Source organism: Streptomyces radiopugnans (genome assembly GCF_900110735.1).
Classification (GTDB): domain Bacteria; phylum Actinomycetota; class Actinomycetes; order Streptomycetales; family Streptomycetaceae; genus Streptomyces; species Streptomyces radiopugnans.
The window spans coordinates 1,029,815-1,086,324 of record NZ_FOET01000001.1; the positions used below are offsets into that span (position 1 = coordinate 1,029,815).

Sequence of the window (56,510 nt, forward strand, 5' to 3'; positions counted from 1 at the left end):
GGCGCCGCGAACGGCTCCACCGCGGTGTTCTCCACGCTGTTGAAGACGATGAAGACGTTGCTGCGCGGGTAGGGGGTGATGTTGTCCCCGGAGCCGTGCATGCAGTTGCAGTCGAACCAGGTCGCCGAACCGGGCTTGCCCGTGAACAGCCGGATGCCGTGCTCGCCGGCGAGCCGGGTCAGCGCCTCGTCGGACGGCGTGCCCGCGTCCTGCATCTGCAGGGACTTCTTGTAGTTGTCCTTCGGGGTGGCCCCCGCGCAGCCGAGGAACGTCCTGTGCGAACCAGGCATGATCATCAGGGCGCCGTTGGTCTCGTAGTTCTCGGTCAGGGCGATCGAGACGGAGACCGTCCGCATGTTCGGCAGACCGTCCTCGGCGTGCCAGGTCTCGAAGTCGGAGTGCCAGTAGAACCCCGATGCCCCGAAGCCCGGCTTGACGTTGATCCGGCTCTGGTGGACGTACACGTCCGAGCCCAGGATCTGACGGGCGCGTCCCACCACCCGCGGGTCCCTCACCAGGTTGGCGAAGACCTCGCTGATCTTGTGGACCTCGAAGACGGAGCGGATCTCCTGGGACTTCGGCTCCACGATCGAACGCTCGTCCGCGCGGATCAGCGGGTCCGAGACCAGCCGGTTCAGCTCCCGGTTGTAGACCTCCACCTCATCGGGGGTGATGAGCTGGTCGATCGCCAGGAAGCCGTCCCGGTCGTAGGCCGCGAGGTCCGCGGCCTCGATCGGTCCCGGCGTGCCGGGGGCGGACCACACCGTGGGGTCCTGCCGCGGGGTGATCACCTCGGAGGCTCCCCGGGTCGGGTAGAGATCCGCGGTGCGTTCGGGTGCGGTGGTCATGGTTCTGCCTTCCTCTCCTCATCGTGCGGCCCTGTTCCCGCGTGTGGCCGCTTCGTCGCGGGTTCTCTCGCCAGGGCCTCCCGTGTGGTCTCGGCTGCCGCTCGCACCGGTCCGTCCGGATCGGCCGGTGCGGACGGTCAGCTCTCGTCCGGTTCGGTGAGCAGGGGGTAGACGCCGTTCTCGTCGTGGTCCTCGCGGCCGGTGACCGGCGGGTTGAAGACGCAGACGCAACGGAAGTCCGTCTTGGGACGAAGTGTGTGCTTCTCGTGTCCGTCCAGCAAGTACATGGTGCCGGGGGTGATCCAGTGCTTCTCGCCGGTCTCGTCGTTGGTGAGCTCGGCCTCGCCCTCCACGCAGAGGACGGCCTCCACATGGTTGGCGTACCACATCGAGGTCTCCGTGCCGGCGTAGAGCACGGTCTCGTGCAGCGAGAAGCCCACCCGCTCCTTCGCGAGCACGATCCGCTTGCTCTCCCAGGTGCCGGAGGCGGACCTGACGTGGCGGTCGGTGTCCTCGATTTCCTGCAGCGATCGGACGATCACAGTGCTGAGGTGCCTTTCCTGTCAGAGGCCCATCCGCGGAAAAACTCGCGGGATGGGCCATTCGGGTGGTGCGTGCGGCGACCGGACGCCCCCGGCGCCGGTCGGGCGCCGGGGACGGGCGGTGCCGCGTGTCAGGCGGTCTCGCGGACCGCGCGGGCCAGGGTGCGCAGGCCCTCGTCCAGCTCCTCGGGGGAGATCGTCAGCGCCGGGAGCAGCTTGACGACCTCGCTCTCGGGGCCGGAGGTCTCGACCAGCAGCCCCAGCTCGAAGGCGCGGGAGCACACCCAGCCGGCACGCCCCGCGTCGGGGAACGCCAGCCCCCACACCAGACCGCGGCCCCGGAAGCCGGCCACCCCCCCGCGGTGCTCGCCGGCGATCGCACACAGGGCGGCCTCGACCTGCTCGCCGCGGGCCAGCGTCTGCTTCTCCATCTGCCCGTCGGCCCAGTAGGTATCCAGGGCCGCCGCCGCGGTGACGAAGGCCGGGTTGTTGCCGCGGAAGGTGCCGTTGTGCTCGCCGGGCTCCCAGACGTCCAGCTCGGGCCGGAACAGGGTCAGCGCCATCGGCAGCCCGTAGCCGCTGATGGACTTGGAGACCGTGATGATGTCGGGGGTGATCCCGGCCTCCTCGAAGGAGAAGAAGCCGCCGGTGCGGCCGCAGCCCATCTGGATGTCGTCGACGATCAGCAGCATGTCCTGGCGCTTGCACAGGTCGGCCAGGGCGCGCAGCCACTCGGCCCGGGCGACGTTGACGCCACCCTCGCCCTGCACGGTCTCCACGATCACGGCCGCCGGCCGGTTCAGGCCGGAGCCGGAGTCCTGCAGCAGCCGCTCGAACCACAGGAAGTCCTCGACCTTGCCGTCGAGGTAGTTGTCGAACGGCATCGGGGTGCCGTGCACCAGGGGGACGCCGGCGCCGGCGCGCTTGAAGGCGTTGCCGGTCACCGCCAGGGAGCCCAGCGACATGCCGTGGAAGGCGTTGGTGAAGGAGACGATCGACTCCCGGCCCTTGACCTTGCGGGCCAGCTTCAGGGCCGCCTCGACGGCGTTGGTGCCGGTCGGGCCGGGGAACATCACCTTGTGGTCCAGGCCGCGCGGACGCAGGACCACCTCCTGGAAGGTCTCCAGGAAGGCCCGCTTGGCGGTGGTGGACATGTCCAGGCCGTGGGTGACGCCGTCGCGCTCCAGGTAGTCCAGCAGGGCGCGTTTGAGCACCGGGTTGTTGTGCCCGTAGTTCAGTGACCCGGCGCCGGCGAAGAAGTCGAGGAACGCGTGGCCGTCCTCGTCGTACATGTAGCTGCCGCGCGCCCTGTCGAAGACGGTGGGCCAGCCGCGGCAGTAGCTGCGCACCTCCGATTCGAGGGTCTGGAAGATGCTCAGGTCGGGCTGGGTGATGGTCACAGCGATCTCCTGGGAGATGGATTGCGAGAGGAGTGAGAGGTCTGGGGTGCCGGGGCGCGGTGCGGCGCGCCGCGCGGCGGTCAGCCGCCTGCGGCGGCCGGTGCGGTCGCGGTGGAGGCCAGGGCTGGGACGGGCCCGATCCGGTACAGCACCTCGGGCTCGTGTCCCTCCTCCGGGAACAGCGCGCCCTCGAAGAGGACCTCGCGCCGCACCGGTGCGCCGTGGCGCTCCGCGTAGGAGGTGAACAGTCGGTTGGAGGCGGTGTTGTCAGGGGTGATCGTCGTCTCTATCCCGTCGATGCCAAGCTCCTCGGCGGCACGGGTGGTCAGCCCGTCGAGCATCGCCGCGGCCAGGCCGCGTCCGCGCTGCCCGTGGTCGACGGCGACCTGCCAGACGACCAGGGTCCGCGGGTGCCGCGGCCGGACGTAGCCGGTTATGAAACCGACCGGCTCACCGTCGCCGTCGCGCGCCACCGCCGAGGTGGCGGCGAAGTCGCGGCACCACAGGAGGTAGCTGTAGGAGGAGTTGAGGTCGAGTACCCGGGAGTCGCGCGCGATCCGCCAGATCGCTGCGCCGTCCTCCACGCGGGGCGCGTCGAGCTTCAGTCCCTCCGGCATTTCGACGGTCTTTCTGTGGGCACCTGCATGGTCTGCTTGTGCGGCGGTCATGCAAATCCAATTTACCCAGAGCGAACTCAAATCACATCGAGGACAGGGGTTACGCGGGCGCGCTTTCTGTGTTATCGCGCGTGGGTGCGCACGCGCACGAAAGCCGGTGCGTTATGCCTGGTATGCCCCCTATTTTCCGGGCAAAGAGGAATCGATGTTGAGTCCGTCACAGATCCATAACGAGCGCGGAACGTGTCCGAAATACGCGGTTCGCCGATATCGAATCTTAGTGTTTAAGGACCGTCTGAGCGGGCATGAGGATATGGGATTCTATTCAGATCAGGTGCCCGTAAATTCATCTTCGATTCATGGAAGATATCCCAGCGAAACCGGATCGTGAGGTTCTTCAGGGAACTCGGCGGAAGTCCCCCTCCGCGGACACCGGCCCGCCGGGGCCCGTGGCGTGGACGGTGTAGGAGTCCCGCCCCGCGTCCCGCAGCCCCTCCGCATGGCCGTACTGGCCCACGAACCTGTGCTCGCCCGGCGGCACCGCGCGCCCCTTCCGCAGCGTCCAGCGGTACACCAGCGCGCCGCCCTCCTCGCGGACGGTCACCTCGAAGTCGTCCGCCGGCAGGGTGCTCCAGAAGCCGGTGTGCCGTACGCCCCCGGCCGGCGCGACGCGCAGCTCCACGGTGAGGGAGGCCAGCCGCTCGCCGCAGTGCAGGACGACACCGCTCTGCGCCCAGTGCGCGTTGTTGCCGGGGCCCAGCACCCCCCGGGAGCGCAGCCGGTCCTCCCGCGGGCCCGGCTCGCCCCCGCCGGCGGACGGAGCGGCGGACGGCGGCCCTCCGTCCCGGACTCCGGCTCCCGCCGGTGCCCGCTCCCCCCACGGCTCCCCGCCGCCGGCCACCCGGTCGACGGCCAGCCCGCCCGCGGCGAGCACGGCCACCAGCCCGCCGGCGGCCCCGGCCATCCGCGGCCAGGCCCGGCGGGGACGCGGGCGGACACGGCCGGCCTCCTCCCGGGACCCGGCCGGAAGGCGCGCGGACACCCGGGCCCACATGCGGGCCCGGTCCGGACGGTGCCCGTCGGCGGCCACCCTGAGCCGTGCGACCACATCGGGGCGATCGGTCACCAACCGCTCCGTCCCGCGGGCCCGGCGCGCAGCGCCCGTACGGTCTCGTACGCGCGCTCCGGCCCCGTCCGGGCCGGCGCCAGCATCCGCTCCAGTTCGGCGATGCCGCGCGAGGTCTGGCTCTTGACGGTGCCGACCGAGATGCCCAGGGTGCGGGCGGTCTCCTTCTCCGACAGGTCGAAGGCGTGCCGCAGCACCACACACGCCCGCTTGCGCAGCGGCAGCCGGGCGAGCGCGTCGCGCACGTCCAGCACCGCGGGCACGTCAGGGTCGTCGATGCGGTCGGGCCGGTGCGACCAGAACAGGGCGATCCGGCGGCGCTCGCGCACCAGGCTGCGCTGCCGGGTGCGGGCCATGCCGGCCACCACGCTGCGCGCGTACGCCAGCGGGTGCCCGTCGGCGCGCACGCTGTCCCACCGGCGCCACACCGCGACGAGCGCGTCGGCGGCGAGGTCGTCGGCTCCCTCGGAGTCTCCCAGCAGCAGGTAGGCGAAGCGGGACAGGTCGGCGTAGTACCGGTCGAAGAAGGCGTGGAACTCTTCGGTGGGGGCGTCCACGCGGCCTCCTCAGGGCTCGATGGATCCTGCGAAGTGATGTGCCACGACCCCCTGCGGCTGCGTGAGCGTAGCAGGGGACTCGTACAGTGCGGCATATGAGCGAGCGCGGGAATTTCCACATCCGGGGACGGGTCCTGACCGGGCCCGGCCCCGACGACGTCCGGGACGAGATGTGGGTCGTGGACGGGCGGATCACCTACGAGCGGCCCACCGGGCCGCTGGAGACGGCCACGGTCGAGGGCTGGGTGCTGCCCGGGCTGGTGGACGCGCACTGCCACGTCGGGCTCGATGCCCACGGCGCCGTCGACGACGCCACCAGCGAGAAGCAGGCGCTCACCGACCGCGACGCCGGGACGCTGCTGATCCGGGACGCGGGATCGGCCGCCGACACCCGGTGGATCGACGACCGCGAGGACCTGCCGCGCATCATCCGGGCCGGCCGCCACATCGCACGCACCAGGCGCTACATCCGCAACTACGCCCACGAGATCGAGCCCGGGGACCTGGCGGCCTACGTGCGGGGCGAGGCGCGGCGCGGCGACGGCTGGGTCAAGCTCGTCGGCGACTGGATAGACCGCGAGCAGGGCGATCTGGCCCCCTGCTGGCCGCGCGGCGCGGTGGAGGCCGCCATCGCGGCCGCCCACGAGGAGGGCGCGCGGGTCACCGCCCACTGCTTCGCCGAGGACTCGCTGCGCGATCTGGTGGAGGCCGGGATCGACTGCGTCGAGCACGCCACCGGTCTGACGGAGGAGACCATCCCGCTCTTCGCCGAGCGGGGCGTCGCCATCGTCCCCACCCTGGTCAACATCGCCACCTTCCCCCGGCTCGCCGAGGGCGGCGAGAAGAAGTTCCCGCGCTGGGCCGACCACATGCGGCGGCTCCACGAGCGCCGCTACGACACCGTGCGCGCGGCGTACGACGCCGGCATCCCGGTCTTCGTCGGCACGGACGCCGGCGGCTCGCTGCCGCACGGGCTGGTCGCCGACGAGGTCGCGGAGCTGGTGGCGGCGGGCATCCCGCCGGTGGACGCCCTGTCGGCGACCACCTGGGCGGCCCGCGCCTGGCTGGGGCGCCCGGGGCTGGAGGAGGGCGCCGAGGCGGATCTGGTGGTGTACGAGGCGGATCCGCGGGCCGACGTACGGGTGCTGGCCGCGCCGCGGGCGGTACTGCTCAGGGGGCGCGCCGTGCGGTGAGGCGCGCGGTGAGGCGCGCGGTGAGGCATGCGGTGAGGCGCGCGGGGTGTCCGCGGTGGAGGAGGGCGTATGCCCGCCCTGTGGAGACGCGGTGCGATACCCATGATGAGCTAATCGAAAACTGCGGCAGGTGTGACTCTTTCGAGTGAATTAACGCTACGTGGCCGCTCTTTCGCGCTACGTGGGTCAACAATGGCGTGGTCTCAGTCACCGGTGTGAGCGATGTCCCCCATTGGCCGCCGGTGACGCCATGCAATCCGTGGGGGTTTCACCTGTGAACAAGTCTGTCTACGGCCTGCTCGCCGCCGCCGCTCTGGTGGGGGTCACCGCCGCGCCCGCGAACGCCGCCGGCGACGCGGGCTCGGCGAGCGCGGCCGTACTCCGGGCGAGCCTGGAGGTCTCTCTGCTCAAGGGGGGCGCCGCCGTACCGCTGAAGACCGAGCTCAACGCGGTCCGGGCGCCCGAGAGCGCCGACGAGACCCTGCTGGAGGCCCGCGTGGACGGCGTGCACGGCGGCAAGCCGTTCACCATGCTGGGCGCGAAGGCCGCCACCTCGAGGGCGACGGTGGAGAAGGGGAAGGCCGAGGGCCACTCCAACCTGGCCGAGGCCAAGGTGTACGTGCCGGGGCTGCTGCGGCCCCTGGTCAGGACCGAGCTGGTCACCTCCCACGCCGTGTGCGAGGCCGGTGCCCAGCCGACCGCCGAGTCCGAGATCCCCGGCACCGTCACGGTGCTCGGGAAGAAGGTCGAGGTGAAGGCCGACGGCACCACCACGGTCGAGGCGGAAGGCCTCGGCACGGTGCGGCTGAAGCTGGCCGAGACCGTCACCACCACCCGTACGGCCGCCGCCACCGCGCTCGCGCTGGACATCGCGCTGAACCCGGCCGATCTGAACGTGGCCGAGGTCAAGGGCCGGGTGACGCTGGTGGAGGCGGCCTGCGAGACGCCCGGCGGCAAGGGCGGTGACAACGGCGGATCCACCGGCGGCACCGGCGGCTCCACCGGCGGCGACGGCGGTGCCACCGAGGGCGGGTCCACCGGTTCCGCCGGTGGCGGCTCCGCCGACGGGGGCTCCACGAGCGGCAGCGGCGGTTCCACCGAGGGCTCCGCCGACGGCGGTTCCACCGGTGGTGACAGCGGCTCGGCCGGCTCCACCGACGGCAAGGGGAACGACCCGCAGCCGCAGACCGGTTCGGAGCCGTCCGGCGAGAAGCCCACCGGCAACCTCGCCGAGACCGGCGGCAGCTCGGCCACCCCGTACATCGCCGGCGGAGCCCTGGCGCTCGTCGCCGCGGGCGGCGGCCTGCTGATGCTGCGCCGCCGCCGTGCGTCCGGCGTGGCCGACGCCTGATCCGCTTACCGCCGACCCGGCCCCGGGCCGGGTCGGCGGTGTGAGCGGTGCTAGTCGGTGTGAGCGGCGGCGGGCCCCCGGGCGGGGGCCCGCCGCCGCTCCGCGCGTCAGCGCACCCCGAGGCCGGCCAGCGCCCGCACCAGGCGGTCGGTCGTCGCCCGGTCCCGCACCGCCAGCCGCAGCCACCGCGCGTCCAGGCCGGGGAAGGTGTCCCCGCGGCGTACCGCGATGCCCTCCGCGCGCAGCCGCTCCCGCAGCCCGGCCGCGTCGGCGTGCCGCACCAGGACGAAGGGCGCCCGCGGGTCCGCCGTCGCCTGCCCCAGCTCCCCGAACTCCGCGAGTCGGCCGAGCAGATGGGCCCGGTCGGCGGCGGTCCGCTCCGCCGCCCGCTCGGCCTCGGCCAGCGCGGCTGGCTCGCAGCACGCCTCGGCCGCGGCGAGCGCGGGGGAGGAGACCGGCCACAGCGGCTGGTGCCGCGCCAGCGCGGCGACGGTCTCCGGGTCGGAGAGCACATAGCCGATGCGCAGCCCCGCCAGCCCCCAGGTCTTGGTGAGGCTGCGCAGCACCACGGTGCGGCCCGGAAGCTCCGTCACCAGCCCCGCCAGGGACTCGCGCTCGCCCGGCACCGCGTCGATGAACGCCTCGTCCACCACCAGCGTCCGGCCCGGCCGCGCCAGCGCCGCCAGGGCCCGGGCCGGGTGCAGCACCGACGTCGGGTTGGTCGGGTTGCCGACGACCACCGCGGCGGCCCCGGCCGGAACGCGGGCGGGGTCGAGACGGAAGCCGTCCCGCTCCTCCAGGACGACGCGCTCCACCCGGTGGCCCGCGTCCAGCAGCGCGGCCTCCGGCTCGGTGAACTGCGGGTGCACCACGACCGGTCCGCCGTCGCGCCAGGCGTCCGACCCGGGCGGGGGCAGGAACCGGGCGAGCAGGACGAACGCCTCCGCCGCGCCCGCCGTCAGCAGCACGCACTCCTGCGGCAGCCCGTGACGGGCCGCCACCGCCCGCCGGGCCGCCCGCCCGTCGGGGTAGGCGGCCAGCGAGCCGATCGAGGCGGCCACCCGCTCCCTCAGCCACGCGGGGGGCGTGCCGGCGCGGACGTTGACCGCGAGGTCCACCAGGTCCGCGCCCGCGTCCCGCACCTCCGCGTCGCCGTGGTGGCGCAGGTCGTGCGCGACGCCCGGGGGCCGAGGGGGAACCAGGGGTTCAGTGGGCGTGTGCATGGCCGTCATTGTGGTGATGGTGGTGCCCGTGCCCGTGTCCGTGTCCGTCGTCGTCCGGGTGGTGGTGGGGCCGCTGGGGCATGCCCACCTTCTCCTCGAAGCCGGGCAGCGCGATGCGGTAGACGCACGAGTCGCAGTTCATCCGCAGATCGCCCTCGACGGCCTCCGTGTAGCGCTCCCAGACCAGCTCCGCCAACTCGTCGGTGGGGCCGATGACATCGGCGGAGAGCACCTCGGTCTCCGGGTGCGCCGCGGCCCAGCCCTCGGTCTGCGCCCGGACCCGGTCCGGCAGGATGCCGGTGAACAGGAAGTACGGCAGCACCACGATCCGGCGGGCGCCCAGCATCCGGCAGCGGTCCAGGCCGGAGGGGACGTCGGGGGCGGCGAGCGAGACGAACGCCGTCTCCACGCCCGCGTAGCCGCGCCCCTCCCACAGCAGCCTGGCCGCCTTGTGCACCTCGGCGTTGGCGTCCGGGTCGGTGGAGCCGCGGCCCACCAGCAGCACCGTGGTGCCGGCGCGGCTGCTCGCGCCGCCCTCGTCGCCCGCCGAGCGCAGCGCCTCGTCCACCCGGCGCTCCAGCACGTTCAGCAGCGACGGGTGGGGGCCGAGCGGGCGGCCGTACGCGTAGGTGGTGCCCGGATGGCGCTGCTCCTCGCGGGCCAGGGCGGCGGGGATGTCGCCCTTGGCGTGCCCGGCCGAGACCAGCATCAGCGGGACGGCGGCGAAGTTCCGCACACCCCGTCCGGTCAGTTCGGCGACGGCGTCGGCGAGCGGCGGCGGGGACAGTTCGATGAAACCCCCCGCGACGGGGAGGCCGGGCCGCCGCTCGCCGAGGTCGCGCACGAAGGAGCGGAACGCCTCGGCGCCGGCGTCGTCACGGGTGCCATGGCCGACGAGGAGCAGGGCGGGCGGACTGGTCACTGGGTCTTCTCCTTGGCGGTACCGGGGGCGGTACGGGGGACGGTGCTGTCGGGGTGTGCGGCGGTGGCCGGGGTGTACAGAAGGGCGTTGAGGGCTGCCGCGGCCACCGCGCTGCCGCCCTTCTCCGAGACGTTGCTGACGGCCGGCAGGCCGCTGGCGCGCAGCGCCGCCTTGCTCTCGGCCGCGCCGACGAAGCCGACGGGCAGACCGATGACCAGGGCGGGGTCCGCGTCCAGGGCGAGCAGTTCGAACAGGGCGGTGGGCGCGCAGCCGACCACCCACACCGCGCCCGGCCCGACCTGCTCGTGGGCCAGCCGCACCGCGTGCGCGGAACGGGTCAGGCCGTCCTCGGCGCGGGCGTCGGCGAGCCGGCACACCGTCTCGCGGCGGGTGATCCCGGCGGCGACCATCTCGACGTCCACCACGACCGGCGCACCGGCGTGCAGGGCGGTGTGCGCGGCGCGCAGCGCGCTCTCGTCGGTGACCAGGTCCTCGGCGTAGGCCGGGTCGGCGCTGGAGTGGATCACCCGCTCCACCACGGCCCGCGTCAGCGGCGGGAGGTGGGAGGTGTCCAGCCGCGAGCGCAGGATGCGGTACGACTCCTCCTCGATGGGATGGACGGTGCGGTGGGGCAAAGGCGTCACGACGGCTCCCGGGGGTCGCGTACGGGGATCTCCTCGACGGCGTCGACCGGGCACACCTCGACGCACTCCAGGCAGCCGGTGCACAGCTCGGCCCGCACCAGCAGCGCGCCGCCCAGCGGACGTATCGCGTGGACCGGACAGGTCAGCAGGCAGGCGCCACAGCCCGCGCAGCGCGAGGTGACGGCGACGGGCGCGGCCCGGGGGACGGCCGTCGGTGCGGCGGTCGCGGGCGCGGTCACCGGGACTCCTGCCAGCGGTAGCCGCGCGGGGTCACCATGCGGCCGGCCACGGTGCGGGTGGCGGTGTTGCCGACGGTCACCACCGTCATCATGTCGACCGTCCCCGGATCGAGTTCGCCGAGCGTGGTCACGGTGGTGCGCTCGCCGGGGCGCGAGGCGTTGCGCACCACCCCGGCCGGGGTGTGCGGGGCGCGGTGCTCGGCCAGCAGGGCGAGCGCCTTGGGCAGCTGCCAGTCGCGGCCCCGGCTGCGGGGGTTGTAGAACGTCACCACCAGGTCGGACTCGGCCGCCGCCCGGACCCGGCGCTCGATCACCTCCCAGGGCGTGTGCAGGTCCGACAGACTGATCGAGACGTGGTCGTGGCCCAGCGGCGCGCCCAGCAGCGCGGCGGCGGCGAGCGCCGCCGTGACGCCGGGGACACCGACCACGTCGATGTCGGCGGACGCCTCCGCCAGGGCGGGCGAGGCCATCGCGTACACCCCGGCGTCGCCGCTGCCGATCAGCGCCACCGCGTGGCCCGCGCGGGCCTCCGCCACGGCGGTGCGGGCGCGCTCCTCCTCCGCGCCGAGACCGGACTCCAGCACACGGGCGCCCGGCCGCAGCAGATCGCGGATCTGGTCCACGTACTGGTCGAGGCCGACGACCACCGAGGCGCGGCGCAGCTCGTCGCGGGCGCGCGGGGTGAGCAGGTCGCGGGCGCCGGGCCCGAGCCCGACGACGGCCAGCCGCCCGCGGTGCCGCCGCCGCGCCACGGCGCAGGTCGCCATCGCCGCGCGCCCCTCGGGAGCGGACTTCCGCTTGGGCACGACCAGTTCGGCGCCCTCGCCGCAGGCGAGCAGCGCGGCGGCCTCCGCCACGCTCGGGGTGCCCACGGCGGCCAGCGGCGCGTCGGAGGGGTGGGGCACGGGCACGACGGCCAGTTCCTCCGCGGGGTACGTCCGCAGCGGTACGCCCAGGCGCCGGGCCGCCTCCACGATGCCCTCCTCGCCGGCCTTGGCCTCGACGGTGGCCAGCTCGGTGACGGACAGCGGCGACAGACCGGCGTCGGCGAGGGCCTGCCCGACCAGGGCGGCGACCTCGTCGGCGGGGGCTCCCCGGCTGGCGCCGACGCCGACGGCGAGGGTCGGCGGGCGCAGCACGGCCGTGCGGTCGCCGGGCGTCGCCGCGCGGTCGCTGACCAGCAGGGTGTACCCGTCGTCCGCGCCCCGGCCACCGGGCCCGCCGTCGCTCTGCGTGGCGCTGTCGGTGGCCTCGGCCACGTTGGGTGGCAGTGCGGGAAGGGGGAGAACGGAATGACGCACCAGACGGACGGGCTCGCCGTCGAGGATCGCCCGCGACACCGCCGCGACGGCGCCCTCGACGGGCAGGCCGAGGGTGTCCAGGCCGGGGACGCCGGCGGCGTCGGTGGCGGTGGTGACGACGGGACGGCAGCCGGGCAGGGCCTCGGCCACCGCGTGCGCCAGGTCGTTCGCGCCGCCCGCGTGGCCGCCCAGCAGTGCCACGGCGTACCGCTGCGCCTCGTCCACGCACACCACGCCCGGATCGTCCGCCTTGCCGCCCAGCAGCGGGGCGATCAGGCGCACGGTCGCGCCGGTGGCGAGGAAGCAGACGAGGCGGTCGCACTCGGCGAAGGCGCGGGTGACCGCCTCGCGGACGGTGCCGGCGGTACCGCCTTCGCCTCCGGTGTCGTAGACGCGGGTGGCCTCCGGCCAGGCGGCCGCCAGACGGTCGCGGGCGCGCCGCCCCGCGGCGGTGGCGGAGACGAGACCGACCAGGCCGGCCGGGGCGTTCGGGGCGTTCACGAGGATGCTCCTTCGGTGCCGGGGCGGGTGCCCCACAGGACGAAGACGGGGTTGCCGGCGGCGAGCCGCACCACCTCGCCGGGCAGGGGGGCCAGCCGGGAGGACTGCAGCAGCACGCCGTCGGCGGCGAGACCGGCGGCGCCGAGCGCGGCCCGCACCGCCGGTACGCGGTCCAGCGCGGCGAGCGTGACGACGACCGTGCGGCGGGCGCGGAGCGCGCAGGCCGACACGATCGCCTCCAGCTCCCGCCCCCCGCCGCCGACGAACACGGCGTCCGGCTCGGGCAGTTCGGCGAGGACGCCGGGCGCGGTGCCGTGCACGGTCTGGAGGTCCACACCGTGGGCCGCGGCGTTGGCCCGGCAGCGTTCGGCGCCGTCGGCGGTGCGCTCCACGGCGACCGCCGCCGCGCCCAGGCGGGCGCACTCCACGGCGACGGAGCCGGAGCCCGCGCCGACGTCCCAGACCAGATCGCCCGGGCGCGGCCCGAGCCGGGCCAGTGCCAGCGCCCGCACCTCGTACTTGGTGATCATCGAGTCGCGGTGGGCGAAGGCGTCCTCCGGCAGCGCCCACCCGGCGGGCGGGCGCCGCGGCCCGGCGAGCGCCCGGGGCGCGTCGGCCAGGGCGCGGGAGGTGTCCAGGCACAGCACCACGCTGACCTCGTCGGGCCAGGTGCGGGCGGCGGCCTCGGCGGGGGAGAGGCGCTCGACGCGCTCGTCCGCCGTGCCCAGCGCGCTCGCCACCACCAGGGTGCGCGGCAGTCCGGCCGCGGCCAGGGCGGCGCCCAGCTCCGCGGGCCCCGCGCCGGGCCCGGTGAGCACGGCGGTCTTGGGGTGCGCGCGGCAGACGTTGACGGCGGTGCGCGGATCGCGCCCGTGCGCGCTGACCACGGCGGCGTCGTCCCACGGCAGTCCGGCGCGGGCGAAGGCCACCGCGACGGACGGCGCGGTGGGCCGTACGTCCAGGGCCTCGGGGCCGAAGCGTTGGGCGAGCGAGCGGACGATCCCGAAGAACCCGGGATCGCCGGAGGCGAGCACCACCACCGGGCCCCCGCCTTCCGACAGTTGCCGCTCGACGGCGTCCAGCGCCGGGGCGAGCGGCCCCAGGACCACGCGCCGCACCCCGGGGGGAGGGGCGGCCGCGTCCAGATGGCGGCGGGCGCCCACGGCCAGGCGGACCCCTCGCCAGGACAGCGCGCCGAGCCCGCAGGCCCCCGTGCCCGTGCCTGTTCCCGTTCCCGTTCCTACGACAGTGATCACGGCAGCAGTCCCCCGCCGTCGGAGCACAGGGCGACCACCGTACGGCCGGTGAAGTCCACCATGGCCGCCTCCGCGGTGATCCGGCGGTCGGTGAAGCGCTCCAGCACGTCCACCACCCGGCGGCACAGCTCCGGCGCGGCCGACTGCAGCAGCCCCGCCGCGTCCCACAGCTCGTACGCGTGGCGGGCGGTGTTCGCCGCCGCGACCTCGGCCGCCAGCGCGTCCGCGCCGCCCACCGCGCGGGTGACGTCGGCCAGGACGGAGGTGTCCACCTTCGACCGCGTGTAGTGCGTCATCAGCACCCCGGAGGCCAGCTTGGTCAGCTTCCCCACCATGCCGACGAACACCACCCGGTCCACCCCGTGCTCCACCGCCCGCCGCAGCGCGGCACCCGTGAAGTCGCCGACCTCGATGAAGCACACCGGCGGCAGCCCGGGCAGCAGCTCCATGGCGCCCTTCTCGGTGCGCCCGCCGGTGCACAGCACCACGGCCGGGGCGCCCTGCGCGGCGGCCACCGACACCGCCTGCTCGACACTCGCCCGCCACGAGGCCGTCGAGAACGGCCGGACGATCCCGGTCGTCCCCAGGATGGAGATGCCGCCGAGGATGCCGAGCCGGGCGTTGGTGGTCTTGCGGGCGCGCTTCTCGCCGTCGGGCACGCTGATGGTGACGTCCACGCCGCGCTCCGCCACGTCGACGACCTCGCCCACCGCCTGGCTGATCATGGCGCGGGGCACCGGGTTGATCGCCGGGCCGCCCACCTCCAGGCCGAGACCCGGCCTGGTGACGACGCCGACGCCGACACCGCCGTGCAGTTCGAGGCCCGGCTCGCTGCGCCAGCTCACCGTGGCGGTCAGGTGCGAGCCGTGGGTGACGTCCGGATCGTCGCCCGCGTCCTTGACCACCACGGCCTCGGTGCGGCCCGGCCGCAGCTCGGCCGAGCGCTCCACGGCGAAGGTCACCCGCCGCCCCGAGGGCAGCGCGACCTCCACCCACGGCTGGGGCTCGCCCGTGACCAGGTGCAGCGCGGCGGCGCGGGCCGCCGCCGAGGCGCAGGTGCCGGTCGTCCAGCCGGTGCGCAGCGCCTTCGGCCGCTGTTTGGCGGTACGCGGCAGATCCGGCTCCCGCAGTTCCGGCCCCTGGTCGGGCCCGTGTTCCGGCCCCTCACTCACGGCCCGCCGCCTCCCGGCCGGTCTGCCCGGCGCTCTGCCCTGCGGCCTGCTCCCCGGCCTGCCCGCGGGCTCCCCGGACCTCCCGGGCCGCGCGGAGCGCCCGGCGCGCCTCCGGCCGCGCGCGGCGGTGTCCGTGGAAGTGCCCGGGGTGGTACAGGTGCGAGCGCGTGCCGGAGGCGGACAGCGCGGGGCCGACGAGGAACAGCGTGTGCTTCCACAGCCGGTGCTCCTTGACGGTCTCCTCCAGGGTGCCCACCGTGCAGCGCAGCACCAGTTCCTCCGGCCAGGTCGCCTGGTGGGCGATCACCACCGGGGTGTCGGTCGGATAGCCGCCCTCCAGCAGCTCCACCGCCAGCTGCCCCGAGCGCGCGGCCGACAGGAAGACCGCCATGGTCGTGCCGTGCCGGGCGAACTCCCGCACCTCCTCGCCCGGCGGCATCGGGGTCTTGCCGCCGCCGAGCCGGGTCAGGATCACCGACTGCGCGACCTCCGGGATCGTCAGCTCCCGCCCCGCGATGGCCGCCACCGCCGAGAACGACGACACCCCGGGGACGATCTCCACCTCGACGCCCAGCTCCGCGCAGCGGTCCACCTGCTCCTGGGTGCCGCCCCACAGCGCCGGGTCGCCGGAGTGGACGCGCGCCACCCTCAGCCCCTCGCGGGCCGCGCGCTCGTAGACGGCGATGACGTCCTCCAGGGACATCGAGGCCGAGTCCAGGACCTCCGCGTCCTCACGGGCGTGTTCGAGGACCTCCTCGCGCACCAGGCTGGCCGCCCACACCACGATGTCGGCCTCGGCGATGGCGCGGGCGGCGCGGAAGGTGAGCAGGTCGGCGGCGCCGGGCCCGGCGCCCACGATGGTCACCTTCCCGGAGGTCTCCGGGGCCCTCCCGGCGGTTCCGGGTGTTCCGGCGGTCTCGGTCTGGGCGGTCACAGCTTGCCTCCTCGGCTCTCCCGGCGTGCGGGGGCGATGAGCGTGGACAGATAGGGGAGTTCGGTCTCCGCGGCGGCCGGGCCGCTCCCCGGGCCGGCTTCCGGGCCGGCCCCCGCGGCGGCCTCCAGTTCGGCCGCCGGGCGGATCGACTCCTGCGGCAGCCCCAGCGCCGAGCCCCACACCGCGCCCTCGGTGCGGCCCGTGGCGCGCAGCGCGGCGGCGACCTCGCGCGCCCGCCGCCCGAACTTGTAGGCCACCACCGTCCCCGGCCCCTCCAGGGCCTGCCTGAGCACAGCCATCCCGGCCGTCACCGGCACCAGCGTCAGCGGCTCGGTCCCCTCGGTGAGCACCGCCCCGCCGCGCGCGGCCAGGTCCTGCATCGCGGTGATGCCCGGCACGGTCTCCACGACCGCCTCCGGCACCAGCGCGCCGACGGTCTGGGCGAGATAGGTGAAGGTGGAGTAGACGTTCGGGTCGCCGATGGTCGCGAACGCCACCGTGCCGTGGGCGCGCAGCAGCCCGGCGACGCGTTCGCCCGCCGCGTCCCACGCCGCCTCCCGGCGGGCCCGGTCGCCGCGCTCGTTGAGCGCGAAGACCACCCGCACGATCCGCTCGCGCGACACGTAGTGCAGGACGGTGGCCTCGGCGCGTCCCGTACCGCCGTCCTCCATCACGGGGACCACCACCACGCTCGCCGAACGCAGCGCCTTGACGCCCTTGACCGTCACGAGCTCCGGGTCGCCGGGGCCCACCCCGACACCGACGAGCCGTGGCCCGCCGCTCTCCCGCGCCCCGTCGCCATCGCCGTTACCGCTCACGCCGCACACCTCTCGACACATCTTCCGACGAAACGCTGGGCCACGGACGGCTCGGCGGCCCAGTGCACATGCAGATACGAGGCATGCACGCCGTCCTTCACGAAACCCTCGACCCGGCGCCCGGGCCGGGAGGCCCCCCAGGTCAGCCCCCACGCCGCCGCGGCCCCGGACTCCGGCGCCCCGGCCTGCCGCACCCCGGCACCGGGCTCCACCGCCGTGCGGTGGAACTCGTGCCCGCGCACCCGCGTCCCCGCGGCGGCCAGGACGCTGTCGCCCACCGCCACCGCCTCGCGGTAGCCGAGGGTGAGCCGTTCGGTCATCCGGGCGGTGGCGTCGAGCACCCCGCACATCGGCACACCGTCCAGCTCCCTGGCCAGGTACAGCAGTCCGGCGCACTCGGCGGCCACCGGCGCCCCCGAGGCGGCCAGTTCCGCCACCGCCCGGCGCAGCGGCTCGTTCGCCGACAGCTCCGGCGCGTACACCTCCGGGAAGCCGCCGCCCATGACCAGCCCGGCCGTGCCCGGCGGCAGCGCGGTGTCCCGCAGCGGGTCGAAGACGGCCACGTCCGCGCCCGCCGCCCGCAGCAGCTCGGCGTGCTCGGCGTAGGAGAAGGTGAACGCGGCCCCGCCCGCGACGGCCACCACCGGGCGCCCGCGCGGCGGGCTCGCGGGAACGGGCGGCGCCCACGGCTCGTCCGGCAGCGGCGGCGCGGAGTGCGCCAGGGCGAGCAGTGCCTTCAGATCGCAGCCGGACCGCACCCGCTCCGCCAGCTCCGCCACCGCCCCGGCCGCCTCCGCCCGCCGCTCGGCCACCGGCACCAGACCCAGGTGGCGCGAGGGGGTGCGCATCCGCTCGGCGCGGCGCAGCACGCCCAGCACCGGCACCCCGCAGGCGTCCAGCGCCTCGCGCAGCAGTTCCTCGTGGCGGTCGGAGGCCACCTTGTTGAGGATCACCCCCGCGACGCGGACCTCCGGATCCCAGGACGCGAAGCCGTGCACCAGCGCCGCCACCGAACGCGACTGCGAGGAGGCGTCCACCACCAGCACCACCGGCGCCCGCAGCAGCTTGGCCACCTGCGCGGTGGAGCCCAGCTCGCCGCGGCCGGCCGCGCCGTCGTACAGCCCCATCACGCCCTCGACCACGGCCACGTCCGCACCGGCCGCGCCGTGCAGGAAAAGCGGCGCGACCAGGTCCGGGCCGCACAGGTACGCGTCGAGGTTGCGGCCGGGGCGGCCGGTGGCCAGCGCGTGGTAGCCCGGGTCGATGTAGTCCGGGCCCACCTTGTGCGGGGACACCTCCAGTCCGGCCGCCGCGAAGGCGGCCATCAGACCGGTGGCGACGGTGGTCTTGCCGCTGCCCGAGGAGGGAGCGGCCACGACCAGCCGGGGAAGGGCGGTACTCACGATCCGATCACCACTCGATGCCCCGCTGGCCCTTCTGGCCCGCGTCCATCGGGTGCTTGACCTTGGTCATCTCCGTCACCAGGTCGGCGGCGGCGATCAGCTCCTCCGGAGCGTTCCGCCCGGTGATCACCACGTGCTGGACGCCGGGACGGGCCCGCAGCACCTCGACCACCTCGCCGGTGTCCACCCAGCCCCAGTGCATCGGGTAGGCGAACTCGTCCAGCACGTACAGCCGGTAGGTCTCGGCCGCCAGATCGCGCTTGACCTGCTCCCAGCCCTCGCGCGCCGCCTCCTCGGAGGACTCGATGCCGCGCTGCACCCACGACCAGCCCTCGCCCATCTTGTGCCAGGCGACGGTGCCGCCCTCGCCGCTCGCGCCCAGCACGCGCAGCGCCCGCTCCTCGCCGACCCGCCACTTGGCGGACTTCACGAACTGGAACACCCCGATCGGCCAGCCCTGGTTCCAGGCGCGCAGCGCCAGCCCGAAGGCGGCCGTCGACTTGCCCTTGCCGGGGCCCGTGTGGACCGCCAGCAGCGGGCGGTTGCGGCGCTGACGTGTGGTGAGACCGTCGTCGGGGACGACGCTCGGCTGTCCTTTCGGCACTACGCGGCCCTCCTATGGGTGTTCCGGTGGGTGGGATGCGGGGTCTGCAGGGAGCGGACGAGCCCGGTCACGGTGTCGGCGCGCAGCTCCTCCAGAGTCACGGCGGGGCCGCCCAGCTCGGCGGCGAGCGCGCCGGCCAGGCCGAGCCGCACCGGCCCGGACTCGCAGTCGACCACCACCGACGCGGTGCCGTCGGCGGCCAGCAGCCGCGCGGCCTGCCGGGCGCGCGCCACCGGCTGCGGGCCGCCCGTCGCCCGCCCGTCGGTGACGGCGACCAGCAGCGGGCGCCGCGAGGGGTCGCGCAGCCGCTCGTTCCGCAGTACGTCGCGGGCCTTCAGCAGCCCGGCGGCCAGCGGGGTGCGGCCGCCGGTCGGCAGCGACTCCAGACGCGCCGCGGCGGCGTCCACCGACGAGGTCGGCGGCAGGGCCACCTCGGCTCCCGAGCCGCGGAAGGAGATCAGGCCGACCTTGTCGCGGCGCTGGTAGGCGTCCAGCAGCAGCGACAGCACCGCGCCCTTGACCGCGCCCATCCGCCGCCGCGCGGCCATCGAACCGGAGGCGTCCACCACGAACAGCACGAGGTTGGACTCCCTGCCCTCGCGTACGGCCTCGCGCAGGTCCTGCCGGCGCACCAGCAGCCCGGGCCCGGAACGGCCCCGCGCCCGCTGGTGCGGGGCGGCGGCCCGTACGGTCGCGGCCAGGTGCAGCCGGGACAGCGCGCCCTGCGGACGGCGGGCACCGGTGGTGCGGCCCTGCGCGGTACGGGCGCGCGAGCGCCGCCCCGCCGCGCCCTCGCCCACACCAGGCACGTGCAGTGCGCGGGCGCGGAACGGCTCACCGGCGCGGGCGGGGGCCTGTTCACCGCCGCCCTGCCCCGGTCCGGCGCCCTCCTCGTCGCGCGACTGCCTGGGAAGGGAGGGCTCGGGTGTGCCGGAACGCTCCCGCGGGCCGTCCTGCGGAGGCTGCCCCCCGCCGTCCCCGCCGTCCCCGCCGTCCCCGCCGTCCCCGCCGCCACCGGGGCCGCCGTCCGGCCCGTCCGGGTCCGGATCGCCGTCCGTGCCGCCGTCCGAACCGCCGTCCCCCGTGCCGCCGTTCTGCCGCAGCGTCTCGTCGAGCTTCTCCTCGTCCAGGCCGGGCGCGTCGAAGGGGTTGCGGCGCCTGCGGTGCGGAAGGGCCAGCAGCGCCGCCTGCCGGACGTCCTCGGCCGCCACATCGGTGCGCCCCGCCCAGGCGGCCAGCGCGGTGGCGGTGCGCGCCATCACGATGTCGGCCCGCATCCCGTCCACCTCGAAGGCCGCGCAGGTGGCGGCGATCTGCCGCAGCGCGGCGTCGCCCAGGCGCACCTCCGGCAGCAGCGCCCGCGCGGCCGCGATCCGCTCCCGCAGCCCGCTCTCCTCGCCGGCCCAGCGGGCGGCGAAGGCCGCCGGGTCCTCGTCGTACTCCAGGCGCCGCCGTACGACCTCCATCCGCTCCCCGGTCTCCCGGGAGGCGGCGACCTCCACGGTCAGCCCGAAGCGGTCCAGCAGCTGCGGGCGCAGCTCGCCCTCCTCGGGGTTCATCGTCCCCACCAGCAGGAAGCGGGAGGAGTGGCGCACCGAGACGCCCTCGCGCTCGATGTGGACCACGCCCATCGCGGCGGCGTCCAGCAGCGAGTCGATGAGGAAGTCCTGCAGCAGGTTGACCTCGTCCACGTAGAGGACGCCCCGGTGGGCCCGCGCCAGCAGGCCCGGCTCGAAGGCCTTGACGCCCTCGGACAGGGCCCGCTCGATGTCCAGCGATCCGACGAGCCGGTCCTCGGAGGCGCCCACCGGCAGCTCCACCATCCGGGCCGGCCGGCTCTCGCCCGGCCCCGACCCGTGCGGCCCGTCCGGGCAGGCCGGGTCGGGGCGGCGCGGATCGCAGGAGAAGCGGCAGCCGGGCACGGTCTCGACCGGCGGCATCAGCGCCGCCAGGGCCCGCACCGCGGTGGACTTCGCCGTGCCCTTCTCCCCGCGCACCAGGACGCCGCCGACGGCCGGCGAGACCGCGTTCAGCAGCAGTGCCAGCCGCAGGTCGTCCATGCCGACGATCGCGGTGAACGGGTAGGCGGCGGTGGCCGCCGCGCCCGTGGCGTCGCCGGCCGCATCGCTGGTCGTGCTGGTGGTCGTGCCGGCGGTGGTGGTCACGCGTCGTCCTCCAGATCGTCGGAGCCGCTCTCCAGGTCGCCTTCGAGTTCGAGGTAGATCTCGCGCAGCCGCTCCAGGGTCCGCTCCTCCGGCTCGGCCCACAGCCCGCGGTCGGCGGCCTCCAGCAGCCGCTCGGTCACCCCGCGCAGCGCCCACGGGTTGGAGCGCTTCATGAACTCCTGGTTGGTCTCGTCGAAGACGTACTCGGCCGCGAGCCGCTGGTACATCCAGTCGTCCACGACCCCGGCCGTCGCGTCGTAGCCGAAGAGGTAGTCGACGGTGGCCGCCATCTCGAAGGCGCCCTTGTAGCCGTGCCGCCGCATCGCCGCCATCCAGCGCGGGTTGACCACCCGCGCCCGGAAGACCCGGTGGGTCTCCTCGCCCAGCGTCCGCGTCCGCACCTGGTCGGGGACGGCCGAGTCGCCCACGTACGCCTCGGGGGAGTCCCCGGTCAGGTGGCGCACCATCGCCACCATGCCGCCGTGGTACTGGAAGTAGTCGTCGGCGTCGGCGATGTCGTGCTCGCGGGTGTCGACGTTCTTGGCCGCCACCTGGATGCGGCGGAACGCCGTCTCCATGTCGCCGCGCGCCGGGCGGCCGTCCAGCCCGCGCCCGTACGCGTAGCCGCCCCACACCGCGTACACCTCGGCCAGATCCGCGTCCGAGCGCCAGTTGCGGGCGTCGATCAGCGGCAGCAGCCCGGCCCCGTACGCGCCCGGCTTGGAGCCGAAGATCCGCGCCGTGGCCCTGCGCCGGTCGCCGTGCGCGGCGGTGTCCTCGTCGGCGTGTGCGCGTACGTAGTTGGACTCGGCGGGCTCGTCCAGCTCCGCCACCGCCCGCACCGCGTCGTCCACCAGGGCCACCACGTGCGGGAAGGCGTCCCGGAAGAAGCCGGAGATGCGGACGGTGACGTCGATGCGCGGCCGGCCCAGCTCGTCCGGGGGCACGATCTCGAAGCCCGTCACCCGCCGGGAGGCGTCGTCCCACACCGGGCGGCAGCCCAGCAGCGCCAGGATCTCCGCGATGTCGTCGCCCTGTGTGCGCATGCAGGAGGTGCCCCACACCGTCAGGCCCACAGACCTGGGGTACTCGCCGTGGTCGGCCAGGTGCCGGGCCAGCAGGGAGTCCGCCAGCGCGCTGCCGACGTCCCACGACAGCTTGGACGGGATCGCCTTGGGGTCCACGGAGTAGAAGTTCCGCCCCGTCGGCAGGACGTTGACCAGGCCGCGCGTGGGCGAGCCGGAGGGACCGGCGGGCACGTAGCCGCCCTCCAGCGCGTGCAGCACGTTGCCGATCTCGTCCCCGGTGCGTTCCAGCCGGGGGACGACCTCGTCCGCGGCGAACTCCAGGACGCTCACCGCGCCCGGCAGTTCGGTGTCCAGCACCTCGCGGACCACCTGCGGGGCCGCCTCGCGCGCCCAGCCGCGGGCCTCCATCGACTCCACCAGCCGCCGCGCCAGGTGCTCCAGCAGGTCCACGGCGTCGGAGGCGGTGCGGGAAGGCCCGTCCGCGAGCGCGGTCAGGGCCTTGGGCGCCTCGATCCGCGCGCCCGGCTCGGCCAGCAGCTCGGACTCCACCAGCCCCACGTGCTCGGCCAGCACCGCCCGCAGACCCGGCAGCGCGCCGCCGACCCCGCCCCACACCTGGGCCGAACGCAGTACCGCCAGCACCAGGTTGACGCGCGGCTCGCCCACCGGCCCGCCGCCCAGCACATGCAGGCCGTCGCGGATCTGCACGTCCTTGATCTCGCACAGCCAGCCGTCGATGTGCATGACGAACTCGTCGAACTCGTCCTCGTCCGGCTGCTCCTCCACATGCAGGTCGTGGTGGAGTTCGGCGGCCCGCACCAGCGTCCAGATCTGGCTGCGCACGGCCGGGGCCTTGGCCGGGTCCAGATCGCTCACCAGCGCGTACTCGTCCAGCAGTTGCTCAAGCCTGGCCAGGTCGCCGTAGGAGTCGGCGCGCGCCATCGGCGGCACCAGGTGGTCGACGACCGTGGCGTGGCCGCGGCGCTTGGCCTGGGTGCCCTCGCCGGGGTCGTTGACGATGAACGGGTAGACCAGCGGCAGGTCGCCCAGCACCGCGTCCGGGGCGCAGCCGGCCGACAGGCCCAGGCCCTTGCCCGGCAGCCACTCCATCGTGCCGTGCTTGCCCATGTGCACCACGGCGTCGGCGCCGAAGCCCCCCTGCTCCCGCGGGGTCTCCATCCAGCGGTAGGCCGCCAGGTAGTGGTGGGAGGGCGGCAGATCGGGGTCGTGGTAGATCGCGATGGGGTTCTCGCCGAAGCCGCGCGGCGGCTGGATCATCACCACCACGTTGCCGAACCGCAGCGAGGCCAGCACGATCTCGGCGTCCTCGCCCTCGCCGTCCACGTACAGCGAGCCCGGCGGCTCGCCCCAGTGCTCGCGCATGGCCTCGCGCAGCCCCGGGTCGAGCGCGGCGAACCACCGCCGGTAGTCGGCCAGCGGCACCCGGGCCGGCGCGGCGGCCAGCTGCTCCTCGGTCAGCCACTCGACGTCGTGGCCGCCCGCCGCGATCAGCCGGTGGATCAGCTCGTCGCCGGTGCCGGGGAGTTCGCCGGTGTCGTAGCCGGCGTCGCGCAGGGCGCGCAGCAGTTCCACGGCCGAGGCCGGGGTGTCCAGGCCCACGGCGTTGCCGACGCGCGAGTGCTTGGTGGGGTAGGCGGTGAAGACCAGCGCGATCCGCTTGTCCGCGTTCGGCCTGTGCCGCAGGGCGGCGTGCCGCACCGCGATCCCGGCCACCCGGCGGGCCCGCTCGGGGTCGGCGACGTAGACGGGCACCCCGTCGGGGCCGTCCTCCTTGAAGGAGAAGGGCACGGTGACCAGCCGCCCGTCGAACTCCGGGATGGCCACCTGCATCGCCGCGTCCATCGGCGAGAGGGCGGCGTCCGACTCCTCCCAGACGGCGCGGGAGCCGGTCAGGCACAGGCCCTGGAGCACGGGGACGTCCAGCTCGGCCAGCGCGCCGACGTCCCAGGTCTCGTCGTCGCCGCCCGCGCTCGCGTCCGCCGCGTGGGCGCCGCCGGCGGCGAGCACGGTGGCCACCAGCGCGTCGGCACGGCCCAGCAGCTCGTACAGGCCGGGGTCGGCGCTCCTGAGCGAACCGCAGTACACGGCCAGGGCGTTGGCGCCGCGCTCCTCGATCGCGTCGCACAGCGCGTCGACGAAGGCGGTGTTCCCCGACAGCTCGTGGGCCCGGTAGAACAGCACGCCCACCGTCGGCCGGGACGGGTCGTGCCCCCGGCCGCCGTGGACGCCGTACTCGGGCATCGGGCGCGGCCCGGCGAAGCCGTGGCCGGTCAGCAGCACGGTGTCGGACAGGAAGCGCACCAGCTCCGCCAGGTTCTCCGGCCCGCCCGCCACCAGGTACTTCAGCGCCTCGGCGACCACGCCGGCCGGGACGGTGGAGGCGGCCATCAGCTCCGCGTCCGGGACGGACTCGCCGCCCAGCAGCACCGTCGGGATCCCGGTGGCCCGCAGCGCCGCCAGCCCGTCCTCCCAGGCGCGCCGGCCTCCCAGCAGGCGCACGACGGCGATGTCCGCGCCCTCCACGAGCGCGGGCAGCTCCCCGACGACGTCGACGCGCGCCGGGTTGGCGATGCGGTACGGGGCGCCGGAGGCGCGGGCCGCCAGCAGGTCGGTGTCGGCTGTGGACAGCAGCAGTACCGTGCTCATCGAGCTCCCATCGGTTCGTACGTCCTTCGCATCGGCCGTGTCGGTCCTTCCGGTCGCACCGGTCGTCTCGTTCGTCCTGTCCGTCCCGCTCGCGCCGCTCGCCCCGCTCACGGCGCACCCGGCGGCACGAACGGCAGACCCGCGGGCGCGCCGCCCTCGATCAGCCGCAGCAGCGCGGTGGTGTCGGCGTGCTCCTCCACCAGATCGCCCAGCCGGTCCAGCTGCTCCTCGCGCAGCGCGGCGAAGGAGGTGTCCGGGGCGGGGACGAACGCCCGCCCGGCGTCGGCGGCCACCCGCCGCAGGAAGGCGCGCCGGAAGCCGTCGCTCTCCAGCGAGCCGTGCCAGTGCGTGCCCCACACCGAGCCGGCGCGGCAGCCGTCCAGGAAGGGCTCGTCGCCGCCGGCGACCTCGGCCACGCCGTGGTGGATCTCGTAACCCTCCACCCGCTCGCCCAGCGCCTCGCCGACCGGCCGCGCCAGGGTCTTCTCCACCTCGAAGCGCACCCGCACCGGCAGCAGGCCCAGACCGTCGACCGTCCCGGCGCGCGACTCCACCTCGTCCTCGATCCGCTCCCCCAGGAGCTGGAAGCCGCCGCAGATCCCCAGCACCGGGCGGCCCTCGGCCGCCCGCCGGGCCAGTGCGCCGGCCAGACCGCGCTCGCGCAGCCAGGCCAGCGCCCGCACGGTGCCGCGGGTGCCCGGCACGATCGCCAGATCGGCGTCGGCCAGCTCCTCGGGGCGGTCGGTGAACCGCACCACCACGCCCGGCTCGGCCGCCAGCGCGTCCACGTCCGTGAAGTTCGACATCAGCGGCACGGGCACCACCGCGATCCGCAGCACGTCGCGGCCGTGCGGCGGCGCGACGGCCGACTCGCGCACCCCGCCGCGCAGCGACAGCCGCAGCCCGTCCTCCTCGTCGATGCCCAGCCCGTGCGCGTAGGGCAGGACTCCCAGCACCGGCCGGCCGGTCAGGCCGCGCAGCATCTCCAGGCCGGGTTCGAGGAGGGTGACGTCACCGCGGAACTTGTTGACCAGGTAACCCGCCACCAGCGCCTGGTCCTCGGGCGCCAGCAGGGCGGTGGTGCCGAAGAGGGAGGCGAAGACGCCGCCGCGGTCGATGTCGCCGACCACCACGACCGGAAGCCGGGCGGCGCGCGCCAGGCCCATGTTGACGATGTCGGTGCGCCGCAGGTTGATCTCGGCCGGACTGCCGGCGCCCTCGCAGATCACCGCGTCATGGGTGCGGCGCAGCTCGGCCAGGCAGCCGGCGACCGTCTCCAGCAGGTCCTCCCGGCGCCCCGGGCGCCGCGCCCCACCGGGGGACGCCGGCGCTCCGGGGTCCCCGAAGTAGCCGCGCGCGCTCATCTCGCCCACCGGCTTCCCCAGCAGCACCACCTGACTGGAGCGGTCGCCGCCCGGTTTGAGCAGCACGGGGTTCATCAGCGCGCTCGGCTCCACACCGGCCGCCGCGGCCTGCATGGCCTGGGCGCGGCCGATCTCGGCGCCCTCGCGCGTCACGAAGGAGTTCAGGGACATGTTCTGCGCCTTGAACGGCGCCACCTTCACACCCCTGCGGGCCAGCCAGCGGCAGACGCCCGCCGTGACCACGCTCTTGCCCGCGTCCGAGGTCGTTCCCGCGATCAGCAGTCCGCCGCCCGTCACAGTCCTCCCTCCGATGCCCTTCGCGACCCGCCCCGCCGTACGGCACGGGCCTCCCGCAGCGTCCCGGCGGCGCCGCACACCGCCAGCGCCAGCGCGCACACCCGGCGCGAGAGCCGCACCGCGCGCTCGATGTCCCCCACCCGCACCGGGCGGCCGCCGGCGCCCAGGACCGGCCGGTGCTCGACGCGTCCGCCGTACGACAGCGTCCCGCCCAGCCGTACGCCCAGCGCGCCCGCGAACGCCGCCTCGACCACACCGGCGTTCGGGCTGGGGTGGCGGCGGGCGCCCGCGCGCCAGGCGCGCAGCGCGCCGCGCGGATCGGGGCCGGCGAGTGCGGCCAGCAGGGCGGTCAGCCGGGCGCCGGGCCACCCCGCCGCGTCGTCCAGCCGCGCCGAGGCCCAGCCGAAGCGCAGGTGGCGCGGCGAGCGGTGGCCGACCATCGCGTCCAGGGTGTTGACGGCCCGGAAGCCCGCCAGCCCCGGCACACCGGCGGCCGCGCCCCACACCAGCGCGCCCACCACGGCGTCGGAGGTGTTCTCGGCGACCGACTCCACCACCGCCCGGGCGATGCCGTCGGCGTCCAGCGCCTGCGGGTCGCGCCCGCACAGGTGCGGCAGCCGGGCGCGGGCCGCCTCCAGGTCGCCCGCCTCCAGCGCGGCGGCGATCGCGCGGGCCTCGCGCGCCAGCGTCGTACCGCCGACCACCGCCCAGACGGCGGCGGCCGTGAGGGCGGTACGGGCGGCGGGGGAGCGGCGTACGGCACGCTCCAGCGCCGCCGCGGCGGCCGCCGCGCCGCCCGCGCACACGGCGGTGTACAGCGCGCCGGCGCCGCGGTGGTCGCGCCACAGCAGCCGCTCGGCGGCCGCGGCCGCGCGCCCGAAGGCGGCGACGGGGTGCGCGCGGCGCGGGTCGCCCGCGACCAGGTCGAGCAGGGATCCCAGGACCGCCCCGCACGCGTAGCCTGCGGCCGGGAGGCCCGGGGCCGCGAGGAGGTCGGTGTCCGCTGGAGTGGTGGCCGGGGGGAGGGCGTGGTCGGCACGCATCGCGTCAGCTGGCCGTCACACCTCGTGCGGGAACGGTGGCACAGCGGGGTGGAGGCGGTGCGGGAGGCAGGGTGCCGGGCATGGCGGTATGTCCTCACTCAGGGTCCTCGCCCTGGCTCGACGTGACCGGCGGTGAGAGTCTCCTGGCTCCCGGATCGGCGCGTCCCCCGGCCTTCCAGCCCGATGTGCGGGCCGTGACGCTGGGTGGGGGAGCGCTCCCCGGTGACAGTGGCGGGACCGCGCCGGATTCGCACCGGCTTCCTCTCCTGCCGCCGTTTGGCAACGGGAAGTCCACCACGGCCGGGAAGGCGCGTCAACTCACCCGTGACCTGCGACGGCGCACTGTGCGGAAGCGCACACGGCGCCCGACGGCGCACGCCGGGGCGCTCGCGCCCCGCAGGGAGACCGGGAACGCGGGAGAGCCGCCGGAGGAGGCGGAGGGCGTGCCGGGAGGACGCTGGGAGGACGCGGGAGGGACGCCGGGAGACGCCGGGGAAACAGGGAGGCGCCCGGCGGATGTCCGCCGGGCGCCGGTGGAGGCGTACCGGTCCCGAGGGGCCGCACGGGCCCCTCGGGCCTGAGCAGGTCCGAGAGGCCTGCTCAGGCCGCGATGATGTAGATGCCGTACGCCACCGCGGCCGCGCACAGGGCGTAGCTGGCGTAGGCGCCGATGCGGGCCAGGACGGCGGAGCCGCCCCGCGACTTGTCGCTGGTGCCCAGACCGACGATGCCGAGGGTGAACGCGCCCACCAGGCCGACCGTCATCACGAGGCTGACGCCGAAGACCTGGCCGAGGGCTGCCCAGTCGATGTCCATGGTGCTTCTTTCCTTCGCGGGGCTCAGGGAGCGGAGACGGTGGTCTTCGCCGGGATGTCGGAGGCCTTCTCGGCCTCCTCCATGGCGGTGGTGGGCGGCGGGGCGACGGCCTGCACCGCGGCCGTGACCACGCCCGCGTCCTCCACCTCGACCGGCTCGACGTCGTTGACGTTGGTGTGGTCGACCGGCTCCCGGCGGGAGGCGAACCAGATGGCGGCGATGGCGGCGACGGAGGCGACCGCGACCACGGTGACCCCCCAGTCGCCCTGGACGGCCAGCAGCGCGGCGCCCGCGGCGATCAGACCGGCGGCCGGGAGGGTCAGACCCCAGGCGGCGACCATGCGGCCGGCGGTGCTCCAGCGGACCACGCCGCCCTTGCGGCCCAGGCCGCAGCCCATGATCGAGCCGGAGCAGACCTGCGTGGTGGAGAGCGCGAAGCCCAGGTGGGAGGAGGCCAGGATGGTGACGGCCGAGCTGGTCTGGGCGGCGAAGCCCTGCGCCGGGCGGATGTCGGTCAGGCCCTTGCCCATGGTGCGGATGATCCGCCAGCCGCCCAGGTAGGTGCCCAGCGCGATGGCGATGCCGGCCGAGGCGATGACCCACAGCGGCGGGTCGGCGTCGGCGCCGAGCACGCCTCCGGAGATCAGCGCGAGGGTGATGACGCCCATCGTCTTCTGCGCGTCGTTGGTGCCGTGGGCCAGGGAGACCAGACCGGCCGAGGCGATCTGCCCGGCGCGGTAGCCCTTGGCGACCTGCCCCTCCTCGGCGTTGCGGCTGATCCGGTAGGTCAGCCTGGTCGCGAGCATGGCCGCGATACCGGCGACCAGGGGCGCGACGAGGGCCGGGATCAGCACCTTCATGAAGACGGCGCTGACGGAGACGGCGCCGATGCCGACGGCGGCGATCGTCGCGCCGAGGAGACCGCCCATCAGGGCGTGGGAGGAACTGGAGGGGAGTCCGGCCAGCCAGGTCAGCAGGTTCCAGATGATCGCGCCGACCAGCCCCGCGAAGATCACCGCGGGTTCGATGCCGGAATCCTCGTTGATGAGGCCTTTGGAGATCGTCGCGGCGACCTCGACCGAGATGAAGGCGCCGACGAGGTTGAGGACCGCCGACATCGCCACCGCCGTCTTGGGCTTGAGTGCCCCGGTGGAAATGGTGGTGGCCATGGCGTTGGCCGTGTCGTGGAAACCGTTGGTGAAGTCGAACACCAAGGCCGTGACGATCACGATCCCGATGAGAAGCGTGATGTTTTCCATTCACCCAGGCAATCGGTCGATGGGGCAGGTACTCGGTGAACGTAAGGATGCCGGGTGAACGCAAGGTGAACTGGGAACGGCGCCATGGTGTCTCGTGCCGCCTGTGTGCGCAGGATCGCACGGTGCTGTGAGCGGGTTCGCCCCCGTGCGCTCTCGTACGCCCCCGGCGCACGGGAGCGCACGGGGCGAACCCGCCGCTCGCCCGCCGCCGCTAGAGTGCTCCGCCGGAGGTGGCGCGGATGCGGTCGGTCTGGGCGGACGCCTGGAGGGAACTTGTGGCCACGGCCCGCCGGACGGTGGCCGACGGCCTGGTCGTGGGCACCTCGGGCAACGTCTCGGTGCGGGTCGGCGACACCGTCCTGGTCACCCCCAGCGGCATCGCGTACGACCGCCTCGGTCCGGACGAGCTGTGCGCCGTGGACCTGGAGGGCCGGCGGACGGCCGGCGACCTCGTGCCCACCAGCGAGCTGCCGATGCACCTGGCGGTGTACCGCTCCACCGGCGCCGCGGCGATCGTCCACACCCACGCCGTGCACGCCACCGCGGTCTCCACCCTCGTCGACGAGCTCCCGGCGATCCACTACATGACCGCCGCCCTGGGCGGTCCGGTCCGCGTGGCGCCGTACGCCCCCTACGGCAGCGAGGAACTGGCCGCCCACGTGCTGGAGGCGCTGCGCGACCGCACCGGCTGCCTGCTGCGCAACCACGGCACGGTCGTGTACGCCGACAGCCTCGGCCGGGCGTACGACGGCACCGCCCAGCTCGAGTGGATGTGCCGCGTCTGGCTCGCGGCCGCCTCCGTGCCCGGCCGCACCCCCTCCCTGCTGCCGCCCGATGAGCTGGACCGCGTCGCCGAGCGGCTGCGCGGCTACGGGCAGCGCGGCTGACCCGCCCGCGCGGCCCCGTCCGCCTTCGCCCCCCTCGTCCGCCTTCGCCCGGCCCCGGCGGATGACGCCTCGCGGACGGGGTACGAGGTGGGCGACACCGGCGCCGGCGGCGCCGGGCGAGGGTCCGGTCCCGTCCGGCCCCCGCTCACCCGCCGGAGCCCGCCCGCTGGCCCCGGCGACACCACGCCACCATCCTTGGAGACGATGAGTCTGCGCAGAACGGCGGCCCTGACCGCCCTCACCACGCTCGGTGCCGGAGCGGCCGCTGTGGTGGCCGGCCGGTACGCGGCCACCACCGCCCTCAGGCCGTCCTCGCCGCACTCCCTGCCCGCCGGTTTCGAGGGCCCGCAGCTGACCGTCCACGCCACCGCGGCGGGGCAGGTCACCCTGACCCGGTCCCTCGTCTCGCAGCTCCCCGGTGTCTACGCCCTCACCGGCCCGGGCCGGCACGCCGTCGTCGGGACCGTGCTCGACGTCCCCTCCTCCGCCGACACCGTCGTACGGCGCCTGGAGCGGGTGGACCGCGGCCGGCTCGCCACCGGCGACCGGGTGCGGCTGACCCCGCAGCTCCACACCGGGAACCCCGGGGACGCGCTGGGCCTGGAGTACGCGGACGTCGAGGTGCCCGGCGAACTCGGCCCCCTGCCCGCCTGGTACCTGCCCGCCCTGCGCGACGTGTGGGTCATCGCCGTGCACGGCCTGGGCGCCACACGCGAGCACACCATGAACGTCCTGCCCTTCCTGAACGCCATGGGCGTTCCCGTGCTCGTCCCGGCCTACCGCGGCGACCCCGGGGCGCCCCGGTCGCCCGACGGCAGCGCGCACCTGGGCGACTCCGAGTGGCGCGACCTCGACGCGGCCGTCCGTTACGCCCTCGGCCGCGGCGCCCGCGGCGTGGTGCTGTACGGCTGGTCCACCGGGGCCACCATGGCGCTGCGGGCCGCCGCCGAATCCCCGGTCCGCGACTTCCTCACCGGACTGATCCTGGACTCGCCCGTGCTCGACTGGCGAGCCACCCTGCGCGCACTGGCGGGCGCCCGCCACGTCCCCGCCGTCCTGCTGCCGCTGGCGGTGCGCGCCGCGCAGGGCCGCGCCCGGCTCCGTCCGGAACTCCACTCGGAGCTGAACGACCCCGGCGCGCTGCGGCTGCCCACACTCGTCCTGCACGGCCCGGGGGACGCCGTCGCCCCCTGGGACCCCTCCCGCGAACTGGCCGAACGGCGCCCGGACCTGGTCTCGCTGCACGTCGTCGGACAGGCTCCGCACGCCGCCATGTGGAACGCCGACCCGCAGGGCTACGAGGAGGCGCTGCGCCGCTTCCTCACCCCGCTCATGTGAGGCGCCGCGACCGGCGTTTGGGCTTTCGGGCCGTCATCAACAACACTGCTCCCGTGACGTCCCGTACCCCGCGAGACACCCGGCTGCGCCTCGTATCCCGTCAGCCTCTCGCCGCCGCGCGCCGAGCCGTGGGCGCGCGCCGCCGGCGGAGCACGCCCCGCCCCCCCGAGGGGGTGCCCCCACGCGACCAACTCGCCCGGCAGGCACGGGCCTGCCTCAGCGAGGCCGTGCGGCTGGCCCGCTGGGCCGACGGCACCGGACTGTCGCCGGTGGCGGCCGCCGAGCGGGTGGCGGCCGAACTGCGGATACCCGTGGAGCAGATCCCCGTCCACTGGGACCGCGCCCGGCTCGCCGGCCTCATAGAACTGCACGACGGCACCGCCATGCCCGGCTGGCGGCTGCGTGCCTGGGACCGCGACGACTCGGCGGTGCTGCGCGGCTGGGTCGCGCTCTTCGACGCCTGGTCGCTGGCCCATCCCGCGCCCGGCGGCGCGGACCCCGGGGCGGTCGGGGAGGTGGTCGTGGCGGCGCCGCAGTTCCTGTCGGTGATGCACCTGTCCTCCGGCCCGGTGACCGTGCCGGCCCTGCTGGACCTGCTGAGGCGGCGCATCGCGGAGATCCGCGCCGAGCGCGACGGCGCGGTGCCCCCCGGCGGCCCCCCGGCGGCCGAGGCGGCCGAGGCCGCCAAGGCGGCCGGGAACGCGGACGACTGCCTGCCCGCGCTCCTGGACTGGGCCCTCGACGGCCTCGCCTCCGTCGGCGCCCTCACCCGCTGCGCCGAGGACGACCGGGGCCGCCCCGGGCAGGCGGTGCTCACCCCGCTGGGCAACTGGGCGGTGTGGGTGAAGCTGGAGCAGATCTGCGTCGCGGCCCAGAGCCCGGCGGGGAACATCGAGCAGCCCGCCGAGGACATGCTGCGCGGCTGCGCCAGGCTCTCGCCCGGGGAGGCCCGCGCCGAGTACCGCGCCTGGCTGGCCGCACGCCCCACCGGCCCGGCCGTCGCCGAACTGATCGACGCCGCCCGCGGCGACGACGCCCTCATCCGCGGTCTGGCCTTCGAGGCGCTGCGCGCCGTGGGCGCCCCCGCGGAGCCCGCCGTCCGCGAGGCGGCCGGCGAGCCCGTCCTGCGCCCCTACGCGCTGCTCTGGCTCGCCGAGCACGACGGTGCGGACCCGGCGGACCTGGCGAACGGCGCCCCCGGTGTCCTGACCCGTGAGGAGGCCACCTGGCTGTGGGTGGACACCGCTGCGGCCGTCGCCGACCACGGCGACGGGAAGGTGCTGGTGGAGCATCTGGACTCGGCCGTGCAGAGCAGCGTCCCCGAGCTCCTGGAGGCGGTCCGCGCCACCGGCCATCCCCGTACCGTCCAGGTCCTGGTCGCGCTCGCCGCGGCCCACCCGGATCCGGTGATGGCCAGGGCCATGCGCCGCGCGGCCTTCCAGGTCCACACCGGCGAGGTGTGACGGGCCGGCCCGGGCCTCCGCGCCTCCGGCCGTACGCCCCCGCGCGGCGGCCGCCCGCCGCGCGGGGGCGTACGCGGTCCGTCGCCCCGGGCGCGGAAATCCGGTTGCGCGCCGCCGTTAGACTGGCCGCATGGTGAACCTCCTCGTGCATTAGCGGCGTACGCCCGTCTCCCAGCCCCCGACCGACGACGTACGTACGTCCACCCTGCCCAGGAGTATTTCCGTGATCACCGCCACCGGAGTAGAGCTGCGCGCCGGCGCCCGGATCCTCATCGAGTCCGCCTCCTTCCGCATCGCCAGGGGCGACCGCATCGGACTGGTCGGCCGCAACGGTGCGGGCAAGACGACCCTCACCCGCTGCCTGGCCGGCGAGGGTGCCCCCGCAGCCGGGACGATCACCCGCACCGGCGAGGTCGGCTACCTGCCCCAGGACCCGCGCACCGGCGACCTCGACGCCCTCGCCCGCGACCGCATCCTGTCCGCCCGCGGCCTGGACACCGTGCTGCGCAGGATGCGCGAGAACGAGGACCGGATGGCGAACGGCCAGGGCGCCACCCGCGAGAAGGCGATGAAGAAGTACGAGCGGCTGGAGACGGAGTTCCTCACCAAGGGCGGCTACGCCGCCGAGGCCGAGGCCGCCACCATCGCCGCCAGCCTCGGTCTGCCCGACCGGGTGCTCGGCCAGCCGCTGCACACCCTCTCCGGCGGCCAGCGGCGCCGGGTGGAGCTGGCCCGCATCCTCTTCTCGGACGCCGACACCCTGCTGCTGGACGAGCCCACCAACCACCTCGACGCCGACTCGATCGTCTGGCTGCGCGACTTCCTGAAGACCTACCGCGGCGGCTTCGTCGTCATCTCCCACGACGTCGACCTGGTGGAGACGGTCGTCAACAAGGTCTTCTACCTCGACGCCAACCGCTCCCGCATCGACATCTACAACATGGGCTGGAAGCAGTACCTGGCCCAGCGCGAGGCGGACGAGAAGCGGCGCAGGCGCGAGCGCGCCAACGCCGAGAAGAAGGCCGCGGCCCTCAACGCCCAGGCCGACAAGATGCGTGCCAAGGCCACCAAGACGGTGGCCGCCCAGAACATGGCCCGCCGCGCCGAGCGGCTGCTGGCCGGGCTGGAGGGGGAGCGGCAGGCCGACAAGGTCGCCAAGCTGCGCTTCCCCGACCCCGCGCCCTGCGGCAAGACCCCGCTGATGGCCGAGGAACTGTCCAAGTCCTACGGCTCGCTGGAGATCTTCACCGACCTCTCGCTCGCCATCGACAAGGGCTCGCGGGTGGTCATCCTCGGACTCAACGGCGCGGGCAAGACCACCCTGCTGCGGCTGCTGGCCGGGGTGGAGAAGCCCGACACCGGCCGGGTGGTCCCCGGCCACGGCCTGAAGCTCGGCTACTACGCGCAGGAGCACGAGACGCTCGACGGCGACCGCACGGTCCTGGAGAACATGCGCTCGGCCGCCCCGGACATGGATCTGGTCGACATCCGCAAGACGCTGGGCTCGTTCCTGTTCTCCGGCGACGACGTGGACAAGCCCGCGCGGGTGCTCTCCGGCGGTGAGAAGACCCGGCTGGCGCTGGCCACGCTGGTGGTCTCCTCGGCCAACGTGCTGCTGCTGGACGAGCCGACCAACAACCTCGACCCCGCCAGCCGCGAGGAGATCCTGGGCGCCCTGCGCACCTTCACCGGTGCGGTGGTGCTGGTCACCCACGACGAGGGTGCGGTGGACGCGCTCCAGCCGGAGCGGATCATCCTGCTGCCCGACGGTGTGGAGGACCTGTGGGGCGAGGAGTACGCGGACCTCGTGGCGCTCGCCTGAGCGTTCCCGTCCGGGGCCCCGCGAGGGGCGGGCACGCCTCCACCGGGCCCCGGCCACGCCGCGAGCGAGTGGTGATCACATCGTTCCGGATCATTCGGTCGACGCTTGATCCATCATCTGAGTGAGATCGGCTCGTATTCCGGCGCGGTCGGGCGTCGATGGCGCCGGTGATGTGGCATAGACCTCCCATCCCCGTTGTTTGAACGCCGACCGCGCCTCTGACCTGCCCTTTCTCTGTACCGCGTGGAATTGCGCCGCCCGGAAGCCCCGCGGAACACCCCGTTCCAGAGCCTTCCGGCCCTTGCCCGGCCGCCGATGACGTCCTACGGACCTTGTCGAATGGGTGGCCAGAAAACCGGCAAGGGGTGATCATGAGAGTCCAGAGCGCACTTCCCATGAGGAGGCACGGGTGGCCGAGACTCTGAAGAAGGGCAGCCGGGTGACCGGCGCCGCGCGCGAGAAGCTCGCGGCTGACCTCAAGAAGAAGTACGACTCCGGTGCGAGCATCCGGGCGCTGGCCGAAGAGACCGGCCGCTCCTACGGATTCGTGCACCGGATGCTCAGCGAGTCCGGCGTGACCCTGCGCGGTCGCGGCGGTGCCACGCGGGGCAAGAAGACCGCGGCGTCCTGAGACCCAGGGTGTCCCGAGGGGCGCCACCCGGTCGGCCATTCGACCGGCCGGGTGGTTACTCTTCAGTCACTTGACAGTCGTCCGACTGCGGACTGCCCCGGGAGATCCTCATGACCCTGCTCGACAAGGACGGCGTGCGGCTCGTCGCGGACGGTGCCGTGGCCACGGTCACGCTCGACCGCCCGGCCAAGCGCAACGCCCAGACCTTCGCCGTGTGGCGTGCCCTGGCCGAGGCCGGGCGGCTGCTGCCCGGCGAGATCCGCGTCGTCGTCCTGCGCGGAGAGGGGCAGTCCTTCTCCGCCGGGCTCGACCGGCAGGCCTTCACTCCCGAGGGCTTCGACGGCGAGCCGTCCTTCATCGACCTGGCGCGCGGTTCCGACGCCGAGGTCGACGCGGCCATCGCCGGCTACCAGGAGGCCTTCACCTGGTGGCGGCGGAACGACATCGTGAGCATCGCCGCCGTCCAGGGGCACGCCGTCGGCGCCGGCTTCCAGCTCGCGCTCGCCTGCGACCTGCGGGTGTGCGCCGACGACGTGCAGTTCGCGATGCGCGAGACCAGCCTCGGCCTGGTCCCCGACCTCACCGGCACCCACCCGCTCGTCTCCCTGGTCGGGTACGCCCGCGCGCTGGAGATCTGCGCGACGGGCCGTTTCGTGCGCGCCGAGGAGGCCGAGCGGACCGGTCTGGCCAACCTCGTGGTGCCCGCCGCGGAACTGGAGGCCGCCACCGCCGATCTGGCCGCGGCGCTGCTCGCGGCCCCGCGCGACGCGGTGATCGAGACCAAGGCTCTGCTGCGCGGCGCGGTGGACCGCACCTACGACGAGCAGCGCGCCGCCGAGCGCGCGGCCCAGACGCGCAGGCTGCGCGATCTGGCCGGCATCGGCGACTGACCGCTCTCATCCCGGGCTCCGCACCACCTCCGCCGCCACTTCCGTCACCACCTCCGTCACCACGGCCGCGACCGTCACGGGCCCGGGGGCACCGGCCGCCGCGGCCCGTGCCACCGCGCCGCGGACCCCGCGCGCCACATCGAGCGCACGGTGGTCCGCGGCGACCGCGAACTGGACCCGCACATGGCGGCCGGGGGCCGCGCCGGCCGCGTCGCCGGGGCCGGTGTCCACGGTCCGCAGCGCCCGGGCCGCGCCCCCCAGTTCGGGAGCGAGACGTACCACGCCCGGAACGGCGAGCGTCGCGGCGCCCACCGCGGTTCCGGCCTCCCCGGTGTCCGGGGCCTTTCCGCCGCCGGCCCGCTCCCCGGAGGGCTCCTCGGGCGGAGTCCCCTCGTCCGGCCCCTCCAGCAGCCCGGTGATCCGCAGGTCGACCGCCGCCACCACCAGCCCCAGACGCCTCTCCGCCGCTTCGGCCAGGGCCGCGCGCAACCGCCCGGCCGCCGCCGGCAGCGGCTCCTCCGTACCGGCCTCGAACTCCGCGGTGATCCTGACCGGGCCGGGCGGAAGCGCGCTGGGAGGCATCGGCACGGCCGGCCTCCCGCCCGCGCCGGGCTCGGCCGGGGAGAGCCGCAGCGTGCCCGGCCTCACCCCCGGCAGCCCGTCCGCCGCCTGCCGCAGCACACCGGCCGCGGCCCGCTCCGCGATCCAGGTGCCGTCCTCCGCCTCACCCAACGGGAGCAGCCGGCCGAAGCCGATCTGCCGCCGGACGGCCTGGGCCAACTGATCCGTGGCCATGGTCTGCGCTCCTCTCCCGGAATTCCGGCGCCCTGCCGGATCCTCCGGTGCTCTGCTGGTGCTCTCCGGGGTCCCTCACAACGCTGCCCAGCCTTCCGCCGCGGCCTCCCCGCCGCCGCGTGCTTCCTCCATGCGGCGGTACGTTCGTGAGGCAAAAGGTGGCGAACGTGTCTAGCGTGGACATAGCTGAACGAATACTCCTGTATCGAAGGCAAGGGGTGACGGAGATGGCGGAGGTCACACAGCAGAACCGCACGGGCCCTCCCGGCGGGCGGCTCGGCGAGGGACGCGGCGCCGAGGACCCGCGGGTCCGAGGGAGGACCACGATCGCCGACGGCGTGGTGGAGAAGATCGCGGGGATGGCGGCCCGCGAGGTCGACGGCGTCCACGCGATGGGCGCCGGCATGAGCCGGACCTTCAGCGCGGTGCGCGACCGCGTCCCCGGTGGCGGTGGCGGCCAGTCCGTCACGCGGGGGGTGAAGGTCGAGGTCGGCGAGACTCAGGCGGCCATCGACCTGGACATCGTGGTCGAGTACGGAGTGTCGATCACCGATGTGGCGAGCGACGTGCGCGAGAACGTCATCGGCGCGGTCGAGCGGATGGCCGGACTGGAGGTCGTCGAGGTCAACGTCGCGGTCGACGACGTCAAGCTGCCCGACGAGGAGCAAGAGGAAGAGCAGCCGGAGAGGCCGCGGCTGCAGTAGGACGCCGCGGCCGCAGGGGTCCGGTGGAGCAGGAAGCTGAGGAGCGCACGATGAGCATGGCCGCAGTCGGCTTGGTCGCCGGCATGGCGCTGGGCTTCGCCGGATACTTCGGCGGATTCTGGGCCTTCCTCCTGGTGGCGGTACTGGGCGCGGTCGGTTTTGTCGCCGGCCGGGTCCTCGACGGCGATCTGGAACCGGGGGAGATCTTCCGCTCCGGTGGCGGACGGCGGTGACCGGTGGCACAGGAGTTCCGCAAGGCGGAGACGTCCTGGGTGCCCGCGGCCGAGCGGGGGGCGACGAGGATCGCCGACCGGGTCGTCGCCAAGATCGCCGCACGGGCCGCCCGAGAGGCACTGGACGACGAGCAGGAGGCGTCCGGGACCCCGCGCGTGGGGAGGGACCCGCGGGCGAAGATCGCCGTCCGCCGCCCTCCCGACCGGAACGGGCTGAACGGCGAGGCCCGGGTGGTGGTCGCCGTCGAGCTTCCCTACCCCTGTGACATCGGCGCGCGGTGCGGCACGGTGCGCAGACGGGTCGTCTCAAGGGTGCGGGAACTGGCCGGTATGGCGGTCCGGCAGGTGACCGTCGAGGTGACACGGCTGCACACGGGACCGTCCGGCGGCCGGAGCGGAGGAAGGGTGCGGTGAGGGCACGATGAGTCACGAAGCCCAGCGGCAGCCGGCCCCGGAGAGCGCCGCCGACACGGATCCGGACGGCGGGGTGCCGCCCGCCACGGGATCCTCCGAAGCGGATCGCCGGCCGGACGGCGGCAGCGGGGGCGGGGGAGGCGGAAGCACCCGGCGCTTCTGGTCGGCGCGGCGGATCCCCGCCGCTATCGTGGCGCTGGTCCTGACCGTGGCGGCGGCCGTGCTGCTGTACGAGGCCGTCGCCGCGAGCACCGGCGAGCCCCCCTCGGCCTGGCGGCGCGAGATCACCGCGGACCTGGCCACCCGGCCGCTCGACGACCCCTGGGCGATCGCCGGTGCGGCGCTCGCGGTCCTGCTGGGACTGTGGCTGGTGGTGCTGGCGGTCACCCCAGGACTGCGCGGTCTGCTGCCGATGCGCGGCGGCGCCTCCGACGGGGTGCGGGTGCGCGCCGGACTGGAGCGGTCCGCCGCCGAGGCGGCGCTGCACGACCGGCTGCTGGACGTGCCCGGGGTGCGGTCGGTCCGGGTGAAGGCCGGGCGGCACCGCATCCGGGTGCGGGCCCGGGCGCACTTCCGGTCCCTGGACGAGGTGCGGGGGGATCTGGACAGGGCCCTGGACGACGGTGTGGGGCAACTCGGGCTCGCCCGGCGGATGCGGCGGTCGGCCCGGGTACGGCGTCCGACCAAGGACTGAGGAAGGGCTGGGTGGAGCGGATGCTCACGGTGGTGAACCGGATCCTGCTGGGACTGGTGGGGCTGGCGCTGCTGCTGCTGGGGCTGGCGGCCCTGCTGGGCGGGCTCGACCTCCAGCGGCGCTGGGGCCTCGACCTGCCCTCGGGCCTGCCCTGGGACGGACCGGACGAGGTGCCGCTCGGGCGCGGGGAGCCCGCCTGGTGGCAGGACGCGGACTGGTGGCGGTGGCTCCTGGCGATCGGTGTGCCCGCCGTCGTGCTCCTGCTCGCGCTGTGGTGGCTGTCGGCCCAGTTGTGGCGGCAGCGGCCGGACACGGTACTGGTCGACAGCGGGGACGGGTACGGGGCCCTGGTCGGGACGCGGACCCTGGAGGACGCCGTGGCCGAGGAGGCCGCGACCCTGCCGGGCGTGGAGCGGGTCCGGGTGAGGATGGGACGCCGCCGTGCCGGGGTACGGGCCCGGACCGCAGTGGCGGTGGCCGCCCACGCGAGCCCGGCCGAGACCGTCGCGCGCCTGCGGGACGAGGCGCTGGAGCACGCCCGCGCATCGGCGGGGCTCGACCGGCTCGCGGCGGAGATCCGGCTGCGCCCGGCGCGACGGCGGGCCGACGGCCGGGTGAGCTGAGGGACCGAGCCGGGGGCCGGGCCGCGGGATGCCGCCCCGCTTCCCGCGGGATGCCGCCCCGCCGCCCCCGGCGGCGTCGCCCCGGGGGCGGCGGCGGGTCGCTCAGAAGCCGCGGCGGGCGCCGCCGTCGATCTGGAGCATCACACCGGTGACGTACGAGGCTGCGGGGGAGAGCAGGAACGCCGCCGCCCTGCCGAACTCCTCCGGGGTGCCGTAGCGGCGCAGCGGGATCGCGGCCGAGCTCCGCTTACGCGCGGCGTCGGCGTCCCCGGTCATGGCGTCCAGGCTGCGCACCCGGTCGGTGTCGATGCGGCCCGGCAGCAGCCCGACGACCCGGATGCCGCGCGGCCCCACTTCGTCCGCCAGCGACTTCGCGAAACCGGCCAGCCCCGGCCGCAGCCCGTTGGAGACCGTCAGGCCGGGGATCGGCTCGTGCACCGAGCCGGAGAGGACGAAGCCGATCACCCCGCCCTCGCCCAGCCGCGCGGCCGCGGTGCGGGCCAGCCGCACCGCACCGAGGAAGACCGTCTCGAAAGCCGACTGCCACTGGTCGTCGGTGACCGTCTCATGGGAGCCGGCCGGCGGTCCGCCGACGCTGATCAGCACTCCGTCCAGACGTCCGTAGCGTTCGTGGGCCGCCGTCACCAGGCGGTCGGCCGCGGCCGGGTCGGCGTTGTCCGCCACCATGCCGAAGGCGTCGCCGCCCAGCCGTCCGGCGGCCTCGGCCACCGTCTCCTCGCTCCGTCCGGTGACGATCACCTTCGCGCCGTCGGCGGCCAGTTCACGGGCGGCGGCGAAGCCCAGCCCGCGGGTGGCGCCGGTGACGAGGTACACCCTGTCCTGCAGTCCGAGATCCATGGGGATCAGTCTGCCGGTCGGTGCGCCGTCTCGGCACCGGAGGGGGTCGGGGCGGGCCGTCCGGCCGCGGCCCCGCCGCCCGCCCGCTCGTCCGCCGGCCCGTCCGCGGCACCGTCCGCCGGCCCGTCCGCCCCGGAGGCCCGCGCCAGGCGGTCCCGGCGCTCGCGGCGGACCAGCACCACCCAGCCGACGGGTACGGCGGCGGCGAACAGCCACCACTGGAACGCGTACGCCAGGTGCGGGCCGATGCCGCTGCGGTCCGGCTCGGGAAGGAGCTGGGGCTGCTCACCGGAGGGCTCGGGCGAGGTCTCCTCCAGGGCGACGTAGCCGCCCAGGAACGGCCGGTCCAGCTCCTCGGCCATCCGCGCGCTGTCGATCAGCATCACCTGGCGGGGCGGCAGCCCCTGCTTGTCCTTGACGCCGCTGCCGGCCTTCTCGTCGGCCATCAGCCGCCCGGTCACGGTGACCTCGCCGGAGGGGGGCGCCGGCACCTCGGGGAACCGCGTCAGATCCTCGCCCGCCGGAACCCAGCCGCGGTTGACCAGCACGGCCGTGCCGTCCTCGCGGACTAGCGGGGTCAGGACGTGGTAGCCGATGCTCCGGCCGTCCTCGCCGGTGCGCTGGCGCACGACCGTCTCGCCGTCGGTGTCGTAGACGCCGGTCGCCGTCACCCGGCGGTACCGGTCGGCGTCGGCCGGGCCGCGCCCCGGGGCGGCCAGCTCCCCCACGGGAACCGGATCGGCGGCCAGGCTCTCGGCCACCAGCTCGTTGCGCGCCACCCGGTCCTCGTGCCGGTGCAGCTGCCAGAAGCCGAGTCTGACCATGCCCGGGATCAGCAGGAGTGCGACGAGGGTGAGCACCACCCACTGCCGGGACAGCAGGAAGCGGTACGCGGCGGCGGGCGGTGCGGACGATACGGGTGGCACAGTCATCGACGGTACCCCGCCGGCCGTCACTCCTCCGGAGCGGGGGCCACCTCCCGCAGCAGCTGGGTGAAGGCCGCCTCGTCGATCACCGGGGTGCCGAAGGCGCGCGCCTTGGCGACCTTGGAGGTGCCGGAGTCGGGGTCGTTGGTGACCAGGAGGCTGGTGAGGCGGGAGACACCGCTCGCGATGTGGAGCCCGGCCTCGACCGCCCGGTCCTCCAGCAGCTCCCGGTCCACGGAGGTGTCCCCGGAGATCGCCACCCGCATGCCCTGGACCAGCGGCTTGCCCGGCTCGTACCGGCCGGGGTTGGGGTACGGGCAGGGGGCACGCCTGCGCGAGGGGCGCCAGCCACCCGCGTAGGGCCGCGAGCCCCGCCCGCCGGAGGCGCCGGAGGTGGTGCTCGGGGAGGCGATGGAGTCGGTCCACTCGGTCAGTGGCCGGCAGGCCAGCAGGGGCAGGCGTATACGGCCGGCGGCCGCCAGGTGCAGGCTCGGCCGGAATGCCTCGGCCAGCACCCGGGCGTCGTCCAGCGCGTGGTGCGCCCGGCGCTGGACGACACCGTAGTGCGCGGCGAGGGTCTCCAGCCGGTGGTTGGCCAGCGGCAGGTCCAGCTCCTTGGACAGGGCGATGGTGCACAACCGCTGCCGCACGGGGACCGGCAACCGGGCACGGGCATACTCGCGGGCGATCATCGACCAGTCGAAGACCGCGTTGTGCGCGACCAGCACCCGGCCCCGCAGCCGCTCGGCGAACTCCTCGGCGATCTGCGGGAAGAGCGGGGCGTCGGCCAGCATCTCGCTCGTCAGCCCGTGTATCCAGGTCGGCCCGGGATCCCGCTGCGGGTTGACCGGGGTGTACCAGTGGTCGATCACGTCACCCCGTGCGTCCAGCCGGTAGACGGCCGCGGAGACTATGCGGTCGTCCCGGGCGAGCCCCGTGGTCTCCACGTCCACCACCGCGTAGGCGTCGGGGTATTCGGTGGGCCAGGCCGGGGTGCCTGGCTGCGCTGCGGGCCGCGCTTCGGCCGCCGACTGGTCATCGAGCATGGTTCCAGAGAATACGGGCCGCCACTGACACCTTCGCATCGCCGCAGGCCAATCCCGGTGGGCGGAGTTACTGACGGACCGTCTCGCATACTTGTCGGTAACAGACCCTGGCCGCCGGCCCCGGGCGGTCCTACGGTGCCTCCATGCCGAGCGTGCCGAACCTCCCCGATGTCGTGCTGTGGTCCATACCCGCCTTCCTCCTGCTGACGGTCCTGGAGATGGTCAGCTACCGCCTGCGCCCCGAGGAGCCGGACAGCCCCGTGGCCGGCTACGAGACCAAGGACGCCGCCACCAGCCTCTCCATGGGCCTGGGCAGCCTCTTCTTCGACGCACTGTGGAAGATCCCGATCGTGGCGATCTACTCGGCGGCCTACGAGCTGACCCCGCTGCGGATCCCCGTCGAGTGGTGGACTCTGCTGCCGATGCTCCTGGCGCAGGACTTCTTCTACTACTGGTCCCACCGCGGCCACCATGTCATCCGCATCCTGTGGGCCTGCCACGTGGTGCACCACTCCAGCCGGAAGTTCAACCTCACCACCGCGCTGCGCCAGCCCTGGACGTCCCTGACCGGCTGGCCGTTCTACCTGCCGCTGATCGCCCTCGGCATGCACCCGGCCGTGCTGGCCTTCTGCCACTCGGTCAACCTGGTCTACCAGTTCTGGATCCACACCGAGCGGATCGGCAGACTGCCGGGGCCGGTCGAGGCCGTCTTCAACACGCCCTCGCACCACCGGGTCCACCACGCCTCACAGGGGAGCTACCTGGACCGCAACTTCGGCGGGATCCTCATCGTGTGGGACCGGCTCTTCGGTTCCTTCGCACCCGAGACCGAGCCGTGCGTCTACGGGCTCACCAAGAACATCGACACCTACAACCCGCTGCGCGTGGCCACCCACGAGTACGCGGCGATCGCACGCGACCTGCGGGCGGCGCGCGACTGGCGCGAGGCCGCCGGGCGGCTCTTCCGCGGGCCCGGCTGGCAGCCGCGGGTGACCGGCCCCGGCCCCGCCCCCGGGCCGGCGGCCTCCGCGGTCCCCGGGCCGGCCCGGGGCGCCTCGCGGACGGCGGTGACGGCGGCGACGGCGGAAGGGGCCGGGCCCACCGGGCCCGACCCCTCGGCGTCCGCCGCTTCCTGACGGACCGCCGGCTCCGCGGCGGGCCGGCCGCCCGACTACTCGACGGCGTCCAGGGCGTCGACGATGCCGTGGCCGTAGAAGCCGTTGACGCGCTCGCCGCCCTCGCAGGTGGAGTCCTCGACGCCGTTGCCGTCCGGGTCGTAGGTCTCCGGGCAGCCGGGGTTGTCCGCCTGCGCCTTCATCATGAGCTGGAGCATCGCCGGGCTCGCCCAGGGGTGCTTGCTCTTGAGCAGCGCCGCCACGCCCGCGACGTGCGGGCTGGCCATCGAGGTGCCCTGCAGGAAGGCGTAGGAGCCGTTCGGCATGGTCGACAGGATCCGGCCGTTGCCCGACGGGGTGTCCGGGATCTGGAACCGGTCGCCGCCCGGCGCCGCCACGTCGGCGACCCGGTGGCCGTAGCTGGAGTAGTACGACTTCAGGTCCTGCACGCCCGTGGCCGTGACCGTCACCACGCCCGGCAGCTGGGTGGGCAGGTCCAGGCACTCCGACGGGTCGATGGTGCGCTCGACCGGGGTGGTGTCGTTCGGGCTGGAGTCGTCGAGGATCGCGTCGGAGGCGAGGTCGTGGTTGGAATTGCCCGCCGAGGCGACGTGCAGCGTGCCCCTGCGCTCGGCGTGGCGCGCGGCCCGGCGGATCGCCTCCACGACCGCGCCCTGGTCGGCGTCGTCCTCGCAGTTGTACAGGTACGGGTCGACGTAGTAGCTGTTGTTGGTGATCTCCACGCCCTTGTCGGCCGCGAAGACGAACGCGCAGATCACCGCCTCCGGGTAGAAGAGGCTGGTGTCGGGCTCGCTCACCTTGATGGAGGAGACCTTCACGCCCGGCGCGACGCCCGCCACGCCGATGCCGTTGCGCGCCGCGGCGATGGAGCCCGCGACGTGCGTGCCGTGGTAGTCGCCGTCGGTGTACGGGCGCCAGGCGCCCTCGGAGGTGTCGGCCACGCCGCCGACGCAGTTCGCCGACTGGCCCGCCGAGAAGTTCGGGGCCAGGTCCGGGTGGGTGTCGTCCACGCCGGTGTCGATGACCGCGACGGTGACCTTGTCGCTGCCCGGGTTGACCTTCGCGGCCTCGTCCGCGCGGATGGCGCGCAGCCCCCACAGGTCGGCCTCCATCGGCTCGCCCTCGGAGGCGGCCGTGGCCGCGCTGGTGCGGGCCGCCTCCGCCACGTACTGCGGGGCGCCGACCTCGGTGGTGCCCGCCGCCCTGAGCGGCGCGGTACGGGTGGCGCCGGCGGAGTGCACCCCGCGCACCTCGCGCATCCGCTCCGCGAAGCCGGGGTTCGCCGAGTGGACGACGATCACGCCGATCTCCCGGTGCGTGACGACGACCGTGCCGCCCGCCTTGGCTATCTCCCGCTCCACCCGCCTGATCGTGCCGGGGTGGGAGGAGGTGTTGACCACGTACGACAGCTGCTCGCCGTCCGCGGCCGCCGCCGCGGCCGCCGGAACGCCGGCTTCCTGGGCCAGCGCCGTGCCGGCGCCCGGCAGCAGGGCCAGGGAGGCGGTCAGCGCCAACCCGACCGGCACCGCGATGGCGCGGCGTCGGCTGGAGGGTCTCGATGCCATGGGTTCTCCGTGTCTGTGTGAGCGCAGGGGTTCTCAACAACCCGTTCGGTTATCGGATTTGACCGTACGGATGTATGACGACGGAAGCTATCGCTCACATGGGGGGAGCGGCAATGGCCGAACCGTTCACCGAGTGCCGAACTCCCGTTCCCGCCGTGCCGTCCCCGACGGACCGCACGGGCTTCGCGTACGCTGCGAGGCAGATGTCCAACCGTGGGAGGGTGCTGTCGGCATGCTGCTGGACACCTACGGCCGGGTCGCCACCGACCTGCGCGTGTCGCTCACCGACCGGTGCAATCTGAGGTGCACCTACTGCATGCCCGAGGAGGGCTTGAAGTGGCTCGCCAAGCCCGAGCTGCTCACGGACGACGAGATCGTCCGCCTGGTGCGCGTCGCCGTGACCATGCTCGGTGTGGAGGAGGTGCGCTTCACCGGCGGCGAGCCGCTGCTGCGGCCCGGACTGGTGGGCATCGTCGAGCGCTGTGCCGCCCTGGAGCCGCGTCCGAAGCTGTCGCTGACGACCAACGGCATCGGCCTGGAGCGCACCGCCGAGGCGCTGCGCGCGGCCGGCCTGGACCGGGTCAACGTCTCCCTGGACACCCTCGACCCCGAGGTCTTCCAGCGGATGACCCGCCGCAGGCGCCACGCCGACGTCCTCGCCGGCCTGGCGGCCGCCCGCGCGGCGGGGCTCTCGCCGGTCAAGGTCAACGCCGTGCTGATGCCGGGCCTCAACGAGGCAGAGGCCCCCGACCTGCTCTCCTGGGCCGTCGAGCACGCCTACGAGCTGCGTTTCATCGAGCAGATGCCGCTGGACGCCCAGCACGGCTGGCGTCGCGAGGGCATGATCACCGCGGGCGACATCCTCGCCTCCCTGCGCACCCGTTTCTCCCTCACCCCGGAAGGGGAGGACAGCCGGGGCTCGGCGCCCGCCGAGCGCTGGATCGTCGACGGCGGTCCGCACCGCGTCGGTGTGATCGCCTCCGTCACCAGGCCCTTCTGCCGTACCTGCGACCGCACCCGGCTGACGGCCGACGGCCAGGTCCGCACCTGCCTCTTCGCCCGCGAGGAGTCGGATCTGCGCGGCGCGCTGCGCGCGGGCGCGGACGACGCCGAGATCGCCCGGCTGTGGAAGGCTGCGATGTGGGGCAAGAAGGCCGGCTCCGGCCTGGACGATCCGTCCTTCCTCCAGCCCGCCCGCCCGATGTCAGCGATCGGCGGCTGACCCCTCCGGCTCCTCCCCGCCGTCCCGGTCCCCTCCGGCCTCCCGGGCCTCCCAATCGGCGAGGGACACCACGTCCTTCAGAAAGCCCCGCACCCCCAGGAACCGCGACAGGTACTCGCGGTGCTCCTCGCACGCCAGCCAGGTCTTGCGGCGCTCCGGGGTGTGCAGCTTGGGGTTGTTCCAGGCCAGCACCCACACGGCGGCCTCACGGCAGCCCTTGGCCGAGCAGACGGGAACGGCGGGGCCGGGCAGGGGGGCGGTAACGGGATCGGTCACGGCCCCATCCAAACACGGCGACGCCGGGCAGCCACGGGGGGAGCCGCCCGGCGTCGGTCTGTCGCTCCGACGGGGGATGCGGAGCGTGTACGCAGTATGGCACGTGCACCCATCGCCAGGGCACCGGAACAACATGATTGATCTGAGGTTTTCCTGAGCTTCCCGGCCCGGGTGGATCAGTCGCGCCGGCCGGATCCCGGGCGGCTCGGCTCCTGCCCCGGTCCCGCACGCCGGTACTCCCGGGCACCCGGGGCCTGCTCACGGCCTGGTTCCGCCTCGCGATCCGGCTCCTGCCCGCCCTCCGGTACGTCCGGTTCCAGCGGATCCTGCCGTATCGTGCGCGTCCGCGGAGCGGGCTCGTCCTCCCCGGCGTCCTCCTGGCGGTTCGCAGGCCCCAGTGCCTGCCGGGGCGGCGCGGAGACGAGGGAGTCGGGGAGCGCGGGCGTGTTCTCCCGCCCCGCGTTGGCGATCACCACCGCCACGTACGGCAGGGTCGCGCCGAGCACCAGGGCGGCCACGGCGAGCGGACGCTGCACGTTCCACAGCACCACGGTCAGCAGGACCGCCGCGGTGCGCACCAGCATCGAGATCACATAGCGCCGCTCCCGGCCCCGGACGTCCTCCGCCAGCCCCTGGCGGGCTCCGGTGATCCGGAACACCTCGGGACCGCGTTGCCTGCGCCTCACAATCACCACCTGCTCCTGCGGCCGGTACCCGGGAGCGTTCCCGCCTGGTTCCCGGCCTTTTCCACACTACGCCCCGACTCCACCGCATACGACGCCGGGTAGGGGGCACCCGATGCGCCAGGGACGGCTCCCACCCGGACGGCTCAGCGGCCGTACGGCAGAGGCGTCCCACCGCACGAACCGAACGCGCTGCGCACGGAGCGCACCGCACGAGGAGGCGACATGAGCTGGTTGTGGGCGATCATCGTGGGTCTGGTCCTGGGTGTGCTGGCCCGCGCCATCCTTCCCGGCAGGCAGAACATCCCGCTGTGGCTGACCGCCATCTTCGGAATCATCGGCAGCGTCATCGGGAACGCCGTGGCCAGTGGGATCGGCGTGGGGGACACCGCGGGCATCGACTGGATCCGGCACCTGCTCCAGCTTGCCGGAGCCGTCCTGATCGTCGCACTGGGTACACCCCTGTACGCCAAGATCAGGGGCGGAAGCAGGCGGACGGCCTGACGGGCCGCACCCGACCGGCGGAGGGGACGCGTCCCCTCCGCCGGGGGAGGGGAACCTGCGGAAGGGGACGGCGCGCACGAGACGCGCCGTCCCCTTCCGCCTGCTCCGTTTCCGGCTGTCCGGCGGCAGGCCGCCGGACAGCCGGAAACGGCCGCGTCACACCCCCCGGACCTCGGCCACCTTGCGGCCCGCCTTGAGGTAGACGGCACCCGAGACCCCGGCCTGGGCCAGCTTCTCCGGGACGACCTCCCCCAGCGGGCGCAGCGCGTCGGCCTCCGACAGCACGACGGCCCGCTGGCCGGAGTCCGTCTCGACCACCAGCCGCAGCCCGTTCTGCTTGGCGACGCGCCGGGCGGCCGACGCGCTCGGAGTGAACTCCAGCACGGTCGCCAGGATCGCGGTGACGCCCTTGTCCCCGTGCTCGGCGGCGTCCACCACCGGCAGGCTCTCCACGTCGGAGAAGGACTTCCTGGAGAACTGCGCGGCGAACCCCGCCCGGGCCGCCATCGCCGCCTTCAGACCGTGGATCGCGGTGACGACCTCGCCCGCCAGGACCCTCTTCAGGTCCATCGGGTGCAGCGTGCCCTTCTCGATCCGGGCGGTGACCTGGTCGATCTCGCCGTCCGTCCACTCCGTCCAGGCCCGCAGGTACGGCACCATCAGCCGGTCGGGAATCGACATGATCTTGCCGAAGACATCGTCGGCCGACGAGTTCAGCGCGATGTAGTTGCCCTTGGACTTCGACATCTTCGCGCCCGAGCCGTCCGTGCCCTCGATCAGCGGCACGGTGGTGATCATCTGCGGCTTCTTGCCGTAGACCTCCATCACCTTCCGGCCCATCTGCATGTTCAGCAGCTGGTCCACGCCGCCCAGCTCGATGTCGGCGTCGATCTCGGCGGAGTCGATGGCCATCGCCACCGGGTAGATCAGCTCCGACATCGTCAGCCCGTGCCCGGCCGAGAGCCGGTTGCGGAAGTCCTCGCGCTGCAGCAGGGAGGAGGCCGGGATCTGGGACAGGATGCCGATCAGCTTCGGCAGGGCGATGCCGGCCAGCCACTCGCTGTTGTGGCGGAAGCGCACCCGCTCGAAGTCGAAGAACGGCTTCACCTGGTCCCGGTAGCCGGCCAGGTTGCGGGCGATGTCCTCGTCCGTCAGCGGCGGCCGCTCCGAGGAGCGGCCAGAGGGGTCGCCGATCTTGGCGGTGATGTCACCGATGATCAGCGTGACGTCGTGGCCCATCCGCTGGAAGCGGCTCAGGACGATCATCGGCACCGTGTGGCCCAGGTGCACGTCCGCCGCCGTCGGGTCGATGCCCAGCTTGACGTTGAGCCCGTGCCCGGCCTGCCGCGCGGCCTCGATCCGCTCGGCCAGGCCCTCCACCGACGGCAGGACGTCCACCGCCCGGCCGGCGATCAGCTCCGCCTGCTCCTGGGCCGGCAGGTCCGTCAGGTCCAGATAGCGGCGGGCGCCCGTCTCCGCGAGCAGCCGCTCGACGGTCTCGTCGGAGGAGAGGTCCTGGGCCAGCAGTTCGCCGGCACGCTGCACGGAGTCGCCGAGGCGTGTCACGTTCGTTCCCGGTGATCGAATCGGATGGTTGGCTGATGTGGTCGTGGTCGTGGTCGTGGTGGTGGTCCCGGTCGGTTCCGGTAGGAGTCTATGCCGCTCACACACCCCGGCTGACTGAGCTCATGTTGAAGTCCGGCACGCGCAGGGCGGGCATCGCCGCCCGCGTGAACCAGTCCGACCACTCGCGCGGCAGGGTGCGCTCGGTCCGGCCCGCCTCGGTGGCCCTGGACAGCAGGTCGACCGGCGACTCGTTGAAGCGGAAGTTGTTCACCGCACCCGTGACCTCGCCGTTCTCCACCAGGTAGACGCCGTCGCGGGTCAGCCCCGTCAGCAGCAGCGTCGCCGGGTCCACCTCACGGATGTACCACAGGCAGGTCAGCAGCAGGGCCGGGCCGTCGTGCCCGGAGCCGGTGACCATCTCCTCCAGCGACGCGGTGCCGCCCGCGTCCAGGACCAGGTTGTCGATCCCGGGCGCCACCGGCAGGCCCGTCAGCTCCGCCGAGTGCCGGGTGGTCAGCAGGTGGCGCAGCTCGCCGTCGCGCATCCAGTCGGTGGCGCGCAGCGGCAGGCCGTTGTCGAAGACCGAGGCGTCGTCGCCGGAGGAGTGCGCGATCACGAACGGCGACGCCTCCAGGCCGGGAGCGCCCGGATCGCTGTAGAGCCTCAGCGGCAGCTCCGACAGCCGCTCGCCCACCCGGGTGCCGCCGCCGGGCCTGCTGAACACCGTGCGCCCCTCGGCGGCGTCGCGTCCCGCCGACGACCACATCTGGTAGATCAGCAGGTCAGCCACGGCACTGGGCGGCAGCAGCGTCTCGTACCGCCCGGCCTCCAGCTCCACCTGCCGCCCGGCCCACTCCAGCCGCCGCGCCAGCTCCGCGTCCAGCGCCCGGGGGTCGACGTCGGCGAAGTCGCGGGTGGCCCGCCCCGCCCACGCCGACCGGGTGCGGTCGGGGGACTTGGCGTTGATCTCCAGGGTGCCGGTGGGCTGGTCGTGGCGCAGCCGCAGCCCGGTGGAGGTCCCCAGGTAGGTGGAGACCATCTGGTGGTTGGCGAAGCCGTACAGCTCCCGGCCCTCGGAGCGGGCCCGCGCGAAGGACTCGCCCAGCGCCGGGGCGAAGGAGTCGAACACCGAAGAGGAGGTCTCGGCAGGGGCGTCGGTGAAGTCGGCGGAGACGGGCACGCCCTCCACCAGCGGCCGGGCGTCCTCGGCCGGACCCGCCGTGCGCGCGGCCTCCTCCGCGGCCCGCACCAGCGGCTCGATGTCGTCGTCGGTGACGGCCGAGCGGGAGACCACCCCCGACGCCGTCCCCTCGGAGCCGTCGACGGTCGCGACGACGGTGAGGGTGCGGCCGCGGGTGACGCCGTTGGTGGTCAGCGTGTTGCCCGCCCACCGCAGGTTGGCGGTCGACTCCTCGTCGGCGAGGACCACGCAGCCGTCGGCCCGGGACAGCGCCAGGGCGCGCTCGACGACCTCGTGGGGGGCGGGGGACTTCGTCATCGACCGGCCTCCTGGGCGGTGTTGAGGATGTTGACGCCGCGGAAGAGCGCGGAGGGACAGCCGTGCGAGACGGAGGCGACCTGGCCCGGCTGGGCCTTGCCGCAGTTGAACGCGCCTCCGAGCACATACGTCTGCGGCCCGCCCACGGCCTCCATCGAGCCCCAGAAGTCGGTGGTGGTGGCCTGGTATGCCACGTCGCGCAACTGCCCGGCGAGCCGTCCGTTCTCGATCCGGAAGAAACGCTGCCCGGTGAACTGGAAGTTGTAGCGCTGCATGTCGATCGACCACGAGCGGTCGCCGACCACGTAGATCCCCCGGTCCACACGGGAGATCAGCTCCTCGGTGGACGGCCCGTCCGGATCGGGCCGGAGCGAGACGTTCGCCATGCGCTGCACGGGGACGCTGGAGGGGGAGTCGGCGTAGGCGCAGCCGTTGGAGCGGCCCAGCCCGGTCAGCTTCGCCATCCGCCGGTCGAGCTGGTAGCCGACCAGGATCCCGTCCCTGACCAGATCCCAGGACTGCGCCTCGACGCCCTCGTCGTCGTAGCCGATGGTGGCCAGTCCGTGCTCGGCGGTGCGGTCGCCGGTGACGTTCATGACCGGCGAGCCGTACTTCAGCGTGCCCAGCAGGTCGGGCGTGGCGAAGGAGGTGCCCGCGTACGCCGCCTCGTAGCCCAGCGCCCGGTCCAGCTCGGTGGCGTGGCCGATCGACTCGTGGATCGTCAGCCACAGGTTCGAGGGGTCGACCACCAGGTCGTAGGAGCCCGGCTCCACGCTGGGCGAGCGCATCTTCTCGGCCAGCAGCTCCGGGATGCGCGCCAGCTCCGCGTCCCAGTCCCAGCCGGTGCCGGTCATGTACTCCCAGCCCCGGCCGGCGGGCGGGGCCAGGGTCCGCATCGAGTCGAAGTCGCCGGAGTCGGTCACGGACACGGCCGTCAGCTCCGGGTGCAGACGGACGCGCTGCTGGGTGGTGACGGTACCGGCGGTGTCCGCGTAGAACTTGTTCTCCTGAACGGTCAGCAGCGAGGCGTCCGCGTGGGAGACGCCGTCCGCCCCCAGCAGCCGCTCGCTCCACCGGGCCAGCAGGGCGGTCTTCTCCGCGTCCGGCACGTCGAACGGGTTGACCTCGTAGGAGGAGACCCACGTCCGCTCGCCGTGCACCGGCTCGTCCGCCAGCTCCACCCGTCCGCCCATCGCCCACCGGTCCGCGGCGGAGGCGCTCCGCGCGGCCGCGCCGGCACCGGCCGCCTCGGCGACCCTCGCCGACAGCTTCGCCATCTCCACGGCCCGGCTCGCCACCTTCGCGGCGGCGTCCATCGTCAGATCCACCCCGGAGGCGAAACCCCACGCGCCGTTGTGCACCACGCGCACCGCGTATCCGGCGTCGGTGATGTCCGAGGACCCGGCCGGCTTCGCGTCGCGCAGCCGCCAGGAGGCGCTGCGGTTCCGCTCGAAACGGAAGTCGGCGTGCTCGGCCCCCAGGGCCCGGGCCCGCGCGAGCGCCGCGTCGGCGAGCGCGCGCAGCGGCAGCGCCAGGAAGGACTCATCGATCTCGTGCACCACTGACGCTCCTCCTTGTCGATGCATGACCGCAGTGAACCATGCCCCACCGGCCGGCCGCGGCCGATAAACGACGGCCGCGGCACGCGGCCCTGCCTGACCCGGCCGGTGCGGGCCTACCCTGGCCGGTGAAGGGGCAGGGGGAGAGGGAGGCACCGGGGGAGGGGCGTATGGGCGACGGGAACGGGAGCCGGCCGGACTTCCCGTGGGTGTGGCTGCTGCCGCAGCTCGCCGTACTGGCGGGACTGGTGGTCTGGGGCGCCGCGGTGTACCCCGGCCTGCCGGAGAGGGTGCCGCAGCACATCGGCCCCGGCGGGATCGACGCCTGGGCGGACAAGTCCGTCGCAGCGGTCTTCGTGCCCGTCCTGGTCTACGCCGGGACCGCCGCGGTGATGACCGCCGCCTCGGCGGCGGTGCTGCGGGTGCGCCCCGTGAACGAACTCGCCCCCGGCGAGCGGGCCTCCTCCCTGGTCAACCGCCCCTCCACCCGTGCCTCGGCGCTGCGGACGGCCAGGGCCACGCTCCAGCTGGGCTTCTGCATCGGCCTGTCGATCGCCGTGACGTGCACGGTGATGTGGCGCGCCGAACCGGACCCCCGCGCGCCCGCCTGGCTGCTTCCCGCGGTGCTCGCCCCGATCGCGCTCGGCCTGGTGCCCGTCCTGGCCGCGGCCGTCCGGGACCGCCGCGACCGGCGGAAGTGACCCGGACTCCGGTGTGTTCCCGCGCCGCGCCGGGTACTCGCGGCCGGGCCGGCCCGCGGGCCGGCCGCCGGAACGCGAGAACCGCAGGGAGGAGCGCGCCGTGAGCGACTACTCAGGGCCCTACGACGGCAGGCAGCACGACCCGTCCGAGATGAGGAGCGGTACGGACAAGGGGAGGAACGAGGGGGAGAAGGAGCGGCGCCCCGAAGGGCAGGAGCGGCCCGCGCGGACCGGACGCGAACGCTCCGGGGACGAGGGCGAGGGCGAGGAGGCCGGGGAGGGGGACCGGAGCCCGGACGCCGGTCCCGCCGTCACCGGACCGCCGCCGGCCCCGGAGAGCTGATCGGGGGCCGGCTCCGCCACGAGGGAGAGCGTCTCACCGTCGACGTACCGTCCGCGCCCGTCGAACGCCTTCTCCGCCACCGCACGGGCATCGGGCCCGTGCACCCGCTCGGCACCGGGGAAGGTGAAGAGGACGGGGGCGACATCGGCGATGTGCCCCACCGGTGCGTGCGGCCCCAGCCGGGAACGCGGTGACCGCACGACGGGCATGCAGAACTTCCGCACTTCCGCGACCACGGCGACATGGCGGTGTTCCCCCCGGTGATCTCCGCCCGGTGGCCGTCGGGCACCTCCATGCTCAGCGGAGTGCGGCACAGCGCATGGAAGCGGGCGCTGCCGGAGGGGACGTCCACGGCCGCCGGCCGTTCGAGCATCACTGTCGCGATGCGCTTCCTCACGCTCTTGCACCATGCGCTACCCGGCGCAGTGGAGCGGAACGCTGTGTGATCACCCGATTCTCGTACGGTCGCCGCCGTACGGGCGCCGGAGCCGGGCGTACACGCTGGTCCGGGGCGGTTTTCTGTAGGGATCCCACAGGAGCCCGGCGAAGCCCCTGTCGGGGACCCGTTCCCCGGCGCGGGGGGCCGGACGATAGTTTCTTGCGGAGTACCTGCTCCCCATGGAAGAGGGTGTTCCCTTGAGCCGCTCGGTTCTCGTCACCGGAGGCAACCGCGGCATCGGCCTGGCCATCGCCCGGGCGTTCGCCGACGCGGGCGACAAGGTCGCCGTCACCTACCGGTCGGGTGAGCCGCCGGAGGGTTTCTGCGCCGTCAAGTGCGACATCAACGACGCCGAGCAGGTGGAGCAGGCCTACAAGGAGATCGAGGAGAGGCAGGGCCCGGTCGAGGTGCTGGTCGCCAACGCCGGTGTCACCCGGGACCAGTTGCTCCTGCGGATGTCCGAGGAGGACTTCACGTCCGTCCTGGAGACCAACCTCACCGGCACCTTCCGGGTCGTCAAGCGCGCCTGCCGGGGCATGCTCCGCGCGCGCAGGGGCCGCATCGTGCTGATCTCCTCCGTCGTCGGCCTGCTGGGCTCGGCGGGGCAGGCCAACTACGCCGCCTCCAAGGCCGGCCTGGTCGGCTTCGCCCGCTCGGTCGCCCGGGAGCTGGGCTCCCGCAACATCACCTGCAACGTGGTCGCGCCGGGCTTCGTGGACACCGACATGACGCGCGCGCTCACCGACGAGCAGCGCGCGAAGATCGTCGAACAGGTCCCGCTGGGCCGCTACGCCCAGCCCGAGGAGGTCGCCTCCTCGGTGCGCTTCCTGGCCTCGGAGGAGGCCGCGTACATCACCGGAGCCGTCATTCCCGTGGACGGCGGATTGGGCATGGGTCACTGAACGTCATGAGCGGACTTCTCGCCGGAAAGCGCATCCTCGTCACCGGGGTGCTCACCGACTCCTCGATCGCCTTCCACGTCGCCCGGCTGGCGCAGGAGGAGGGCGCCGAGGTCGTCCTCACCGGTTTCGGGCGGCTGACGCTGGTGCAGCGCATCGCCAAGCGGCTTCCCAAGGAGGCCCCGGTGATCGAGCTGGACGTGCAGAACAGCGAGCACCTGGACACCCTGGCCGGCAAGGTCGCCGAGCACCTCGGCGAGGGCGTCGGACTGGACGGCGTCGTGCACTCCATCGGCTTCGCGCCGCAGGACGCGCTGGGCGGCAACTTCCTCAACACCGGCTGGGAGTCGGTCGCCACGGCCGTCGAGGTCTCGGCGTACTCCCTGAAGTCGCTGACCATGGCCCTGATGCCGCTGCTCGAGAAGCGCGGCGGCTCGGTCGTCGGCATGGACTTCGACGCGCAGGTGGCCTGGCCCAAGTACGACTGGATGGGCGTGGCCAAGGCCGCACTGGAGTCCACCTCCCGCTACCTCGCCCGCGACCTGGGCCACAAGAACATCCGCTGCAACCTGGTGTCGGCCGGGCCCATCAAGTCCATGGCCGCCAAGTCCATCCCGGGCTTCGAGGAGCTGGCGGACGTGTGGAACACCCGCGCCCCGATCGGCTGGGACCTCTCCGACCCCGAGCCCGCCGCGCGCGGCGTGGTCGCCCTGCTCTCGGACTGGTTCCCGAAGACGACCGGCGAGATCGTGCACGTGGACGGCGGCGTCCACATGATGGGCGCGTAGCGCGCCCGCGCTCGGAGGACCCCCGGGGCCGCCCCCGGTCCCGCGCCGGGACCGGGGGCGGCCCCGATGCGTGCCGCGGCGGGCCCCTGCGGGCGAGCGCCGGGGACAGGAGCCGGGGGCGGGGTCAGTCGCCGGTGCCGGAGCCGCGGCAGGTCCGGGCGTACGAGCCCGCCTCCCGCGCGGCCGTCTCCGCGTCGCGGGAGGCGATGGCGTCCACCAGCCGCCCGTGGTCCAGATACCCCTCCGAGCGCAACTCCTCGCCCACGTCGTTGCGGAGGAAGGTGCGCACGACGGTGCCGAGGTCCGCGTAGAGCGCGGTCAGCACCTCGTTGTGGGACGCCCTGACGATCGCCAGGTGCAGCGTGACGTCGGCCTCCACGAAGCGCTCCACCTCGCCCGTCTCCCAGGCCGCCTCGCGCCGGCGCAGCAGTGTCCGCAGCTGGCGCAGGTCCTGCTCGGTACGGCGGTGCGCGGCCAGCCGGGCGGCCTCGGCCTCCAGCACCGAGCGCAGCTCGGCCACGTCGCGCGGGTCGGCGTCCGCGAAACGGCGGTGCATCACCCCGGCGAGTTCGCTGGTGGCCACCACGTAGGTGCCCGAGCCCTGCCGGATGTCCAGCAGCCCGTTGTGGGCGAGGGCCCGCACGGCCTCGCGCACGGTGTTGCGGGCCACCCCGAGCTGTTCGACCAGCTCGGGCTCGGTCGGGATGCGGGAGCCCA

At 74.4% G+C, this 56,510-nt stretch carries 54 protein-coding genes and 1 riboswitch (2 of these 55 running past the window's edge); of the genes, 20 read left to right on the forward strand and 34 right to left on the reverse strand.

The genetic code is table 11. The features are described 5' to 3' along the window. From thpD to BMY40_RS04490, 6 genes are all read right to left on the reverse strand, one after another. Positions 1-848: the 5' portion of an ectoine hydroxylase gene (gene thpD, locus BMY40_RS04465; RefSeq protein ID WP_093655457.1), read on the reverse strand. It extends 52 nt beyond the left edge of the window; the window shows 848 of its 900 coding nt (coding positions 1-848); it begins with the start codon at positions 846-848; its stop codon lies beyond the left edge, outside the window. Between the two features lie 137 nt (positions 849-985). Continuing rightward, the gene (locus tag BMY40_RS04470; protein WP_093655460.1) at positions 986-1,390 is read right to left on the reverse strand and encodes an ectoine synthase; all 405 of its coding nucleotides are present in this window, start codon (positions 1,388-1,390) and stop codon (positions 986-988) included. A gap of 131 nt (positions 1,391-1,521) precedes the next feature. Then, the gene (gene ectB / locus BMY40_RS04475) at positions 1,522-2,790 is read right to left on the reverse strand and encodes a diaminobutyrate--2-oxoglutarate transaminase (RefSeq protein ID WP_093655462.1); all 1,269 of its coding nucleotides are present in this window, start codon (positions 2,788-2,790) and stop codon (positions 1,522-1,524) included. Positions 2,791-2,870: 80 nt separating this feature from the next. Beyond that, positions 2,871-3,407 (reverse strand): diaminobutyrate acetyltransferase, encoded by a 537-nt coding sequence (gene ectA, locus BMY40_RS04480; protein WP_093655464.1) that lies wholly within the window; start codon positions 3,405-3,407, stop codon positions 2,871-2,873. Between the two features lie 397 nt (positions 3,408-3,804). Further along, positions 3,805-4,533: a hypothetical protein gene (locus tag BMY40_RS04485; RefSeq protein ID WP_093655466.1), complete on the reverse strand. Its 729-nt coding sequence runs from the start codon at positions 4,531-4,533 to the stop codon at positions 3,805-3,807. Continuing rightward, the gene (locus tag BMY40_RS04490; protein ID WP_093655468.1) at positions 4,530-5,090 is read right to left on the reverse strand and encodes a SigE family RNA polymerase sigma factor; all 561 of its coding nucleotides are present in this window, start codon (positions 5,088-5,090) and stop codon (positions 4,530-4,532) included. Before BMY40_RS04490 ends, BMY40_RS04485 begins: the two co-directional genes overlap by 4 nt. A 95-nt stretch (positions 5,091-5,185) precedes the next feature. Between BMY40_RS04490 and BMY40_RS04495 the strand changes: the two genes are divergently transcribed. Both BMY40_RS04495 and BMY40_RS04500 read left to right on the forward strand, forming a co-directional pair. Further along, positions 5,186-6,283: an amidohydrolase family protein gene (locus BMY40_RS04495; protein WP_093655470.1), complete on the forward strand. Its 1,098-nt coding sequence runs from the start codon at positions 5,186-5,188 to the stop codon at positions 6,281-6,283. Positions 6,284-6,557: 274 nt separating this feature from the next. Next, positions 6,558-7,634 carry an SCO1860 family LAETG-anchored protein gene (locus tag BMY40_RS04500; RefSeq protein ID WP_245769825.1) on the forward strand — a complete coding sequence of 359 codons (1,077 nt, stop codon included), beginning with the start codon at positions 6,558-6,560 and terminating at the stop codon, positions 7,632-7,634. Positions 7,635-7,741: 107 nt separating this feature from the next. On the opposite strand, the gene cobC is transcribed toward BMY40_RS04500, so the two are convergent. The 17 genes from cobC to BMY40_RS04585 all read right to left on the reverse strand — a co-directional run bounded on the left by cobC (position 7,742) and on the right by BMY40_RS04585 (position 29,290). Continuing rightward, positions 7,742-8,857 carry an Rv2231c family histidinol phosphate aminotransferase CobC gene (gene cobC, locus BMY40_RS04505; RefSeq protein WP_177213860.1) on the reverse strand — a complete coding sequence of 372 codons (1,116 nt, stop codon included), beginning with the start codon at positions 8,855-8,857 and terminating at the stop codon, positions 7,742-7,744. After that, on the reverse strand, positions 8,841-9,779 hold the full coding sequence (locus tag BMY40_RS04510) for a sirohydrochlorin chelatase (protein WP_093655476.1): 939 nt from the start codon (positions 9,777-9,779) through the stop codon (positions 8,841-8,843). The genes cobC and BMY40_RS04510 overlap by 17 nt, the downstream gene beginning before the upstream one ends. Then, complete coding sequence (locus tag BMY40_RS04515) at positions 9,776-10,423, reverse strand: precorrin-8X methylmutase (RefSeq protein WP_245769826.1); 648 nt, start codon at positions 10,421-10,423, stop codon at positions 9,776-9,778. The genes BMY40_RS04510 and BMY40_RS04515 overlap by 4 nt, the downstream gene beginning before the upstream one ends. Beyond that, positions 10,420-10,662 carry a DUF362 domain-containing protein gene (locus tag BMY40_RS04520; protein WP_177213861.1) on the reverse strand — a complete coding sequence of 81 codons (243 nt, stop codon included), beginning with the start codon at positions 10,660-10,662 and terminating at the stop codon, positions 10,420-10,422. Before BMY40_RS04520 ends, BMY40_RS04515 begins: the two co-directional genes overlap by 4 nt. Continuing rightward, positions 10,659-12,437 (reverse strand): precorrin-3B C(17)-methyltransferase, encoded by a 1,779-nt coding sequence (gene cobJ, locus BMY40_RS04525; RefSeq protein WP_093655839.1) that lies wholly within the window; start codon positions 12,435-12,437, stop codon positions 10,659-10,661. The genes BMY40_RS04520 and cobJ overlap by 4 nt, the downstream gene beginning before the upstream one ends. A gap of 23 nt (positions 12,438-12,460) precedes the next feature. After that, the gene (cbiE, locus tag BMY40_RS04530; protein WP_093655480.1) at positions 12,461-13,720 is read right to left on the reverse strand and encodes a precorrin-6y C5,15-methyltransferase (decarboxylating) subunit CbiE; all 1,260 of its coding nucleotides are present in this window, start codon (positions 13,718-13,720) and stop codon (positions 12,461-12,463) included. Continuing rightward, entirely contained in the window at positions 13,717-14,892 is a 1,176-nt protein-coding gene (locus BMY40_RS04535; protein WP_093655482.1) for a cobalt-precorrin-5B (C(1))-methyltransferase, read from the reverse strand. The genes cbiE and BMY40_RS04535 overlap by 4 nt, the downstream gene beginning before the upstream one ends. Beyond that, entirely contained in the window at positions 14,885-15,826 is a 942-nt protein-coding gene (cobM, locus tag BMY40_RS04540; RefSeq protein WP_093655484.1) for a precorrin-4 C(11)-methyltransferase, read from the reverse strand. Before cobM ends, BMY40_RS04535 begins: the two co-directional genes overlap by 8 nt. After that, positions 15,823-16,644, reverse strand: coding sequence for a precorrin-2 C(20)-methyltransferase (cobI, locus tag BMY40_RS04545; protein WP_245769827.1), 822 nt, complete (start codon positions 16,642-16,644; stop codon positions 15,823-15,825). The genes cobM and cobI overlap by 4 nt, the downstream gene beginning before the upstream one ends. Beyond that, entirely contained in the window at positions 16,641-18,050 is a 1,410-nt protein-coding gene (locus BMY40_RS04550; RefSeq protein WP_093655488.1) for a cobyrinic acid a,c-diamide synthase CobB, read from the reverse strand. Before BMY40_RS04550 ends, cobI begins: the two co-directional genes overlap by 4 nt. Before the next feature lie 4 nt (positions 18,051-18,054). Then, positions 18,055-18,651 carry a cob(I)yrinic acid a,c-diamide adenosyltransferase gene (gene cobO, locus BMY40_RS04555; RefSeq protein ID WP_093655490.1) on the reverse strand — a complete coding sequence of 199 codons (597 nt, stop codon included), beginning with the start codon at positions 18,649-18,651 and terminating at the stop codon, positions 18,055-18,057. After that, complete coding sequence (locus BMY40_RS04560) at positions 18,651-20,711, reverse strand: putative cobaltochelatase (protein ID WP_093655841.1); 2,061 nt, start codon at positions 20,709-20,711, stop codon at positions 18,651-18,653. Before BMY40_RS04560 ends, cobO begins: the two co-directional genes overlap by 1 nt. A gap of 101 nt (positions 20,712-20,812) precedes the next feature. Continuing rightward, on the reverse strand, positions 20,813-24,511 hold the full coding sequence (gene cobN, locus BMY40_RS04565) for a cobaltochelatase subunit CobN (protein ID WP_093655492.1): 3,699 nt from the start codon (positions 24,509-24,511) through the stop codon (positions 20,813-20,815). A gap of 107 nt (positions 24,512-24,618) precedes the next feature. Continuing rightward, entirely contained in the window at positions 24,619-26,172 is a 1,554-nt protein-coding gene (locus BMY40_RS04570) for a cobyric acid synthase (RefSeq protein WP_093655494.1), read from the reverse strand. Further along, positions 26,169-27,215, reverse strand: a complete 1,047-nt coding sequence (locus tag BMY40_RS04575) for a cobalamin biosynthesis protein (protein ID WP_093655496.1) — start codon at positions 27,213-27,215, stop codon at positions 26,169-26,171. Before BMY40_RS04575 ends, BMY40_RS04570 begins: the two co-directional genes overlap by 4 nt. A 137-nt stretch (positions 27,216-27,352) precedes the next feature. After that, positions 27,353-27,478, reverse strand: a riboswitch (cobalamin riboswitch). Positions 27,479-27,815: 337 nt separating this feature from the next. Further along, positions 27,816-28,031, reverse strand: a complete 216-nt coding sequence (locus tag BMY40_RS04580) for a hypothetical protein (RefSeq protein ID WP_093655498.1) — start codon at positions 28,029-28,031, stop codon at positions 27,816-27,818. A gap of 23 nt (positions 28,032-28,054) precedes the next feature. Further along, positions 28,055-29,290: an inorganic phosphate transporter gene (locus BMY40_RS04585; RefSeq protein ID WP_093655500.1), complete on the reverse strand. Its 1,236-nt coding sequence runs from the start codon at positions 29,288-29,290 to the stop codon at positions 28,055-28,057. Positions 29,291-29,529: 239 nt separating this feature from the next. Here BMY40_RS04585 and BMY40_RS04590 point away from each other — a divergent pair, with 239 nt between their 5' ends. The 6 genes from BMY40_RS04590 (at position 29,530) to BMY40_RS04615 (ending at position 36,321) form a co-directional block, all read left to right on the forward strand. Continuing rightward, positions 29,530-30,177, forward strand: coding sequence for a class II aldolase/adducin family protein (locus tag BMY40_RS04590; RefSeq protein WP_093655502.1), 648 nt, complete (start codon positions 29,530-29,532; stop codon positions 30,175-30,177). A gap of 204 nt (positions 30,178-30,381) precedes the next feature. Beyond that, entirely contained in the window at positions 30,382-31,515 is a 1,134-nt protein-coding gene (locus tag BMY40_RS04595; RefSeq protein ID WP_093655504.1) for an alpha/beta hydrolase, read from the forward strand. A 53-nt stretch (positions 31,516-31,568) separates the two neighbouring features. Further along, positions 31,569-32,978: a hypothetical protein gene (locus BMY40_RS04600; RefSeq protein WP_093655843.1), complete on the forward strand. Its 1,410-nt coding sequence runs from the start codon at positions 31,569-31,571 to the stop codon at positions 32,976-32,978. A gap of 223 nt (positions 32,979-33,201) precedes the next feature. Further along, the gene (locus BMY40_RS04605; protein ID WP_093655506.1) at positions 33,202-34,800 is read left to right on the forward strand and encodes an ABC-F family ATP-binding cassette domain-containing protein; all 1,599 of its coding nucleotides are present in this window, start codon (positions 33,202-33,204) and stop codon (positions 34,798-34,800) included. 409 nt (positions 34,801-35,209) lie between these two features. After that, complete coding sequence (locus tag BMY40_RS04610; protein ID WP_177213862.1) at positions 35,210-35,431, forward strand: helix-turn-helix domain-containing protein; 222 nt, start codon at positions 35,210-35,212, stop codon at positions 35,429-35,431. 110 nt (positions 35,432-35,541) lie between these two features. Beyond that, complete coding sequence (locus BMY40_RS04615; RefSeq protein WP_093655510.1) at positions 35,542-36,321, forward strand: enoyl-CoA hydratase/isomerase family protein; 780 nt, start codon at positions 35,542-35,544, stop codon at positions 36,319-36,321. Between the two features lie 6 nt (positions 36,322-36,327). On the opposite strand, the gene BMY40_RS27915 is transcribed toward BMY40_RS04615, so the two are convergent. After that, positions 36,328-37,116 (reverse strand): hypothetical protein, encoded by a 789-nt coding sequence (locus BMY40_RS27915; protein ID WP_093655512.1) that lies wholly within the window; start codon positions 37,114-37,116, stop codon positions 36,328-36,330. A gap of 227 nt (positions 37,117-37,343) precedes the next feature. Between BMY40_RS27915 and BMY40_RS04625 the strand changes: the two genes are divergently transcribed. From BMY40_RS04625 to amaP, 5 genes are read left to right on the forward strand one after another with little or no spacing between them, the layout of a single operon-like run. Further along, positions 37,344-37,820: an Asp23/Gls24 family envelope stress response protein gene (locus BMY40_RS04625; RefSeq protein ID WP_093655845.1), complete on the forward strand. Its 477-nt coding sequence runs from the start codon at positions 37,344-37,346 to the stop codon at positions 37,818-37,820. Positions 37,821-37,870: 50 nt separating this feature from the next. Continuing rightward, positions 37,871-38,053: a hypothetical protein gene (locus BMY40_RS04630; protein ID WP_093655514.1), complete on the forward strand. Its 183-nt coding sequence runs from the start codon at positions 37,871-37,873 to the stop codon at positions 38,051-38,053. Positions 38,054-38,056: 3 nt separating this feature from the next. Continuing rightward, positions 38,057-38,467 (forward strand): hypothetical protein, encoded by a 411-nt coding sequence (locus BMY40_RS04635; protein WP_177213863.1) that lies wholly within the window; start codon positions 38,057-38,059, stop codon positions 38,465-38,467. Positions 38,468-38,474: 7 nt separating this feature from the next. After that, positions 38,475-39,161: a DUF6286 domain-containing protein gene (locus BMY40_RS04640; RefSeq protein ID WP_093655516.1), complete on the forward strand. Its 687-nt coding sequence runs from the start codon at positions 38,475-38,477 to the stop codon at positions 39,159-39,161. Between the two features lie 20 nt (positions 39,162-39,181). Beyond that, the gene (gene amaP, locus BMY40_RS04645; protein ID WP_093655849.1) at positions 39,182-39,784 is read left to right on the forward strand and encodes an alkaline shock response membrane anchor protein AmaP; all 603 of its coding nucleotides are present in this window, start codon (positions 39,182-39,184) and stop codon (positions 39,782-39,784) included. Between the two features lie 102 nt (positions 39,785-39,886). On the opposite strand, the gene BMY40_RS04650 is transcribed toward amaP, so the two are convergent. Genes BMY40_RS04650 through BMY40_RS04660 form a run of 3 tightly spaced genes read right to left on the reverse strand, consistent with a single transcriptional unit; the run spans position 39,887 to position 42,614 of the window. Further along, a complete protein-coding gene (locus BMY40_RS04650; RefSeq protein WP_093655518.1) occupies positions 39,887-40,642 on the reverse strand; it encodes an SDR family oxidoreductase in 756 nt (251 codons plus the stop codon). A 5-nt stretch (positions 40,643-40,647) separates the two neighbouring features. Then, a complete protein-coding gene (locus BMY40_RS04655) occupies positions 40,648-41,568 on the reverse strand; it encodes an SURF1 family cytochrome oxidase biogenesis protein (protein ID WP_245769828.1) in 921 nt (306 codons plus the stop codon). Between the two features lie 26 nt (positions 41,569-41,594). After that, entirely contained in the window at positions 41,595-42,614 is a 1,020-nt protein-coding gene (locus BMY40_RS04660; RefSeq protein WP_093655522.1) for a DEDDh family exonuclease, read from the reverse strand. Between the two features lie 143 nt (positions 42,615-42,757). Between BMY40_RS04660 and BMY40_RS04665 the strand changes: the two genes are divergently transcribed. Then, positions 42,758-43,750: a sterol desaturase family protein gene (locus BMY40_RS04665; RefSeq protein ID WP_093655524.1), complete on the forward strand. Its 993-nt coding sequence runs from the start codon at positions 42,758-42,760 to the stop codon at positions 43,748-43,750. Between the two features lie 35 nt (positions 43,751-43,785). On the opposite strand, the gene BMY40_RS04670 is transcribed toward BMY40_RS04665, so the two are convergent. Beyond that, on the reverse strand, positions 43,786-45,315 hold the full coding sequence (locus BMY40_RS04670; RefSeq protein WP_093655526.1) for a S8 family peptidase: 1,530 nt from the start codon (positions 45,313-45,315) through the stop codon (positions 43,786-43,788). 232 nt (positions 45,316-45,547) lie between these two features. On the opposite strand from BMY40_RS04670, the gene moaA reads away from it, so the two are divergent. Beyond that, a complete protein-coding gene (gene moaA / locus BMY40_RS04675) occupies positions 45,548-46,537 on the forward strand; it encodes a GTP 3',8-cyclase MoaA (RefSeq protein ID WP_093655528.1) in 990 nt (329 codons plus the stop codon). Here moaA and BMY40_RS04680 read toward each other — a convergent pair. Then, entirely contained in the window at positions 46,520-46,813 is a 294-nt protein-coding gene (locus BMY40_RS04680; RefSeq protein WP_177213864.1) for a hypothetical protein, read from the reverse strand. The genes moaA and BMY40_RS04680 overlap by 18 nt on opposite strands. A 176-nt stretch (positions 46,814-46,989) precedes the next feature. Next, on the reverse strand, positions 46,990-47,499 hold the full coding sequence (locus BMY40_RS04685; protein ID WP_093655530.1) for a DUF3099 domain-containing protein: 510 nt from the start codon (positions 47,497-47,499) through the stop codon (positions 46,990-46,992). A 222-nt stretch (positions 47,500-47,721) separates the two neighbouring features. Here BMY40_RS04685 and BMY40_RS04690 point away from each other — a divergent pair, with 222 nt between their 5' ends. Then, positions 47,722-48,000 carry a GlsB/YeaQ/YmgE family stress response membrane protein gene (locus tag BMY40_RS04690; RefSeq protein WP_093655532.1) on the forward strand — a complete coding sequence of 93 codons (279 nt, stop codon included), beginning with the start codon at positions 47,722-47,724 and terminating at the stop codon, positions 47,998-48,000. A gap of 156 nt (positions 48,001-48,156) precedes the next feature. Here the strand turns inward: BMY40_RS04690 and tyrS are convergent, their stop codons facing one another. The 3 genes from tyrS to BMY40_RS04705 form a co-directional block, all read right to left on the reverse strand. Then, complete coding sequence (gene tyrS, locus BMY40_RS04695) at positions 48,157-49,566, reverse strand: tyrosine--tRNA ligase (RefSeq protein WP_093655534.1); 1,410 nt, start codon at positions 49,564-49,566, stop codon at positions 48,157-48,159. Positions 49,567-49,663: 97 nt separating this feature from the next. Further along, a complete protein-coding gene (locus tag BMY40_RS04700; RefSeq protein ID WP_093655536.1) occupies positions 49,664-51,064 on the reverse strand; it encodes a metallopeptidase TldD-related protein in 1,401 nt (466 codons plus the stop codon). Beyond that, positions 51,061-52,626 carry a TldD/PmbA family protein gene (locus BMY40_RS04705; RefSeq protein WP_093655538.1) on the reverse strand — a complete coding sequence of 522 codons (1,566 nt, stop codon included), beginning with the start codon at positions 52,624-52,626 and terminating at the stop codon, positions 51,061-51,063. The genes BMY40_RS04700 and BMY40_RS04705 overlap by 4 nt, the downstream gene beginning before the upstream one ends. A gap of 167 nt (positions 52,627-52,793) precedes the next feature. On the opposite strand from BMY40_RS04705, the gene BMY40_RS04710 reads away from it, so the two are divergent. The 4 genes from BMY40_RS04710 (at position 52,794) to fabI (ending at position 55,793) form a co-directional block, all read left to right on the forward strand. Continuing rightward, positions 52,794-53,324: a DUF1648 domain-containing protein gene (locus BMY40_RS04710; protein ID WP_093655540.1), complete on the forward strand. Its 531-nt coding sequence runs from the start codon at positions 52,794-52,796 to the stop codon at positions 53,322-53,324. 100 nt (positions 53,325-53,424) lie between these two features. Then, entirely contained in the window at positions 53,425-53,667 is a 243-nt protein-coding gene (locus BMY40_RS04715) for a hypothetical protein (protein WP_143071733.1), read from the forward strand. Between the two features lie 636 nt (positions 53,668-54,303). After that, complete coding sequence (gene fabG / locus BMY40_RS04725) at positions 54,304-55,008, forward strand: 3-oxoacyl-[acyl-carrier-protein] reductase (RefSeq protein WP_093655547.1); 705 nt, start codon at positions 54,304-54,306, stop codon at positions 55,006-55,008. Between the two features lie 5 nt (positions 55,009-55,013). Continuing rightward, positions 55,014-55,793, forward strand: coding sequence for an enoyl-ACP reductase FabI (gene fabI, locus BMY40_RS04730; protein ID WP_093655549.1), 780 nt, complete (start codon positions 55,014-55,016; stop codon positions 55,791-55,793). 124 nt (positions 55,794-55,917) lie between these two features. Here the strand turns inward: fabI and BMY40_RS04735 are convergent, their stop codons facing one another. Next, positions 55,918-56,510, reverse strand: partial view of a FadR/GntR family transcriptional regulator gene (locus BMY40_RS04735; RefSeq protein WP_093655551.1) — the 3' portion only. 88 nt of this gene lie beyond the right edge of the window; 593 of the gene's 681 nt are visible here — the last part of the coding sequence; its start codon lies beyond the right edge, outside the window; the stop codon is at positions 55,918-55,920.

What these genes read in the sequence shown, in the direction of transcription:
- ectA (WP_093655464.1), bottom strand. Translation starts at nt 3,407, where the DNA reads ATGCCGGAGGGACTGAAGCTCGACGCGCCCCGCGTGGAGGACGGCGCA.
- BMY40_RS04495 (WP_093655470.1), top strand. Translation starts at nt 5,186, where the DNA reads ATGAGCGAGCGCGGGAATTTCCACATCCGGGGACGGGTCCTGACCGGG.
- cobC (WP_177213860.1), bottom strand. Translation starts at nt 8,857, where the DNA reads ATGCACACGCCCACTGAACCCCTGGTTCCCCCTCGGCCCCCGGGCGTC.
- BMY40_RS04560 (WP_093655841.1), bottom strand. Translation starts at nt 20,711, where the DNA reads ATGGACGACCTGCGGCTGGCACTGCTGCTGAACGCGGTCTCGCCGGCC.
- cobN (WP_093655492.1), bottom strand. Translation starts at nt 24,511, where the DNA reads ATGAGCACGGTACTGCTGCTGTCCACAGCCGACACCGACCTGCTGGCG.
- BMY40_RS04575 (WP_093655496.1), bottom strand. Translation starts at nt 27,215, where the DNA reads ATGCGTGCCGACCACGCCCTCCCCCCGGCCACCACTCCAGCGGACACC.
- BMY40_RS04580 (WP_093655498.1), bottom strand. Translation starts at nt 28,031, where the DNA reads ATGGACATCGACTGGGCAGCCCTCGGCCAGGTCTTCGGCGTCAGCCTC.
- BMY40_RS04585 (WP_093655500.1), bottom strand. Translation starts at nt 29,290, where the DNA reads ATGGAAAACATCACGCTTCTCATCGGGATCGTGATCGTCACGGCCTTG.
- BMY40_RS04590 (WP_093655502.1), top strand. Translation starts at nt 29,530, where the DNA reads ATGCGGTCGGTCTGGGCGGACGCCTGGAGGGAACTTGTGGCCACGGCC.
- BMY40_RS04595 (WP_093655504.1), top strand. Translation starts at nt 30,382, where the DNA reads ATGAGTCTGCGCAGAACGGCGGCCCTGACCGCCCTCACCACGCTCGGT.
- BMY40_RS04615 (WP_093655510.1), top strand. Translation starts at nt 35,542, where the DNA reads ATGACCCTGCTCGACAAGGACGGCGTGCGGCTCGTCGCGGACGGTGCC.
- BMY40_RS27915 (WP_093655512.1), bottom strand. Translation starts at nt 37,116, where the DNA reads ATGGCCACGGATCAGTTGGCCCAGGCCGTCCGGCGGCAGATCGGCTTC.
- BMY40_RS04625 (WP_093655845.1), top strand. Translation starts at nt 37,344, where the DNA reads ATGGCGGAGGTCACACAGCAGAACCGCACGGGCCCTCCCGGCGGGCGG.
- BMY40_RS04630 (WP_093655514.1), top strand. Translation starts at nt 37,871, where the DNA reads ATGAGCATGGCCGCAGTCGGCTTGGTCGCCGGCATGGCGCTGGGCTTC.
- BMY40_RS04640 (WP_093655516.1), top strand. Translation starts at nt 38,475, where the DNA reads ATGAGTCACGAAGCCCAGCGGCAGCCGGCCCCGGAGAGCGCCGCCGAC.
- amaP (WP_093655849.1), top strand. Translation starts at nt 39,182, where the DNA reads ATGCTCACGGTGGTGAACCGGATCCTGCTGGGACTGGTGGGGCTGGCG.
- BMY40_RS04650 (WP_093655518.1), bottom strand. Translation starts at nt 40,642, where the DNA reads ATGGATCTCGGACTGCAGGACAGGGTGTACCTCGTCACCGGCGCCACC.
- BMY40_RS04660 (WP_093655522.1), bottom strand. Translation starts at nt 42,614, where the DNA reads ATGCTCGATGACCAGTCGGCGGCCGAAGCGCGGCCCGCAGCGCAGCCA.
- BMY40_RS04665 (WP_093655524.1), top strand. Translation starts at nt 42,758, where the DNA reads ATGCCGAGCGTGCCGAACCTCCCCGATGTCGTGCTGTGGTCCATACCC.
- BMY40_RS04670 (WP_093655526.1), bottom strand. Translation starts at nt 45,315, where the DNA reads ATGGCATCGAGACCCTCCAGCCGACGCCGCGCCATCGCGGTGCCGGTC.
- moaA (WP_093655528.1), top strand. Translation starts at nt 45,548, where the DNA reads ATGCTGCTGGACACCTACGGCCGGGTCGCCACCGACCTGCGCGTGTCG.
- BMY40_RS04690 (WP_093655532.1), top strand. Translation starts at nt 47,722, where the DNA reads ATGAGCTGGTTGTGGGCGATCATCGTGGGTCTGGTCCTGGGTGTGCTG.
- BMY40_RS04700 (WP_093655536.1), bottom strand. Translation starts at nt 51,064, where the DNA reads ATGACGAAGTCCCCCGCCCCCCACGAGGTCGTCGAGCGCGCCCTGGCG.
- BMY40_RS04710 (WP_093655540.1), top strand. Translation starts at nt 52,794, where the DNA reads ATGGGCGACGGGAACGGGAGCCGGCCGGACTTCCCGTGGGTGTGGCTG.
- fabI (WP_093655549.1), top strand. Translation starts at nt 55,014, where the DNA reads ATGAGCGGACTTCTCGCCGGAAAGCGCATCCTCGTCACCGGGGTGCTC.